This is a genomic window from Deltaproteobacteria bacterium HGW-Deltaproteobacteria-4 (assembly GCA_002841765.1).
GTDB lineage: Bacteria > Desulfobacterota > Desulfuromonadia > Desulfuromonadales > UBA2197 > UBA2197.
Genome location: PHAV01000001.1, coordinates 115343 through 173013, shown reverse-complemented (window position 1 = coordinate 173013; position 57671 = coordinate 115343). Strand labels below are relative to the sequence as shown.

The following is a 57671-nucleotide window of genomic DNA, read 5'->3' as shown; positions in this document are numbered from 1 at the left end:
GATATCATCATGATCGGCGAGATTCGTGACTTTGAAACTGCTGAAATCGGGGTTAAGGCGGCCCTGACCGGACACCTGGTCCTGTCGACACTTCATACCAACGATGCACCGGCAACAATCAACCGTCTTCTCAACATGGGGATTGAACCCTTTCTGGTTGCTTCAGCGGTCAACCTTATTACCGCCCAACGCCTGGGGCGGCGGGTCTGTGGTGAATGCAAGCAACCGGAAGTGATACCGAGACAGGCATTGCTGCAAGCAGAACTTCCCGAAGATGAGATCGACAAGATCATTTGCTATAAAGGGACCGGGTGCCCGACCTGTAACAACACCGGCTACAAGGGCCGGGTCGGTTTCTATCAGGTTATGCCGATGCTCGAATCGATTCGCGAAATGATCCTGTCCGGCGCCAATACCTCCGATATCAAACGCGAATCGATGCGCCTGGGGGTCAAATCCATGCGCCAGGCCGCTTTGACCAAGCTGACCGAAGGGGTGACGAGCTTTGAAGAGGTCTTACGCTGTACGGTCACTGACAATTAAAATCTTGTCAGTATAAATTTTCACATAAATTGTTTTGTAACTGTTGGCACTGCCAATAAAGGAATTCCTATCGTGTCCGAGTCTGTAGTACAAGGGTCAACGAGCCTGAATATGCATCAACTCCTCAAAACGATGGTGGAAAACGGCTCATCGGATTTACATCTGACCACCGGCACTTCTCCACAGATTCGCATCGACGGTCACATTACCCCTATGAAGATGCCGGCACTCCTGCCGAACGATACCAAGCAACTCTGTTACAGTATCCTGACCGATGCCCAGAAGCGTAAATTCGAGGAAGAGAACGAACTCGATCTTTCCTTTGGGGTCAAAGGTCTTGCCCGTTTTCGCGGCAACATTTTTCTGCAGCGCGGCGCCGTCGCCGGGGTCTTTCGTCTGATCCCCTACAAAATATTGACGATGGAAGAATTGAATCTGCCCCCGATCTGCAAGGAGATCTCCCGTAAACCGCGGGGACTGGTGCTCGTGACCGGCCCCACCGGCAGCGGCAAATCAACGACACTGGCAGCGATTATCGATGCGATCAATGCCGAGCGCCGCGAACATATTGTGACCATTGAAGATCCCATCGAGTTTATCCATCCCCATAAAAAGTGTATCGTCAATCAAAGAGAAGTCGGTTCGGACACGATCTCCTTTAAAAGAGCGATCAAATCGATTCTCCGCCAGGATCCCGACATAGTTCTGCTCGGTGAGTTACGAGACCTTGAGACGATCGAGTCGGCTCTGACCATTGCCGAGACCGGACATCTCTGTTTTGCCACGCTGCACACCAACTCCTGCGTGCAGACGATCAACCGCATCGTTGACGTCTTCCCCACCAATCAGCAGCAACAGGTTCGCACCCAACTCGGCTTCGTTTTGGAAGGGGTCCTTTCCCAGTCCCTTCTCCCCAAAGCCAGCGGCAAGGGACGGGCCCTTGCCCTTGAAATTATGATTCCCAACCCGGCGATCCGCTCTCTGATCCGTGATGACAAGATCCATCAAATCTATTCACAGATGCAGATGGGGCAGGATAAATTCGGCATGCAAACGCTCACGCAGTCTCTCTTCATGCTTTACCATACCAAGCAAGTCAGCATGGAGATGGCCTTGTTACGCGCTTCAGACCCTGACGAGCTCAAACAGATGATTGCCAACCCGGCATCGGCGCTCCGGCGCACCACCGGCACTGCGCTGCGTTAAGAAGGAGATAAAGATGCCAACTTATGCCTGGGAAGGGAAAAATCGCCAGGGAGCTACGCAGAAAGGGAACTCTCCGGCAGCGAATGAGGCGGCTCTCTCAGCAGAATTACGCCGCAAAGGCATCATGGTGACGAGTATTCGCCCAAAGAGTGCCATGAAGTTCAGCTTCGGCAGCGCAGGCTCGGTCTCGAGTAAAGACCTGGTGGTCTTTACTCGGCAGTTCTGTACGATGATCGACGCCGGACTCCCCCTGGTGCAATGTCTGGATATCCTCTCCAGACAGCAGGACAACCCCTACTTCAAAAAATGTCTCTTTGAAGTCAAGGAGAGTGTTGAATCAGGCTCAACCTTTGCTGAAGCGCTGGGAAAACATCCGCGAATCTTTGACGAACTCTACGTCAACCTGGTCGCTGCCGGTGAAGTCGGCGGTATTCTCGACACCATACTTAACCGTCTCGCCGCCTACATTGAAAAGAGCCTGAAACTAAAAAAACAGGTCAAGAGTGCCATGACCTACCCGGTGACGATTATCGGCATCGCTTCCGTCGTCGTCGGTGTCATCCTCATCTTCGTTATTCCTTCTTTCGAATCGATGTTTGAAAGTTTCAATCAGGCGTTGCCAATGCCGACGCAGATTGTCATCAATATGAGTCGCGGGCTGAAAAAATATATTATCGTGATTCTCGGCGCCATCTGGCTCTTTATCTTCCTTTGCAAGCGTTTCTATGCGTCACCAAAGGGCAGAGAACTAGTCGATCATTATGCTCTCAAAATGCCGGTCGTCGGGGTATTGATTCGCAAAGTTGCGGTGGCAAAATTTACCCGCACCCTCGGAACAATGATTTCCAGTGGCGTACCGATCCTTGACGGACTCGAAATTGTCGCTAAAACCGCCGGCAACAGAACTGTTGAAAAAGCTATATATCAGGTACGACAAAGTATCAGTGAAGGGAAGACAATTGCTGAACCCCTCACCAAATCCGGAGTCTTCCCGCCGATGGTTTGCCAGATGATCGCCGTTGGTGAGCAGGCCGGAGCGATTGATACCATGCTCAATAAAATTGCCGACTTTTATGACGATGAAGTCGATGATGCCGTCGGCAACCTGACGGCAATGATGGAGCCGCTCCTCATGCTCTTTCTCGGCACCGTCGTCGGGGGACTGGTCATTGCCATGTATCTGCCAATCTTCAAACTTGCCGGCGCTGTCGGCTGATCAACCTGCGTAACAATGCCATCTTTCCGCACTAAACCAGCCGATCTGCCGATCTCCCACCGACAGATCGGCTGGTACCTGGGGGGCAGGGTCCTCACTGCCGCCCTCATCCTGATTGCAACGGTCACCTACCAACAGCTCAATCAGTCTAATCTCGATTTTGATCCTCTCCACTGGCTCTATCTCGCTGCCCTTCTCTTTGGCATCGAGAGTCTTGCCGCCTTTGTCCTCAGCCGCTATTTACGTCGTTTTGAGCTCTTTCTGCAAAGCCAGATCACCTGGGACCTGCTCTTTAGTACCCTTATGGTCTTTTTGACCGGTGGCATTGAAAGCCCCTTTGTCTTTCTCTTTATCCTGGTTATCCTCAGCGCCTCGGTCTTCTTTCAGCAACGACAGACACTGATCGTTGCCGCCGCTTCAGCCATCCTTTATGGCAGCCTGATCAATCTGCAATATTTCGGTTACCTCCCGCTACTCTCCTCATCCCTTCCGGCCGCCCACACCGTTCTTTATGCCGTCTACGCCAACATCCTTGCTTTCTTCCTCACCGCCTTTTTAGGGGGCACCCTGTCTGCGCGCTTGCGTAAAAGCGAAGAGGCACTGAAAGAGAAGGAGATCGATTATGAAGAACTTAATCGCCTCAATCGGGCGATTGTAGCGAATATCGGCAGTGGCTTGATGACCATCAATCCTGCCGGGCAGATTCGCGTCTTTAATCAAGGGGCAGAGCGTATCACCGGACTGCAGCAATCGGACGTTTATGACTGTGATGTGCGCGAAGTTTTTCCGGAACTAACGATCTATGACGGCTCTTTCATGCTCACTCCCAGGAATGAAGGAATTTTCATTGATAGAAACGGGAAGAAGTTGACACTCGGCTTCACAACTACTCTGATCGCCGGCGTTAACAAAAAAGAAGACAACCTACTGGTCTCCTTTCAGGATCTGTCCCATCTTATCGAGATCGAAGAACAGTTGCGGCGCAATGATCGTTTAGTCGCGGTCGGGCAACTCTCTGCGGGACTGGCGCACGAAATTCGCAACCCCCTTGCCTCCATCAGCGGTTCGGTACAACTGCTCCTCGAAGGGGGGAACATGTCGGCTCATGACCAACGCCTGCTGGAGATAGTTTTACGGGAAGTCGGGCGACTGAATCTTCTTCTTAGTGATTTTCTCCGCTTTGCCCGCCCAACTCCCCCAGCGCTGGAACGCCATGATCTGGCACTGATCTTTGACGAGTTAATTGAAGTCGTCAGGAGCGACCCCCGCTTTTCCCGGATTCAATTCCTCAAGGAATATGGCAGCGCAGAGTTTCTCTGTGACGGAAATCAACTACGGCAGGCGTTACTGAATCTGATGATCAATGCGGCCGAAGCCCTTAATGGAATCGGCACGATCCGCCTGTACGCAGATAGCGCCACGGCTTTAATCCGCGTCGAGGACAGTGGCCCGGGGTTTTTGCCTGAGGCGAAAAAACAACTCTTCAACCCCTTCTTCACGACCAAGGAGAATGGCACCGGGCTCGGACTTGCGACCGTCCATGCCATTGTCTCCGCCCATGACGGCAAGATCAAGGTTGCCAGAAGCTCTTTAGGTGGGGTTGCCTTTATCCTTTCCCTTGCTTCCGCACGACGCTGACAGTCACTAATCACCTTTGCCGACAGCAACAAAAAGAGCGGACCATGAAGGTAAGCCGTATCACAAAGGTGTTGTTTTTAGTGCCTAAAAAATAGCAATTAGCTCTATAAGTTTAGATACTTATAGGGCTAATCTTATTTCAAAAGAAATTTTCGGAAGTAACATTAGAGGATTTTGTCTGACAAATCGACCGTTAAGCCCATCTGGCCTGCCACATATGTTCTGGCAGGCCAGATTCATATTTTAGGAAGTAAGATTAAAAAAATATAAACAAGAAATTATCAATGATCAGGTGAGATTTTTCAATTGGTAGGCCGATAATTGTCCCAGAGCCCTCTGGTGGGCCATGTTGCGGTGGTCATGCCGGCCAAGTCGACCTAATGCCCCCAACGTCTGGCTTGCCAACATCGCCACGCCCGTCGAGAATCTCAAGTCTCAGTCCATCCTGAGCAACAATCAATGAAAACATTCACACCCCCCTGAATTTCCAGAATAAACCCTGGAGTTTTAGACATGCATAAAAATCGTGGCTTCACTCTCATCGAAGTGATGGTTGGCCTCTCGATCATCGCCCTGGTTTCCGTGCTTGCAATGCTTGTGATGGGCGACTCCTTCCGGGAGAGCAAAGCGGTCTCCGATGCGATTCGGGTACAACGTGCCACGAGCGTTGTCATGGTCGCCGCTGAACTTTATTACAACAACCGGCTCACCGTGGCCGAGTCTGTCGATGTGCTGGTTAACGAAGGCTATCTACGCACGCTCCCCGAACTTCCCGCGAGCGCCAAGGCGCCCGATGCGCTTGAAGGAACTTTTACCATGAGCATGGTTTCCGAGTTCCCGGCAGGCGTGCCCATTACTGCTTTTGACGGCCCGGAGCAAGATACCGTGCTGATTATCGGGCAAGTTACCGAGGCGGGCTGTCTTAGCTTCAATGAACTCAACGATGTGCCCGGGGGAATTCCGTTAGCCTATGATGCGAGCTACGCGACACAATGTTTTGGTAGCGCCCCCGAGTACACCATTATGGCGAGGGTTCACTCTGACACGATAGCCGCCGGTGGGGCTGGCGGGGGTGAACCTGAACCTGAACCTGAACCTGAACCTGAACCGACAGGTACGGGGACCCTCCGATGGGTATGGGACCGTCCAACTTTTTGTTATTTTGGAATCAATAGTTCTGCGCAATGGTACGTCCAATTGCAATCAGGCGGGCAGTACCTGGCCAATAATACGGAAGTTTGCAACGCGTTTATTGGTATCATAGAGGTACCCCTCCCAGTGAGCGCTACGCCATATAACTTCTGGATCAAAGCTAAAACCAGCTACCAACCAGATTTCATACAGACCTACACAGTCTCTATTACGACCGCCGGCCAAGTTGTCACAATAAACCACTAGCAATGAAGCCTACCGTTAGCCCCTATTCTTTGCCCGCGAAGAGCGTCCGTTCGCAGTCGTTCTTCCCCAACTTCAAGACACAGATACCAGAAAGGCTCTCTTGTGAGGGCCTTTCTGGTATCACGATCGCCGACAAGCCTGTCCGAAAGGTCGGGGTTGTCGTTTTACCAGTGATTTTGACAAAAGGCATAAATCCACATATAGTTTGGTTAAAAAGATGTCGTCAATGGGACGTTACCAACACCTTTGTGATACGCAGAAAAGCCTAAATTTCTAGCTCCAACCAAATAAGAGAGCCACAGTTTATGTGGCTCTCTTATCTTTAACTTTTCTACCTTACCAACACCTTTGTGATACGGCTTACCATGAAGGCCCGCTCTTTTTGTTGCTGTCCATTTTTCAAAGAAGCAATTTAGAGGCCGGCCCGCTGGCGCAGTTCAGCGGCGCGATCGGTCTTCTCCCAGGTGAAATCCGCGAGCTCACGACCAAAATGGCCATAGGCGGCGGTCTTTTTATAGATCGGACGGAGCAGGTCGAGATGTTCGATGATAGCGCGGGGGCGCATATCAAAGACTTCACGAACCAATTCCGCGAGACGGATTTCATCGACCTTGGCGGTGCGAAAAGTATGCACCATAACCGAGACTGGTTCTGCAACGCCGATGGCGTAAGCGATCTGCACTTCACAGCGATCACAGAGGCCGGCGGCGACGAGGTTCTTGGCGACATAACGACCCATGTAAGCAGCGGAACGGTCCACCTTCGAAGGGTCCTTACCGGAGAAAGCACCACCACCATGCCTTCCCATGCCGCCGTAGGTATCAACGATAATCTTGCGACCGGTCAGACCGCAATCGCCCATGGGGCCGCCGATGACAAAACGACCGGTCGGATTGATAAAGTAACGAGTCTTTTCGTCCAGCAAATGCGCCGGGATAATTTTCTTGATAACTAAAGCTATCACCTGCTCTTCTATCTGCTGGTGGGTGACCTCAGGGGTGTGCTGCGTCGAGATGACGACCGTATCGATCCGCGCCGGTTTGCCATCGATATACTGCACTGTCACTTGCGACTTTGAGTCAGGACGCAGGAACGGGAGGGTGCCATCTTTGCGCAGATCAGCTAATTTACTGACGAGTTGATGCGCCAGCAGGATCGGCATCGGCATCAACTCCGGAGTTTCGTTGCAGGCATAGCCGAACATCAGGCCCTGATCCCCAGCCCCCTGCTCTTTATACATCCCCTCACCAGCGGTCACCCCCATGGAGATATCCGGCGATTGCTTGTCGATGGAGACGAGGACAGCACAGGAATCCGCGTCAAAACCCATATCGGAACTGGTATAACCGATCTCCCGAATCGTTTCACGGACAATTGCAGGAATATCAGCATAAGCAGTCGTGGTAATCTCACCGGCAATCACCGCCATGCCGGTCGTCACCATCGTTTCGCAGGCAACACGGGCAGCGGGATCCTGACTGAGAATGGCATCCAGAATTGCATCCGAGATCTGGTCGGCAACCTTGTCAGGGTGCCCTTCCGAGACCGATTCAGAGGTAAAAAGAAAATTATTGACGGACATGGATTACGTCTCCTTTTAGACTTGAAATGTTGAAAAATACTGTAAAAACCGCAAATAAGTCAAATATTTTCTCCCTTGACGATGCATAGACAGAGCGGTCAGGGCGCGGGATCAAATCTCCGGCGGGGGAAAGAGGTCAGGAAAGGAGGTCTGCATGACATCCTCGAGAAGATGCCTAACCTCGGCGCCGGTCGGCAAAGTCAGGAGTGTCGTCAGGAGGGCATCACTGCGATCCTTACGGCTTAAGCGCAGAGCCCGCTTCATCCGCAGAATATCGCCTGGGCTCATCGATAGTTCCGTAAAACCCAGAGCAACAAGAACATTAATATACAGAGGGTCAGAAGCCATCTCACCGCACATGCCGACCGGAATTCCCGCATCCTTACCGGCAGTGCAAATCAGCTGCAAAGCCCGTAAAATAGCCGGATGCAACGGGTCATAAAGATAGGCAAGATGCTCATTACCGCGATCGACAGCCAGGCAGTATTGAATGAGATCGTTCGTCCCGACCGAGAAAAAATCGACTTCTCGGGCGATTAACTCTGCCAGCAGTGCCGCTGACGGCGTTTCTACAACAATCCCGACTTCCATGGCGGCATCAAAGGGCTGATGACGCGCCGACAACTCCTCCATAACGCCGCGTAAATGCGCCCGACAGGCCCGCAGTTCTTCAATACCAGAGATCATCGGAAAGGCGAGCCGAACTTTGCCGAAAGCCGATGCCCGCAGAATCGCGCGTAATTGTGTACGGAAGAGGATCTCCTCTTTAAGGGAAAAGCGGATGGCTCGCAAACCCAGCGCCGGATTTGCCTCTCCAGCGAGGTTAATATGATCGACCAGCTTGTCGCCGCCGACATCCAGGGTCCGGATCATCACCGAGGACGGCGCCATTGCTTCGACCATCTCCTTATAAACCAGAAACTGTTCGTTCTCTGAGGGCGGAAGGGTCCGGTTCATGAACAAAAATTCGGTGCGCATCAAACCAACACCGTTTGCTCCGTTTTTACGCGCCACAGGAATATCGGCCGGGGAATCGAGGTTGGCACGGAGATGAAGCTCAAAGCCGTCTGCGGTTTGTGCTGGGAGATCGCGCAGAAGAACAAGCTCCTGCTCGGCGTATTCATAATGCTGCTTGCGCTGGAGATAATCGCGAAAACTCCCGGCTGAGGGGTGGATAACCACTACCCCTGTAGTCCCGTCGACGATCAAGGGCAGTCCCTGGCTCACCAACTGGGTCACTGACTCCAAGCCAACGATCGCCGGAATCCCCATAGAGCGGGCGAGAATGGCGGTATGCGAAGTCCGGCCCCCGGCATCGGTGACAAAGGCAAGGATCTTGTTGCGATCAAGTTGGAGGGTATCGGCAGGGGAAAGATCGTGGGCGACGAGGATGACCTGTTCGGAAATTTCCTGGAGGAGGTGCTCATGGTAGCCGATGAGATTACGCAATATCCGTTGGCCGACAAACTCCACGTCACTGCGGCGCTCCCGGAGATATTCATCCTCTATCGCCGCGAAGAGATGGCGGATACGTAACAGTGTCCGTCGCAATGCTGTTTCGGCATCGACCAGATCGTTTTCAATGGTTGAGATAGTCTCGGAAACGAGCATGACGTCATCGAGAATCAGGAGATGAGCATCAATGATTAAACCAGGCTCCGGCGTCGGATGATCATCCGCCTGACGGCGAACCGACTCAAGTTGTTGCCGGGAAAGGGTAATCGCGTCATGCAGACGCTGAATTTCGTCAGCGACTTCATCAGGAGTAATCTCACGCTCTGGCGATATATCCGTCGGTCGATGTAACAGGAGGGCGCGTCCGATAGCAATCCCCGGCGAGACACCGATGCCGATCAGAAGTTGATCCTGGACAACTTCAGTCTTCACCGAATTTATCCTCGATTAACTGACTGATGGCGGCAAAAGCAGCGTCAGCATCCTCACCACTGACCCGGACCTCAATCTTTGTCCCGACCGCTGCCGCCAGCATTAAAATCCCCATGATACTCTTGCCATTTACTTCCTCCCCCTCTTTGGAAATGAAGACCTCCGACCGGAAACGGTTGGCGGTTTGGACCAGCTTGGCGGAAGCCCGGGCGTGTAAGCCGAGGCGGTTTTTTATGATAAATTCCTGCACAATCATCAGATGGACCTCTCCGAAATATCAGTAAAAGCCCGGCAGGGCGAGGATCACCGCCACCAGCAAGAGCGTCAGAAGTAAGGGTGAGAGCCGCTGGCGGGCAAGCCCGCCAAGAACAAAGACAGAGGGTACAATGAACCAACCCAAATCCGGGGATAAGCCGGCAACGCTGAGCGTGCTGTACGTCAGCCCGGCACAAAGGATCCCAAGGAGGATCAATGTCCCTTGTTTAAGCCGAATCGCCAGATCCGGGAGGCGACAGCGGGCAAGGAAGTCGACCACTTCCTCCCCGAGTGCAAATCCTTTAGCAAAGCCGACAATCCGCACCAGCAGATGGGGGACATTGAAGACAACCAAAAGGACAATCGGGGCGAGGAGTGACCCATGCAAAGCAAAGAACATGGCTAGAACGGCGGCAAAGGGACGAACGCCTCCCCAAAAAAAAGCATCACCCATTGCCGCGCAGGGAGCCATGAGTAACTGACGATACTCGCCAACACCCTCTGCATCCGCACTATTGATCTCAAGTTGAGCCACCCCGGACAGAATCAGCGGAGCAATAAACGGATGAGTATTAAAATAGCTGAGATGGCGTGCGCAGGCCTGATGCAACTCCTCTCCCTGATAAAGGTTCCGGAGCAGGGGCGACAAAACAAAGAGGGCACCGAGACCTTGCATCTGCTCAAAATTCCAGCTTCCCTGTAAAAAAAAGGAGCGAAAGAGCAGTTTGCGCCGGAGGGGACCGGAGAGCGTGCCAGAAGTCATCATCGCAACACCTTCAACAGAAGAAAGGTAAGAAGAAATCCGCTGAAGAAGAGCACATAAGCACGCCGGACATTAAGTCCCTGCAACAAGGTAGCAACCCCGACGAGAATGAGGGCAAGCTTGATCCAGTCGGCTTGTCGGGTGAGAATATCCAAAAAGTAAGGGCTGCCGGTAACAATCAGCCAGCGACCGAGGAGTATGATGGCAAGATAAGTCGTCAATGCTCCGAGAGCAAAGTTGCCGAGACCCCGCAGATGTAATTTTTCTACGGCGGGGAGATCCCCTTGCTGCAGGGCATGGAGGGCGGCTTCCGGTAAGCGCTGATTACGCGAACGCACCGTCCGTTCGACAACTTGTCCGATCTTCCCAAGAGGAAGGGCGACCAGAAGAGCGCAAAGTGTCAGCCCCACCCCCGGTCCAGCCGTTCCGGACAGAGCGATGGCCAAGGTTGTGGCGCTGACGGATATCTGCGTGTCATCATGGGGAATACTAGCGCCGACCGGCATGCGACAAAGCCAAAGGAGCTCCAGGAGCATCCCGATAGTTAAACCGGTCATAACATTGCCAAGGACCAGTCCGACCAAAGGACCGGCAACCAAAGGGCGGGAGATCATAATCTGCAGAGCTGCTGTCCGGTCAAGTCCGAGGAAAACCGCCATGCCGGCTCCGAGCAGATAAGGGGTAAAGCTCTCCACTTAAACGGCTCCACAACCAGCGAGAACCTTCCAGTCCAGAGCCTCATCAGAAGGGAGACAACGCGCTACAACCCGGACTCCCAAAGTTTCCAGATCGTGGAAGATAGTAAGATCGTCATCACTCAAGCAGATAGTACAGGAAAGCCGACGCTTGCCGTCACCGCCAAGGATATTACCGAGATTCAGCTCTGTGAAAGGGATGCCCAACCGGTAACCCTGCAACGCCGCCCCCGGACTGGAAAACAGGAGGAGGATCCGCCGGGAAGATTCGTTACGGGAAAAAAATTCAGCGATTTCAGCGAGGCTGCCAATAATGACGGGGAGTTCACGCGGCACCGATGCCGCCATCAACTTCTTTTGCAGAGGCTTGGCGGCAACTTCATCACTGGCAACAACAATACAGTCAGCCTGAACAAAGGGGACCCAGGCCTCAAGAACCTGACCATGAATCAGACGGTTATCGATGCGGGCGAGAACGATTCTGTCCTGAGGAAAGTGCAGATTAGTCGGCAATGGATTCACTGACAAGGACGACCCCCTGTTGTCCATAAACCTTGAGCAGGCTGGCCAATTCGCTAAGAGGCGCTTTCGCGCGTTGACTGAAAAACTTAAGAACCATCGGCAGACTCACACCCGTCAGGACTTCGACCTGACCTGGTTGCAACAGAGATAAAGTGATATTTGTCGGGGTTCCGCCAAAAATATCAGTCATCACCAGAACTCCGTCGCCATTCTGACCGAGAGCCGCCACCTTTTTGCGAAGTTCCTTTTCCATATCAACAGGGTCATCGTCCCGCCGGGTGCAGAGAGCCACAGCCCCTTCTTGCGGGCCGATAATCATAAACGCCGCATCGAGGAATCCTTGGGCTAAATCTCCATGAGTGACAATAATTAAACCGGTCATTCTTTATCCTTTGTCGATATCCCGGTGAATCTGCCGGACATCAAAAGCGCGGGCACGAAGCAGGGCGGCAAGATGAGCTGTGACTGCAACACTGCGGTGCCGGCCCCCGGTACAACCGATGGAGATGGTCAGATAGCTTTTTCCCTCTTTTTGATATTGCGGCAGAAGAAAGTCAAGGAGGACCTCAAATCGCTGCAGAAATTCGCGGGCATCAGATTGATTCAGAACATAGCCGGAAACCCTCGGATCAAGACCGGAAAGGGGACGCAATGTTTCAACAAAATGGGGATTTGGTAAGAACCGGATATCCATAACCAGATCGGAACCGGCCGGCAGGCCATAACGAAATCCGAAAGATTGCAGAAGAATCTGCAAAGGAGGTGCTTCGTTATCGCTCCGGACAAAACGTAAAATCTGGGCGCGCAGCTGGTGCGGTGTCAGACCTGTCGAATCGATAAGACGGGTTGCAACCCCCCGCAATTCCAACAGCAACTTGCGCTCCGCAACGATGCCATCCGCGACACTGCCGCCACCCGCGAGGGGATGACTGCGCCGCGTTTCCGAATAGCGCCGCACCAGAGTTTCATCATCAGCCTCAAAGAAAAAGATTTCAACCTGGTGTCCTGCCGCCCTCAGATTCTGCAGATGGAGATCAAGACCGGCGAGAAAATCACGATTACGGGCATCGATGACCACGGCGAGATTACGTTCTTCCATCCCGGATTCTGTACTCAGAGCCAGAAAGGGGGGGAGAAGGGCGGGCGGAAGATTGTCGACAACAAAAAAACCGTCGTCTTCCAGAGCATGGGCGGCGGTACTCTTACCAGAACCGGAAAGACCGGTAATGATTACCAGATGCATCGGCATTACTCCAGGTTATCGCCAATAATGGCACGAGAATGGAGGAGTGCGGTTTCGGCCATTCGCTGTTCAAGGCGATCCTGAAATTCCCGGGCACTGTGATAGCCCATCTCCTTGAGGAGTTGATTGCGCGCCGCAACCTCGACGATCGACGTCATATTACGGCCGGGGCGAATAGGAATGCGCAGAAAGGGGACGGCAATACCAAGGACCGTATAACTCTCTTCGTCGATACCAAGACGATCATACTCGGCCCCTTCCTGCCATTCGACCAATTCGATAACCAGATCGATCTTTTTCCTTTCCCGGATCGAAGCGACGCCAAAGAGGTGTTTGATATTGATGATCCCGAGGCCGCGAATCTCCATGTGATAATTGAGCAGATCCGAGCCTTCGCCGAAGAGGACGGCGGGGAGTTTCATTCTGACCTTGATGACATCGTCCGCGACCAGTCGATGTCCCTTCAAAACCAGGTCCAGAGCACACTCACTCTTGCCAACGCCACTCTTGCCGACAAGCAGGACACCGACACCAAGGACATCGACCAACACTCCGTGCAATGTCGTTGAAGGCAACAAACGCTCTTCGAGATAGGTGGTCAACATCGAAATAAAGGTGGATGACTGGTGGTGCGTGCGCAGTAAAGGGATATGATTTGCTTCGCATCCTTCTGCCAGAAGAGGAGGGGGCGACAAGCCTTTGGTGATGATCAGACTACAGATATTGAGAGTGCAGAGTTCGTGAATATTCTGCTTTGCCTTGTCAGGATTCAAGGTCAAAAGATAAGAGAGTTCTGTCTCCCCCAGAACCTGAATGCGGTCTGGATGAAGATTCGCCGTATAGCCGGCCAAAGCCAACCCCGGTTTTTGAATGCGAGGCACATGAACCGAGCGATCGAGGCCTTTGGCGCCGGCCAAAAGTTCCAGATCAAGCTTCGACTCCTTTTCGGCAAGGAGTTCTTGGATTGTCATTCCGGCCATGTGAAATGTGGGCTCCTCGCAAAAAAGGATGATTAATCTTCCTGGCTCAAAATGCTCAGCAGGGTCGCAGGATCAGGAGCGTCGAAAAGTTGCTGCCGAACATCCTCTTTGCGTAATAATTTCGAAATCCGGGCCAGGGCCTTCAGGTGCAGCGTCGCTTCATTCTCAGGAGCAAGAAGGAGGAAAAAAAGGCGGGCCGGGCGATTATCCATGGAATCGAAATCGATCCCATCACTTTTCCGGCCAAAGGCCATGAGTAAACGATCAAGACCCTTGACTTTGCCATGCGGGATAGCAACCCCGTCGCCGATACCGGTACTGCCAAGCTCTTCGCGGCCGATCAACACTGCCAGCAACTCTGCAGCATCAAGATCCGGCTGTACCCGGCGCAGGAGGGCGATCATCTCGGCTAACACCTCAGTTTTTTTAGTGGCGCTCAACTCGGCTGAGATTGCTTTAATATCGAGAAGGTTGGCTATTTTCATCAAAAACTCTTAGCTCTTTTCCTGAAAAAACAGGGCCGGACAAACAGCTGTCCGGCCCTGTACGGATTAGTGGTTAACCTTTCTGCGGAACGATCAGACCATAATTGCCGTCTTTGCGACGATAGACAACATTAATCTCTTCACTCTTGGCATCGGTAAAGACGAGAAATTCTTTGTCAAGTAAATCCATCTGCATCACAGCTTCTTCAACAGACATCGGCTTGACCGAAAAACTGCGACTGCGAATAATCATCGGTTCGCCGGTGCTGTCTTCGATACTGTCGGCACTGAAGACCGTCTTGCTGACTTCCCGCCCTCTCTCATTCGAAGGTTTGTGCGCCTTGAGTTTTTCTTTATAGCGCTTAAGTTGACGCTCGATCTTGTCGACGACACTGTCAACCGCTGCATACATGTCGTCAGTCTCTTCCGTCCCCTTGATTGTGATCCCTTTGGCAATCAATACAACCTCGGCCTTATGGCGAATCTTCTTCTCCACCGACAAAGAGACCTGCGCCTCGACCGGCTCATCAATGTACTTTTTAACCCGGGACAGCTTCTCTTCAACATAAAGTCGAACCGGCTCGCTGGCTTCCATATGTCTGAACGTCAGGGCTATCTGCATAAAAGAACCTCCTTTTTATTCCCAATGTTGGGGTTGACTACACTGTGCTATTAATCATTATAAACCTGATTATCGCAATTTCTCTTTAAAAAAGACACTTACGTTCACTTGACGAACGAATCCCGATCATCTCCCGATATTTTGTCACTGTCCGCCGGGCGATGGAGATCCCTTTTTTCTCCAGAAGTTCAACAATCTTCTGATCGGAAAACGGCTTTTTCGGATTCTCTTCCGCAACAATCTCTTTAATGCGGCTCTTGACACTCTCCGAGGCTATAAAATCGCCCCCGGTCGTGTTAATGCTGCTGTTAAAAAAATACTTTAGCTCATAGAGACCTTGCGGGGTCTGGACATACTTGTTGGTGGTCACCCGACTGATCGTCGACTCATGCATTTCTATATCTTCAGCGACATCACGCAGGACCAGTGGCATGAGATAATCGATCCCACGATCGAAAAAATCCTTTTGAAACTTGACAATACTCTTGGTCACTTTGTAAATCGTCCGTTGTCGCTGGTGAATACTCTTGATCAGCCAGACCGCGCCACGCATCTTCTCCTGAATATATTCCCCGGTTTTACTGTCAACCGCTTTCCCTCCTGACAGCGCACTACGATAAAAGGAGTTGATCCGCAAATTGGGGAGCCCTTCGTCATTCAACGTGACCACGTATTCGTCGCCGATCCGTTGTACAAAGATATCGGGAAGAACATAGTGCACATCCTCCTGACCATACGCCCTCCCCGGATGAGGATCAAGGGTCGAGATGAAGCGAATCGCAGCGAGGACATCTTCAACCGCAATCTCAAGATCTTTAGCTATGACGTTGAAACGTCGTGCCTCTATACTGTCGATGTGGTCGCGCAACATGATCTCAACCAGCGAGTCCTGCATGTCGAGCTGTCGGATTTGAATCAGCAAGCACTCCTGCAAACTGCGGGCGCCGACGCCGGCAGGATCAAACTTCTGCACCAGTCCGAGAATGCGCTCGACATCATTGACGTTGGCAGAGACCGCCTCGGCAATCTCTTCCAGGGGAATCTTGAGATAGCCGTCTTCGTCAATGTTGCCGATCAGCTCCGTTGCAATGTGACAATCCCGGGGGTGGATGCGGGATAGACCCAACTGCCACAGGAGATGCTCCGCCAGACTTGTCCCCTTGGTCAGCAGGCTTTCGTAAGAAGGACGATCTTCATCCTCTTCGTAGTTATCCGCGGTCGTGCCGCCAATACTGTAGCCTTCGAGATACGACTGCCAGTCAATGTCTGCCAGGCCTTCACTCTCTCCGCTAACTTCCGGAATGGCATCCTGCACCGGCAGCTCTTCACCAACCGAATCGTCAAAGCGCTCGCTCTCGGATAGCCCATCCTCTTCATCCAGAGCCTGATCACCTGTCTCCTCAAGGATTGGATTTTCCTCAAGTTCTTGACGCACCAGGTCAACAAGCTCCAACCGCGACAGTTGCAAGAGTTTGATCGCCTGCTGCAACTGCGGGGTCATCACCAGTTGCTGCGACATCTTCAGTTGTTGTCTGATCTCTAAAGCCATAGATTTTCCATCAGAGTTTGAACTTTTCGCCAAGATAGATGGCGCGGGCACGGGGACTTTCGGCTATCTGTGCCGGTTCACCGTATTCGAGAATCTCACCGCGATTGAGTATGTAGGCCTTGTCGCAGACGCCGAGGGTCTCACGGACATTGTGATCAGAAATCAGTACGCCGATATTGCTCGCCTTCAATTGGGCAATGATATTCTGGATATCGATGACGGCAATCGGGTCGATGCCGGCAAAAGGCTCATCCAGAAGGATAAAGGTCGGCTCAATGACCAAGGCCCGGGCAATTTCGACCCGGCGCCGTTCCCCCCCCGAGAGGGCGTAGCCATAACTCTTTGCCACATGGGTCAGGTGAAATTCTTCGAGGAGATGATCTTTGCGCTCGATACGCTGCGGGACTGTCAGATCAAGGAGTTCCAGAATCGCCAGAAGATTATCTTCGACTGTCATCTTGCGGAAAACCGATGCTTCCTGCGGTAGATACGAGATCCCTGCGGCGGCACGGCGATACATCGGCAGATTCGTCAATTCCAGATCATCAAGAAAAACCTTGCCGGCATCCGGACGAATCAGACCGACTATCATATAAAAAGATGTGGTCTTCCCGGCACCGTTGGGGCCAAGGAGTCCGATAACCTCACCGGTCTGCACCGAGATATCCACGCCGCCGACGACTTCACGGCCCTTGTAACTTTTGCGCAATCCGCGCGCAGACAGGACCCGTTTCAAGGCTTCTCCCCCGACTCACTCGGATGAAAGATCGCCTGCACGCGTCCGCCTTTTTCAGCTTTGATAATGCTCTTCTCTTCATTAATGAGGACTGTAATCTCTTCCCCGGTGATCGAATCCTTTCCCTGAAGAAGTCGAGCCGATCCGGTCAAAACGATCTTTGCCTCTTTCTGATATAGGGTCGCACGCTCGGCTGTGGCAATCCGCTCATTCTGGATAATCCGAACTTCACCACTGGCAACAATTTCCTCAACATCACCCTTTCCTTGCAGATAGGTCACGAGAACCTCTTGGGCATACAGAGTAACATCGCCACGGCGGACGACGACATGACCGATAAACTTAACCTTTCTGGCCATGTCGTCGGCTTCAAGGCGATCAGACACAATTTTAATCGGCAGACTCTGCTTACCCAACGATGACAACGTTTCGCTGACCGGGGCAGCAAAAGCAGAGGTCAGCAGAAAAATCAGCAAAAAGAGTGATAAATATAAATGTTTCATCCCTGTCCATGTCCGGGTTTAAATTTAACCAATCCGGCACCAAATTCTCCACTGACATCATGGAGTAACTGTAAGCGTTCCTGCGCGGGTGCGACGATAAGCCCGCGTCCCCGCAACACTCCCTGCGCCGATTCCAGCAGGACCGTTGCATCGGTCTGCAAACGATCATCATCTTTATTATAGGTCAGGTAATCCGTCTTCAGAACGAACCCCTGAGCGCCCTTCAAAACGACATCCCCACGCAACTTGACAGCTTGATTATTTCCGGAAAGATCACCCTCATCAGCACGCAACCACATCGTCTCACGGCCGTCGGTATCAAAAAAAGTCACCTCGATGTTGTACATCAAAGAGATACCGTGCGCACTGTAGGTGGCAGAGTCTGCCGCCAGAAGATACTTGCGCACCCCTTGACGGGTTTCACTGAAACGAATCCCGGTCAGTTCAACATCCACCCCTGGCTGAAGAGCTTCGATAACCGCACGTCCCTCACCCCCCTGCCAGCGCAACAGCAGGCCGCGGCCAGTCACAACGACAACGGCGAGCACCAGCAAAAGCAGGATGACGGCAAAGAAACGACGCTTATTCATGGGTAGAACTATAACACTGGCAAAATTTCGAGTAAAGTCGTTTTGCGATTATTGGCACGCTATTTGTATCGCTTTTCTAATTATCTGAGATCCCCAGAACCTTTGAGAAAAAATATCCGCTCATCACCGCCTGCCAATCTCCGCGCGCCTTCAAAATCAGGTCGCAGACTTCACGAACAGCCCCGCGTCCGCCACAGCGATTTGTTACATAATGGACATAAGGAAGGATATCCTCAACTGCATCGGCGGTTGCCACGGCAAAACCAACCCGGCGCAGAATCGGCAGATCGACAACATCGTCGCCGATATAAGCGATCTCTTCATCCCGCAACCCGCGCTGCTTGATAATCTCTGCATAAGGGATGTCCTTATCCGCAATCCCCTGGTAAAGGATCTCAATTCCCAGCTCTTTCGCGCGGACATTGACGACCTTTGATGAGCGCCCGGAGATAATCCCGACCTCGATTCCGGCCTTCTGCAACATCTTGATGCCGTGACCGTCCTTGACATCGAAGGTTTTGATCTCGGTCCCGTGCGCATCATAAACAATCCGCCCGTCGGAAAGGACGCCGTCAACATCAAGGAGCAGGAGGCGAATCGGTGCAAGACGCGTCTGCATCTCAGACCACCCCGGCTTTCAGTAGATCGTGTAGGTGAATGATCCCGCAGGGGCGCATGGTCGTGGCGTCATCAAAGACAAAGAGTGAAGTAATGGTGTGAGTCTCCATGAGTTGTACTGCTTTAGCCGCCAACTCGCTACGTCCGATCCGTTTCGGCTGACGCCCCATCAAAGCAGCGACCGGTTGATTGAGCAGGTCAAGCCCCTGAGCAATGGTTCGCCGCAGATCGCCATCCGAGAAGACCCCCACCAGTTCTCCCTGAGAATTACAAACGCCGGTGATCCCCAGTTTCTTACTGGTAATTTCAAAGAGGGCGTCGCGCAGTAAAGTTTCTTCCTTGACCAGCGGCATCGCCGCACCGCCGTGCATTAAATCTTCAACCTTCAGCAACAGCTTTTTACCTAAAGCGCCGCCTGGATGATAAAGAGCAAAATCCTCTGCCTTGAATCCCCGTTTCACCAAAAGGGCGACCGCCAGGGCATCTCCCATAGCCAGGGTCGCGGTGGTACTGGCCGTCGGTGCCAATCCGAGTGGGCAGGCTTCTTTGGCCACGGAGATATCAAGAAAAACGTCACCAGCCTTGGCCAGAGTGCTTTGCGGTCGACCCGCCATGGCGATCAAAGGGAGTCCCATGCGTTTGACAACCGGCAGGATACGGGTCAACTCTTCAGTTTCACCGGAGTTGGAGACGGCGATGACTACATCGCCGCGGGTGATCATGCCGAGATCGCCATGAATCCCTTCGGCGGGATGAAGAAAGAAGGTTGGTGTCCCGGTCGAAGCCATTGTCGCTGCAATTTTTTGACAGATCAGCCCCGATTTCCCCATGCCGGTAATCACGACACGACCCTGGCAACCATAGATCAAATCAACCGCCGCATCGAAGCTGGCGTCAAGACGTTCCATCATCGCTTGCAACGCTTCAATCTCGACCTGAATAACCTCCCGCGCCTCGACAAGAAGACTCACTTTGCAGCCCCCTTCTTGACCAAACGATCGATGGCAACCAACTCTTCGAGCATTGGCCGCAGGCTCGTCAGATCGAGAGAGTTCGGTCCGTCGCAAAGAGCGGCATCAGGATTTTCATGAACTTCCCAGAAAAGGCCATCGACTCCGATCGCCACCGCCGCCCGTGACAGGGCGCCGACATATTGCCGCTGCCCGCCGGAAGAAGTGCCGGCGCCGCCGGGAAGTTGCACTGAATGGGTGGCGTCAAAGATGATCGGGCAGCCGCTGACTTCGCGCATGATCACCAGCGAACGCATATCGACAACCAGATTGTTATAGCCAAAGGTCGCTCCGCGCTCGGTGAGCAGGACATTCTGATTCCCGGTCTCCTGTACCTTGGCAGCCACATTTCGCATATCCCAGGGGGCGAGAAACTGCCCCTTCTTGACATTGATCACCTTGCCGGTGGCACCGGCAGCGGCCAGGAGATCGCTTTGCCGGGACAAAAAGGCGGGAATCTGGATGATATCAAGCACCTTTGCCGCCGCGGCAATCTGCGTCTGATCGTGAATATCCGAGACGACCGGCAGGCCGTACAGCGCTTTAACCTTGGCAAGGATATTTAACCCCTCCGCCATTCCCGGCCCACGAAAGGCACTCGCCGACGTGCGGTTCGCTTTATCAAAAGAGGCCTTAAAGACCAGAGGGATACCGAGTTCACCACACAGGTCCTTGAGAAAAGCAGCGATGCGCAGCGTCAACCCTTCTTCTTCAATGGCACAGGGCCCGGCAATCAGGACAAAAGGACGGTTGCCGCCGAAAGTGACATTGCCGACTTGAACTTCCCGCGAGATCAGCATCGTTACTTCTCCTTACGCTCTTTAATGCAAGCGCCGACAAAAGACTCGAAGAGAGGATGGGGCAGCATCGGACGAGAACGGAACTCGGGATGAAACTGACAGCCGAGGAACCAGGGGTGCTCGGTAATTTCGACGATTTCGACCAGGCCGCCGTCCGGATTCACGCCGGAGATGGTCAGGCCGCAATCTTCCAGCTTTTCCGTATAAGCGTTGTTAAACTCATAACGGTGACGATGCCTTTCCTGAATCTTTTCCTGGCCATAGATGCGACGCGCCAGGGTTCCGACCTTGAGATCACAGGGATAAGCGCCGAGACGCATGGTCCCGCCCTTCCCCTTCACGCCCTTTTGGCTCTCCATGATGTGAATCAGCGGGTGCACAGCATCTTCATGGAATTCGGCAGAGTGCGCTCCCTCCAGATTGCAGACATTGCGGGCGAATTCCACGACCGCCATCTGCATGCCGAGACAGATACCGAAAAAGGGGAGTTTCTGCTCACGGGCATAACGAATCGCTTCGATTTTCCCTTCACTGCCGCGCTCACCAAAACCGCCCGGCACCAGGATACCGTCGACCCCGGCAAAGGTTTCGTCATCGATTCCGTGCCGCTCCAACGATTCCGAATCGATATATTTCAGGTTCACCCTGGCATTATTACCGATGCCGCCATGGGTCAGCGCCTCGGCCAGAGACTTATAACTCTCGGTCAGGTCGACATATTTACCGACAATCGCAATGGTCGTCGTCTCTGCCGGTTCATTGACCCGTTTGACGATCCGCTCCCAGTCGGAAAGATCAGGAGATTTCGTCCAGATATTCAGATAATCGATAATCCGCTCGTCGAGCCCCTGTTCGTGCAGCGCGATCGGCAGTTCGTAGATCGAAGCAACATCGCGCACAGTAATGACCGCTTCTTCTTTGACGTTACAGAAGAGGGCGATCTTCGCCTTCATTTCAAAGGGGATATCGCGATCGCAACGGCAAAGGAGGATATCGGGCTGAATGCCGATCTCTCGCAACTCCTTGACCGAGTGCTGGGTCGGTTTGGTCTTGAGTTCACCGGCGGTGGCAATATAAGGGACGAGCGTGAGGTGGATGTACAAAACATTTTCGTGACCGCGCTCGTAGCGGAACTGCCGGATCGCTTCGAGAAAAGGGAGGGATTCAATATCGCCGACCGTACCGCCGACTTCAACAATCGCCAGATCGACCCCTTTGGCGTTCTCAAGGATCTTGCTCTTGATCTCATTGGTGATATGGGGAATGACCTGCACCGTACCGCCGAGATAATCGCCACGGCGCTCCTTGCGGATAACCGTATCGTAGACCTGACCAGTGGTAAAGTTCGATTTGCGCGTCAGCGGCGCCCGGGTAAAGCGCTCGTAATGGCCAAGATCGAGATCAGTCTCCGCCCCATCGTCAGTGACGAAGACTTCACCGTGTTGAAAAGGGCTCATCGTGCCGGGGTCGACATTGATATACGGATCCATCTTTTGCATGGCGACATGCAGGCCGCGGGCTTCCATCAATGCAGCAATCGACGCAGCCGAGAGTCCTTTGCCAAGGGAAGAGACGACCCCGCCGGTAATAAAGAGAAATTTTGTTTTCATCACAACTCCAGAGATATATTCGAAGACAACAATACGACAAGTAAGAGGCGAAAAACAAAGGTCGGATCATACACAACCTGCGACCGGAAAGAAACTTGTAATGATTAAAAATGCTTCTCGACCGCCGACTTCGCCAGGAGTTGCCGCACCCGCTCGAGATCTTCCGGCGTATCGACGCCGAAAGAGGTCAGCTTGGTCTCGGCGACCTTTATCCGGAAACCATTCTCCAGCGCCCGCAACTGTTCAAGCTTTTCCAATTCTTCGAGAGGAGTCGGCGCCAGCTTATGATAAGTGAGGAGAAAATCACGGCGATAGACATATAGACCGATATGTTTGTAGGCTTCGATCTCGGCGAACCGGGTATCGAGCTGGTCGATGACGTCACGTCCGAAAGGGATCGGAGCCCGGGAGAAGAAGAGGGCGTAGTCGTTGCGGTCGGCCACCACTTTGACGACGTTCGGGCTCAGATACTCCTCTGCCGTCAGAATCCGGCTCTTCAACGTCCCCATCGGCACGCCGGGGTTGCGCCGCATTGGCTCGATCGCTTGCTCTATCATGCGCGGATCGATAAGCGGTTCATCTCCCTGCACGTTGACAATCAAGGCCGAATCTATCTTTGCCGCCACCTCCGCAAGGCGATCGGTCCCGGTCGAATGGTCGGCACGGGTCATCATCACTTCGCCGCCAAAAGCGCGGACAGCGCTGACGATGCGCTCATCGTCAGTAGCGACAATGACGCGATTCACGGCGAGACAGCGCGTTGTGCGCTCGTAAACCCACTGAATCATCGGCTTGCCGCAAATATCGACTAAAGGTTTACCGGGGAAACGGGTCGAAGCGTAGCGAGCGGGAATAACGGCAGTCACACGCATAGCGAAGGTCAATCCTTTCAATCGTTGCGAGAGAACGAAGCTGTCACAGTAAAAAAAAGCGGGGGGGAAGTCAAGGACTCTGGCGGGAGATCAAAGTACGAACTCCGGCGCCGAGCGAAGTCGAAGCGGACGCGGCAGCGCTCTTTTCACTCCCTCAATATCGAGATTAACGAAGGTGATCGTCGTTGAAAAGACATGGTCCTCTTTGCTCGCACCGGGGGCATCGGCATAAATATCGACGCTGTAACGGACTGAAGTCGTACCGACATGCAGTGGCAGAACAGAAAAACGCAGGATCGAACCGTTCTCCACCCGTTTACGAAAAGCAATGGCATCCATGCCGACCGTGACCAGCGAAGAACCGGTAAAGTCACGGGCAGCGACCAGCCAGGCATATTCATCGACCCACTTCAACAGGACACCACCAAAGAGATAGCCATGATGGTTGAGGTGTTCGGGGCGGACCAGGGTAAAGTTATCCATACGCGTCCTTTTTTCTTGTTCAACCTGGAGAAGAATAGCATGAAGAGGGGAAGTCGGGGCAAGGGAGAATATTCATTCGAACAGGGAAAGTTGAGCGGAGGCAAAACGAACCCTTGACCCTTGCCGCATTTCACGACAAAATCGCCGGCAGCTCGAAAACGGCTGCAGCATGCCGCGCCTCTACGCCTTTACCCGTACCCGTGACAGGAAGTATCGCCACCATGATCCAACCGCCATCAAAAATAAAGCGCTGGTTTGAATGGTCACTGATCCTGCTTCTGCCGATCGCGATTGCTATTACCGTCCGTTTTGAGAATCAACTTTTTTATCTGACGCAACGGATCCCCTTCTCCCCGAGCATCCAGATGCTCATCCTCGTCAACATCAATCTGTTGTTGATCATTCTCCTCTTCTTTATCCTTGCCCGCAATATCATTCGCCTCCTTATCGAACGCCAGGAAGGGGTTTCCGGCGCTCGCCTGCGCACCAAGCTGGTCGTCGCCTTTGCCGGCATGTCGTTACTGCCGACGGCCCTCCTCTTTGTCGTGGCATCGGGTTTTATCTCGACCTCGATCGACAACTGGTTTAACAACCAGATTGAAAGCGCTCTGGAAGAATCTCTCGACGTTGCCCGGACCTATTATCAAAACTCGGCAACCAATGCCCTGTATTACGCCAACCAACTCGCGCGCATCGTTAAAGACGAAAAACTTCTCAACCAGGAGAATCTGCCGCGCCTGCGCGAAGTCATTGCCCAGAAGCAACAGGAATACAACCTCGGCATTGTCGAAGTCTTCTCCGCGACCCAGGAAGAACTGGTGCGGGCTTCGAATCCGCAAGTCCCGAAAGGAGATATTACCCCCCCTTCTTCCGAGCTTTTACATAAAGCGATGCAGGGGGAGAGCACCTCTCTGGTGGTTCCCGCCGGCAAAGCCGATTTGATTCGCGGTATTGTGCCGATCCATTCAAACTGGAATCCTGAAGATGTCGTCGGCGCCCTGGTCGTCAACTACTATGTTCCTTATTCCCTCACCAGCAAAATGAACGAAATTTCAACGAATTTCGATCAATATAAAAGTGCCAAACAGTTTAAGGGCCGCGTCCAGAAAGTCTATATTACCGTTCTCTTTCTAATCGTCCTGGTTGTCCTCTTTTTGTCGACCTGGGTTGGCTTCCGTCTAGCCAAAGGGATCACTGAGCCGATTCAAGACCTGGCCGAAGCCACGGAACGGGTCGCCGGCGGCGATCTGACCATGTCTCTCACCCCGCACAGCAACGATGAAATCGGTTATCTTGTGACCGCGTTTAACGGTATGACCGCTGATCTGCGTCAGGGGCAGGAACGTTTACAGGCCGCCAACCTTGAGCTTGAAACCTCGAATCAGGAGATTGAAGCCCGTCGCCTGTATATGGAGATCGTTCTCAAAAACGTCACTGCCGGCGTCCTCTCCATCGATCGCAATGGCCACATCCTCACCATCAACCAATCAGCGGAACGACTCCTCCACATCAACGGGAAAGAGGTTATTAATCGCAACTTCTTTGAAGTCCTCGGCAGCGCCCACTTCCCTCTGGTGCGCGACTTCATCAGCCAGATGACCCATTCCGGTAAAGATTCCCTCCGCCAGATTGTCCCTTTGACAGTCGAAGAGAACGAACTGGTTCTGCAGGTCACGGTCACCGCCCTGCGTGACGAATCCGGCGAAGTGATCGGTTCGGTCATTGTCTTTGACGATCTCACCCAACTGCAAAAGGCGCAGCGGATGGCCGCCTGGCGTGAAGTTGCCAAACGCATTGCCCATGAGATCAAAAATCCGCTCACGCCGATCCAGCTTTCAGCGCAGCGCCTGCGACGCCGCTATCTCGAACGCCTCGGCCCGGAGGAGACGGTCTTTGACGAATGCACTGCCATGATCGTCAAACAGGTTGATGAACTCAAGAATCTGGTCAATGAATTCTCCAGCTTCGCCCGCATGCCTGCCATCAATTCGACCCTGAACGACCTGAACTCGCTGATTGAACAGACCCTGGTTCTCTTTCGCCAGGGACATCCGGAGATCGAAATCATCTTTACCCCTGACCGGGAATTACCGCAGATCAGTCTTGATGCCGAACAGATCAAGCGTGTCCTGATCAACCTGATCGACAACAGCATCGCCGCCAGCGCCGGACAAGGTCGCATCGAATTGGAAACGAGCTTTGATCGCAACCTCAACATGATCGCCATGACGGTGAGTGATCAGGGGTGCGGCATCTCCAACGAAGACAAGCCCCGCCTCTTTGAACCGTACTTTTCAACCAAAAAATCAGGCACCGGCCTCGGCCTCGCCATCGTCGCCACGATCGTTGCCGATCATCACGGTTATATCCGGGTGCGCGACAATCAACCGCACGGCAGCCGCTTTATTGTCGAACTGCCGGTGACTGCACCCGACCTTACCTGACCTCAGCCTTTTGGAGTTTGCATGAAAACGATTTTGATTATTGATGATGAAGACAGCATTCGCGCCAGCCTGCAAGGGATCTTGCAGGATGAGGGCTACCGGGTCCTTCTCGCCGCCGACGGCGGCGCCGGCCTCGACCAGTTGCGGGAAGAGAATGCCGACATCATCCTTCTCGATATCTGGATGCCGGGGATTGACGGCCTCGAAACGCTGCAACGAATTCGCGAAATGAACCCCGAGCAGTTGGTGATCATGATGAGCGGACACGGCACCATCGAAACCGCTGTCAAGGCGACACGTCTCGGCGCCTATGACTTCATCGAAAAACCGTTATCGCTGGAGAAAGTCCTCCTGACCCTGCAAAATGCCCTGCGCGTCAGCGGTCTGATCGAGGAGAACCGCACCCTCAAGGAACAGCTCGGTAAAGAATCGGAGATGATCGGCGAAAGTCCGGCCATCCGTGATCTCAAGGCCCAGATCGCCATCGCCGCTCCGACCAGCGGCTGGGTGCTGATCACCGGCGAGAACGGCACCGGCAAAGAACTGGTCGCCCGCGCCATCCACAGCTTGTCAAAACGTCGCAACAAACCCTTTATCGAAGTCAACTGCGCCGCTATCCCTGAGGAGTTGATTGAATCGGAGCTCTTTGGCCATGAACGCGGCTCCTTTACCGGGGCCACCGCCCAGCGCCGCGGCAAATTCGATCTGGCCCACGAAGGGACCCTCTTTCTTGATGAAATTGCCGACATGAGCCTGAAAACGCAGGCAAAAGTGTTACGCATCCTGCAGGAACGCAAATTTGAGAGAGTCGGCGGCAGCCGCACTATCGAGGTTGACGTGCGCGTCGTCGCCGCCACCAACAAGAATCTCGAAGCCGAGATCAGTGCCGGACGCTTTCGCGAAGACCTTTACTACCGGCTCAACGTCATCCCCTTCCATGTGCCGCCACTGCGCGAACGCAGCCGCGATATCCCCCGCCTCGCCGAAAACTTCCTTGCCCTCTTCTGTCAACAGGAAGGACGCCCGCTCAAGCGCTTTTCCGACGGAGCGATCCGCGCACTCTGCTCTTATCCCTGGCCGGGGAATGTACGGGAGTTAAAGAATATCGTCGAACGCCTGGTGATCATGTCGCCGGATCAGCTCATCACCGAAGCGCAGCTGCCGGCGATCTTCACCGCCTGCGATCGGCTGCAGCCCCACCTGGAGAGTGACGACAGCGAAGCCGGCGAAATTGAAAGCGAGGGAGCAACCCTGCGCGCCGCCCGGGACGAATTTGAAAAGGAATTTATCCTGCAAAAGCTCAAGGAGTACGATTGGAACGTTTCCCGCACCGCTGATGCCATCGAAATCGAACGCTCCAACCTGCACCGCAAGATGAAAGCTTTCGGCATTGAGCCGAAAAAGAGCGCTGGGTGACAAACCTGTGCTCTTTTTCGACCGCGTCCTGTTTTCAACATGAGATGCAAGAAAGCCCCGGTCGCGACCGGGGCTTTCTTGCATCTGAATCCTGTAAAAATAACATCTTAATGATTTGTAATCTTTTGGAGATACGATATAATGCAAAACGAAAAATCCAGCGAATCACAGGGAATACGTTAGCAGCGAGGAGTAGATAATGACAAAAACAGAGCGAGCGGGATAGAGCGTTAAAGGAAGGCACACCCTTTATGTCAGACCAGCAAAGCGATGCCGCCCGACAACTTCGCCAGCGTGCCGAAGAAAAAGCCCGGCAACTCGGAGTGATCGATCTGCAGAGCTTGTCTCCTGAAGAAACGCAGCAGATGCTTCATGAGCTGCGGGTGCACCAGATTGAACTGGAGTTGCAGAATGAAGAACTGCGGCGTACCCAGCATGAACTGGAAATCTCCCGCAGCCGCTACTTCGACCTGTATGATCTGGCGCCGGTCGGTTACCTGACCCTCAACGAACAGGGACTCATCAAGGAAGTGAATCTCGCCACTGCGACCCTGCTCGGCACCGAACGAAAAAACCTACTGAAGCGTCCCATCTCTTCCTTCATCTTCCCTGATGACCAGGATCGCTACTACCTGCAACGTAAAAAATTTCTGGAGACCCACGAAGTACAGGACAGGCAAATACGCTTGTTACGGAGCGATGGTTCGCCGCTATGGGTAAGGTTGCTGGCTGCCCCCCTCCACAACGGCGAGTACGGGATAACCATCATCAATATTACCGAGCGCAAAAGAATTGAAGAAGCATTAATCAAGAGTGAAGAATCGATTCAACACCAAAACAATCTCTTCTCGACCCTGCTCAACAATCTCCCGATCGGCGTCTTTATGGCCGAGGTCCCCTCGGGTAAACCCCTGGTTGTCAATGATGCGGCGGTACAACTCCTGGGACGGGAAATTATTCCTGATGCCTCACGACAGAATCTGGCAGAAGTCTATAAAGCTTTCAAGCAGGGAAGCCACCAGCCCTATCCTGCCGAAGAGATGCCCATCCTCTTAGGGATGAAGGGCGTGCGGTCACATGTCGATGACATGGTGATTGAACGACCGGACGGCAGCGAAGTTCTTTTAGAAATTATCGGCTCTCCGGTAAAAGACGAACAAGGGAAAATCTGGGCCAGTCTCGTGAATTTTTCCGATATCACCGCCCGTAAAGCCGCAGAGAATGAACTGAAAGAAACAAAAAACCTCCTTTCCCTGTTTATCAAGAACTCACCGGTCTACGCTTATATCAAGGAGGTCAATTCCTCCACCTCACGCGTCGTGATGGCCAGTGAAAACTTTCAGGAAATGATCGGCATCCCGGGCTCAAAAATGACCGGAAAGACCATGCAGGAACTCTTTCCGCCGGAAATGGCGGCGAAGATCTTTGCTGACGACAAGGCCGTCGTGACCGGAAATAAAATCCTGCTGTTGGAGGAAGAGTTTAACGACCACTATTATCAGTCCATCAAATTCCCGATTATTCAGGGAAAAAAAACGCTGCTGGCCGGCTACACCATCGACATGACCGAACGCAAACGGGCGGAGAAGGTGTTGCGGGAGAGCTTTGAACGTTTAGCGAACGTACTCGATAACATAGACGCTCTTATATATATTGCAGACATGGAAACTTATGAACTCTTGTTTGTCAATGCATACGGGCGGAAGACCTGGGGGAGCTATCTTGGGCAGAAGTGCTGGAGTGTTTTTCAAAAAGATCAGAACGGACCCTGCGCCTTCTGCACAAATGAGAAACTGCTCAATAAAGACGGACAGCCAACAGGTGTTCATGCCTGGGAGTTTCAGAATACAGCCAACGGAAGATGGTTTGATTGTCGGGATGTGGCCATCCCCTGGACGGATGGACGAACTGTGAGAATGGAGATAGCAACAGACATCACCGAGCGAAAAAAAACCGAAGAAGAACTCATCACCTTAACAAAAGCCGCCGAATCCGCTAATACCGCCAAAAGCCAGTTCCTGGCCAATATGAGCCATGAAATCCGTACCCCGATGAACGCGGTCGTCGGCCTGATCGAACTCCTTTTGAACACAGAGCTGAACAGAGAACAGCGCGAATATGCCGAACTGGTTAAAATTTCAGGTAAAAATCTTGTCGAACTGATCAGTAATATTCTCGACCTATCCAAGATTGAGGCGCACAAGATCGAACTGGAGGAGGCCTGCTTTAATCTCAATCATGTGATGAACGGCACCATGGCCCTCTTTACTTTGCGCGCCAAAGAAAAAGGGCTCAACCTGAGAACAGAGATCGCTCCGGATGTTCCCTTACTGCTCAAAGGCGATGTCGGACGCTTGCGCCAGATCATCACCAATCTCGTCAGCAACGCTATCAAGTTTACTGAAAGAGGTTCTGTTGCCCTGCACATCAGCAAAGAGAAAGAAGACGATCAGCATGCGATGCTGCGCTTTCAGGTGGAAGACAGCGGTATTGGCATTACAGCAGTAAAAATCGAAGAGATCTTCCAGCCCTTTACCCAGGCAGACAACACCACCACACGCCGATACGGCGGGACAGGACTGGGCCTGACGATTGCGCGCCAACTCGCCGAACTGATGGGCGGGACAGTCGGGGTCGTCAGTCAAGAAAATGTCGGGACAACCTTCTGGTTTACGGCCGTCTTCACAACGCAGTCAGAACGAAGACGCGCGCCGCGGAATCTTATTCTGGCGAAGGAAGCGACCGAATCCCCCTTCTCCTCCATAATCGCCCCACCCGGCAACCGCATTCTCATTGCCGAGGATGACTTGACCAATCAGCTTATGATCAAAACCATTTTAGGAAAATTCGGTTACCAGGTCGACGTCGCCAACAATGGCGCGGAAGCTTTGAATCTGCTGGAAAAGGCTGACTATGCCCTGGTCTTGATGGACTGCATGATGCCCGTACTCAACGGCTTCGAAACGACCGCCGTCATCCGAGATCCGACCTCAGCCGTCCGGAACCATGCCATCCCTGTCGTTGCCCTGACCGCCAAGGCCTTTAAGGAAGATCGCGCCAGCTGCCTTGCTGCCGGGATGGATGATTATCTCGCCAAGCCGATTGACATAAAAAAAGTTCTGGCGGTGCTGGAAAAATGGGTGACTTCTTGCCCGATATCAGCCGGGGAGAACTAACAAATTGAAAAAAATATTATTTCGGCTCTCAGCCTCCTCCTCGTCCTCCTGAGCTGCATCCCGGTCTTCGCCGGTGAACCTCGTGTCGTCCGCATCGGCGCATTCGATTATTACCCGGCCATCTTCAAGGACGAAGATGGAGCGATCAAAGGCTTCTATGTTGACGCGTTAGCCAATATTGCCCAAAAGGAGAACATTCGCTTCGAGTATATCTACGGCACCTGGAATGAAGGGCTGGAAAGGATAACATCCGGGGAAGTAGACCTTCTCACCAGTGTTGCCTTCACCCCGGAACGGGCAAAATTTCTCGATTATGGCAGCCAGCCGCTGCAGACGGTGTGGGGGGAACTCTATACACCGCTTGATTCCAAAATTGACGGAATCCGCTCGGTGCAGGGCAAAAAAATAGGCGTAATGAAAGAGGATTTCAATGGCTGGTATTTTAGCGAATTACTGAAAAAATTCGATATAACTTGTGAATTTGTCGAGATGGCGGGTTTTGAAGATATTTTCAAGGCTGTCGCCGCAAATAAGGTTGATGCCGGGATCGTTAACAGCACTTTTGGCGCTGCCAAACAGCACGAATACGGCCTCCGTTCCACCGGTACGGTCTTTAACCCGTTTGAAATCTTCTTTGCCGTCGCCAAAGGGAAAAATCAGGAGGTGCTGGCACTGTTGGATGCCTACCTGAGCAAATGGCAGAGAGAGACAGATTCGCCATATGGTAAAGCCCAGCAGAAATGGTCACACAGCGGTATCGGCACGACGAAAGTCACCCCTCCCTGGCTGCTCAATTCTATCATTGCACTCGGCGGGGTGATTATTATTGCCCTGGCATTTATCATTCTGCTCAGAAGACAAATTCAACGGGCTACCGCCGATATCCTGCAAAGCAAGGCCGTTCTTCTCGAAAGCGAAGCAAAGTTTCGCAGCTATATCGATAATTCGCCAGACGGAATCTTTGTGACCAATGAGAACGGGCGGTGCCTAGAGGTTAATCCGGCCACCACGACTATCACCGGCTATTCCCAGGAAGAACTGCTGGAAATGTCTATTTTCGACCTGATTCCACCGGAATCACTGGAAAACGCTCACCATCATCTCCACGCCCTTAAAGAGCATCATTTTGCCAGCAGCGAATTCGAGTTTTTCAATAAAAACGGTAAAAGAAGCTGGTGGTCCATCGATGCGGTGAAGCTCTCGGCAACGCGTTATCTCGGCTTTACCAAGGACATTACCAACCGCCGGCAAACAGAAGAACAACTGTACCAGGCCATGACCGCCGCAGAAGCTGCCAATATCGCCAAAAGCCGGTTTTTGGCGAATATGAGCCACGAAATTCGCACGCCGATGAACAGCATGATCGGACTGATCGAACTTATGCTGCGCACGGAACTAACCAGAGAACAGCGCGAATATGCCGATCTGATTAAACTCTCCGGGCAAAATCTGGTGCTACTGATCAGCGACATTCTCGATCTCGCCAAAATTGAAGCCCACAAGATTGAGCTTGAAACCCGGGATTTTGATCTGCAGACAGAGATAACCGGCACGATCAAGCTCTTTTCTCTCTCTGCACAAGAAAAAGGCCTGACTTTGGGCGCACAGGTTGATCCCGATGTACCACTCCTGCTGCAAGGGGATGTGCGGCGCCTCTGCCAGATCCTCAATAACATCCTCGGCAACGCCATCAAGTTTACCGCCAACGGTTCGGTCTTGCTGCATATCCGCAAAGAGACGGAAGATGCGGAACAAACCATCCTGCGCTTTCTGGTGACCGACACCGGCATCGGCATTGCTGCTGACAAGCTGGAAACGATATTCGAGCCCTTCACCCAGGCGGACAATTCCACAACCCGTCAATACGGCGGAACCGGATTAGGTTTGACGATTGCGAACCAACTCGTCGGGTTAATGGGGGGGACGGTCGGCGTCGAGAGTGTCGAAGGAAAAGGAACGACCTTCTGGTTTACGGTCGTACTGGCGAAACAGAATCCCTTCCTCCTCCCTGCTCCTCGCCCTCTGGGTGAGAAGACAATGACAGCCTCCCCCAGACAGGAGGAGGATGGAGGGGGAAATACCAGAATACCTCGTATCCTTTTGGCCGAAGATGATCCGATCAATCAACAGATGACAAAAGTATTCCTGACAAAATCCGGATATCATGTCGATGTGGCAAATAATGGCCGCGACGTACTGAAATTGCTGGAAGAGAAGGACTACTCTCTGGTGTTGATGGACTGCATGATGCCGACGCTAAGCGGCCATGAGACGACTGCCATTATCCGCAATCCGGCTTCGGCCGTTAGAAATCATGCCATCCCGGTGATTGCCCTGACTGCCAACGCCATGCAGGAAGACCGGTACAACTGCCTGGCCGCCGGGATGGATGATTATCTCGTCAAGCCGATAGAGGTAGCAAAGGTTTTAGCCGTGCTGGAGAAATGGGCTCCTTTAAACATGTCCCAGGAAGCAGAAACCGGGCGTGACGGAAAATTTTCTCCCTATACGGCGGCCATTTTTGACAAAGAAGAATTCATTGGTCGTGCTATGGGGGATCTCGAACTATCCCGTTATGTAGCGAGCGTATTTGTGGAAAATTCACCGGAATATGTCGAAGCAATCCGCGCAGCACTCGTGGCAGAAGATGCCAGCGCCCTGCGCCAGTCTGCACATAAACTAAAGGGCGCGGCGGCGACGATGGCCTTGCAGCAATTGTCTGAAATCGCCGCATTGCTCGAAGAGTTTGCCGGAACGGGGGGAATGGAGAAAGCGACAGACCTTCTTCCTGAATTGCTCAAGCGATACGAGCAGTCGGTTGAGGCACTACGGGAACTCCACATGACCTCACCAGAGCCGGCTTCTTTATGAACATTCTGATTGCTGAAGATGACACCCCGACCCGTCAGTTGCTGCAATCACTGCTGGTCAAGTGGGGTTACAATGTCACTGTCGCTCGGGACGGGGACGAGGCCTGGCGGATTCTCTGCGAGCCAAAACATCCGCGTCTTCTCATTCTTGACTGGATGATGCCCGGACTCGACGGACCGGAAATCGTCCGGCGACTACGGGAGAAAGAGGACGGCGACCCGCATTACACCATTATTGTGACCTCTGTTCACAATGAGAATGCCGTTATCGAGGCCCTGGCCGCCGGTGCCGACGACTTTATCGCCAAGCCGTTTAACCCGAGTGAACTGCAGGCCAGGGTCGCCGTTGGGCGGCGAATCAAAGACCTGCAGCAGACATTGCTCGATAAACTTGTCAAACTGGAAGACGCCACCGCGACGATCACGCAACTTGCCAGAACCGATGAACTGACCGGACTACACAACCGCCGTTCTTTTCAGCAAATTTTCACTTTGGCCAGAAACGCTGCTCTCCGTCATAATCACCCCCTCTCCTTGATCAGCATCGACCTTGATCATTTCAAAGTTGTCAACGACACACTGGGGCACAGTGCCGGTGATCTGGTTTTAAAGGAATTTTCCAAACTGATGCAGGAGCAGGTGAGAGCCGAAGATATCGTCGTCCGCCAGGGGGGCGAAGAGTTCCTTATCCTGTTGCCGCATGCCGACAGTATGGCCGCCACCGCTTTGGCTGAACGGATCAGGACAGCCTTTGAGCAAAACCCTGGCAGCGCGGCCCCACTGCCCGTGACCGCCAGCTTTGGTGTCGCGCAATTGCAGGAAGGAGAAGAAGAAGAGGTCCTGATTCAGCGGGCAGACACGGCACTTTATCGCGCCAAACATGAAGGGCGGAATCGCGTCGTCACGGCAGAAATATGAGGGAAAATTCTATGGGCAACTCTGTCATCAGCGACAAAGCCAAATATCGCATCCCTATTTTTCTGGCCTTGATCGCCGCCGGTCTCGCCGGAAACCATTTTAACATCCCGATCTTCCTAAATATTGACTTTATTTTCGGCAGCATCTTCGCCCTCCTCGCCCTGCAGTTCTTCGGGCTGAGCCGGGGTATTTTCGCCGGCGCCATCATTGCCGGTTACACCTATTTTCTCTGGAATCAACCCTACTCCATGGTCATCATGACCGCCGAAGTGGCGATGGTCGGCTGGCTGATGGGGCGCCGCAAGATGGGTATGGTGTTGGCTGACGCGCTTTTCTGGCTTTTCATCGGTATGCCACTGGCTTATTTCTTTTTCCACCTCGTTATACAGACGCCCTTCAGTAACACCTCGATTATCATGATCAAAGAAGCGGTCAACGGCATCTTCAATGCCCTGTCAGCCCGGCTGATTTTCACTGTCTTCGCCCTGCGTTTGCGACCACCGCAGATAGCATACAGCGAAATCATCTGCAACCTCCTGACCTTCTTCGTATTGTGCCCGGCACTGATCATGCTGGCGGTTGACAGCAGAGCCGATCTTTCCGAAACCGACCACCATTTTCGCGCTTCACTGACTGAGGACAGCAAGGTTATTACAAAGTACGTGAAAACCTGGGTGGCAAACAGAAAAACTGCCATTATCAATCTGGCAGAGATGGCTGCTTCGCGCTCTCCACAGCAGATGCAACCGTTTCTGGAGTTGGCCAAGAAATCGGATGACAATTTTCTTCGGGTCGCATTGCTGAACAAAGAAGCAACCATCACCGCCATCTTCCCCATGATCGATGAACTTGGTCAGAATAATATCGGTATGAATTTTGCCGATCGCCTTTACAATCAGACACTTCAACAAACTCTTCAGCCGATGCTCTCGGAAGTTCTTCTGGGCCGGGTCGGAGTCCCTAAACCGCATGTGTTGGTCCTCGTGCCGATAGTGGTTCAAGGAGAATACGCCGGTCGCGTTAGCGCTACCCTGTGCCTGAAGAAGATTCAGGAATACCTCGACACGAGCGTCAATATCCATATCTCGCACTACACACTTTTGGATGAAAACGGCAACGTCATTATGACCAACCGTAGCGATCAACAGATTATGTCTCCGTTTATCCCCGCAGAAGGGACGCTCCTTCGGCATAATGCCGGGACCAACCTGTGGACGCCGAATAGTCCTCGCAACACCCCTTATTTTGAACGCTGGAGGAATTCCTTTTATATTACTGAAACGGCCATCGGCGACCTGGCAGAATGGAAACTGATCCTGGAGCAGTCGGTGGCCCCCCACCAGAAAATGCTTTACGATAAATATACCGATAAATTCACCCTGCTTTTTTTGATCTTGCTCGGCGCCCTGGCATTGGCAGAAATATTGGGCCGCAGGACTATTGTTACACTTAAGCAGCTGCGCACGATGACCCACGAACTGCCAGCCAGATTGTCATCAGGCGATAAAGATCTCATTTGGCCGCAGAGCGGCATCAAAGAGAATCAACACTTGATAAATAATTTCAGCAAGATGGCAAAGATACTGGCTGACAAGTTCAGCGAAATCAGGAAAATCAATGAATCGCTGGAACAACGGGTGAAAGAACGGACGAAAAAGTTAGCAGCAGCAAATAAAATGCTGACACTTGAAATTTCCGAACGGAAACGGGTGGAACAAGAACTGGTCGAGTCCACAGCCGCCGCCGAAGCAGCCAACATCGCCAAGAGCCAGTTTCTGGCCAACATGAGCCATGAAATCCGTACCCCGATGAACGGCGTCATCGGCTTGATCGAGCTGTTGCTGAGTACGGAACTGACCAGGGAGCAGCGCGAATATGCCGAACTGGTCAAACTCTCCGGTCGAAATCTGGTGCAACTGATCAGCGACATCCTCGACCTTTCAAAAATTGAAGCCCACAAAATTGATCTGGAAATACGCAATTTTGATCTGCAGACCGAGATCAACGGCACCATCAACCTTCTCAAGCTCAACGCCCAGTCAAAGGGACTAAAACTGAGTGCGCAGATCGATGCGGATGTCCCCCTTCTTCTGCAAGGCGATGCCGGGCGCCTGCGTCAGATCCTCACCAACCTGATCGGCAACGCCATCAAATTTACCGAGCAGGGATTTATCTTGCTCCATATCCGCAAGGATACCGAAAACGAGCAAATGACGACCCTGCGCTTTCTGGTGAGTGACAGCGGCATCGGCATTGCTAAAGACAACCTGGAGAAAATATTCGAGCCCTTCACCCAGGCGGACAGTTCCGCGACCAGACAATACGGTGGCACCGGACTGGGATTGGCTATCGTGCGCCAACTGGCAGAGTTGATGGGGGGAAAAGTCGGGGTTGAGAGTGTGGACGGAGAAGGCGCAACCTTCTGGTTTACAGTCGTATTGACAAAACAGAATGATGCTCCCCTCCTCCTTGCCCCGCCTCCGCTGGGCGATGGGGCAAAGCCAAGGGACGCTGGAGAGGTGAAGACCAGCGACGCCCGCATTCTTCTGGTCGAGGATGACACGATCAATCGACTTATGACTAAATCATTACTGACCCGAGCCGGTTATCACGTTGAGGTCGCCAGTAATGGCAGCGAGGCCATCGATGCACTGGAGAAGAACGATTATTCAGTTGTGTTGATGGACTGCATGATGCCCGTACTCAACGGTTATGAAGCGACCATTGTCATTCGTAATCCCGCATCAGCCGTCAGAAATCATGCTATTCCGGTGATTGCCCTGACCGCCAACGCCATGCAGGAAGACCGTGATTGTTGCCTTGCGGCCGGAATGGATGATTATCTGGCTAAACCGATTGAGATGATAAAAATGCTCGCAATGCTCAAAAAATGGCTCCCCTTTACCACGGTTCAGGGTTTGGAAACAGACAGAAGCTGAATATTATGGAAAATGAAGTATTTCTCCGCATCGCCAGCTTCGTTGGCATCTTATCCTTCATCGCCCTTTGGGAAATTGTCGCGCCACGCCGCCCCTTAACCACCCGCAAAGGGCCGCGCTGGTTTGCCAACCTGAGCATGATCGCCATCGCCACCTTGTTGATCCGTTTCACCTTTCCGCTGTTGCCGGTGGGACTGGCGATCATCGCCCGGGAACAGGGCTGGGGCGTTCTCAACCTGATCTCACTGCCATCATGGCTGGCCGTGACGATCGCACTCCTCGCCCTTGATCTGGTTATCTATCTGCAGCACGTCATGTTTCATTTCCTGCCGACTCTGTGGCGACTGCACCGCATGCATCATAGCGATCTCGATCTCGACGCCAGCTCCGGAAACCGCTTTCACCCCGTGGAGATCATGATCTCCATCGGCATCAAACTCGGAGCCGTCCTGATTATCGGCCCCTCTCCATTCGCTGTCCTCCTTTTTGAAATCCTCCTCAATGCCGCGGCAATCTTCAACCACGGCAACATCCGTATCCCCCTGGGCATCGACCGCTGGCTGCGTAGCGTCGTCGTCACCCCGGACATGCACCGGGTGCATCACTCGATTCTTCCCCGCGAAACCAACAGCAACTTCGGCTTCAGTCTTTCCTGGTGGGATTTTCTTTTCGGCACCTACCGCGCCCAACCGGGCGCCGGCCACCTGGAGATGACCATCGGCCTTAAAGAATATCGCAATCCCGCCCGGCTCACCCTCCCCCGCCTGCTGGTGCAACCCTTTATCACCCCACCACCCCCACCACCTCCCCGCCCCTCCTTGACTAAGGAGGGGAGCTTTTGACCGTCTCCCCCTCCTTAGTCAAGGAGGGGGTCGGGGGGTGGTGAGCTTCCCCGAACAAAGATTAAAATCCCCGACAAAAAGGTTGACTCGAAGCCCGGAACAATGCGAAATAGACCATTGTTTTATTTTTCGCATCACTCCCCCTGAACTGTTTCGATGAGGCCGCCATGAAGTTGCGTAATAAATTTATCCTGCTCCTTGTCGTCTGTTTGTCAGCAGCCCTGCTGGCGACAATCTTTGTTTTAAAACAGGTCAGGGACGAAGCAGCGCGCCAGGCGATGATTGCTCAGGAAAGTCGGCTCAAGACTTTCTGGTCCCTGCTGCGCGACAAAGGTGAAGATTTTTCCTTGATCGACGGTGAATTGCGGGCGGGTGAGTATGTTACCAATAACAATTTCGAGCTTCCTGACAAGATTCGGGAGATCTTCGGCGGGACGGCAACGATCTTTATGGGCGACACCCGGGTCAGCACCAATATCCTCAAGGATGACGGCAGCCGGGCGCTTGGCACCAAACTACAAGGTGCTGCCTATAACGCTGTCTTCAAAGAAGGACGCTCTTATCGCGGCGAAACGGAGATTCTCGGAATTCCTTATTACACTGCCTACGACCCGATCCGCAACCGTCGAGGAGAGACGATCGGCGCCCTCTATGTCGGGGTCAAAAAGAGTGATTTTTTTGCCGCTTATGAAGCCCTGCGCAATAAACTGGTGACTGTCGCCGCGGTCAATGTGACGATCTTTGCCCTGCTATCCCTCTTTCTGGTCAGTCGCGCACTGCGCACCCTCAATCGCCTGACCGTAGCAGCGCAGAGCGTTGCTGACGGCGATCTTGACGTCCAGGTGCCAGTAGAAAGCCAGGATGAAATAGGGATCCTCGCCAATACTTTTAACACCATGACTTCCGTCGTCTTCAAGGGGATGCAGCTTGAGCTCGGCAAAACCAACCGCATGGTCACCAATATCAAAGACGCCATCCAGCAACTCTCCAGCAGTGGCAGCGAGATCATGGCGATCTCAGCCCAGCAGTCCGCCGGTGCGACCCAGCAGGCAACCGCTGTGCAGCAGGCAATGACGACCGCCGAAGAGATTGCCGTCACGGCCCGGCAGGTAGCGGAGAATGCGATTCAGGTCGAGACCCAGGCCCAGAACGCCAATAGCGCCGGGAACAAGAGCAGTATCGCTGTCGAAAACGCTTTACAAGGGATGGGGACGCTCAAGGAGCAAATCATGACCGTCGCCGAAGCGATGGTCGGACTCGGTGCAAACTCCCAACAGATCGGCGGCATCGTCAATATCATCGATGAAATCTCCGCGCAGACAAACTTGCTCTCCCTGAATGCCGCCATCGAGGCGGCTGGCGCCGGCGAGGCGGGGAAACGCTTTAGCATCGTTGCTAACGAAGTCAAACGCCTGGCTGAACGTACCGCCGAAGCGACCAAGCAGATCAAGGGATTGATCGAGCAGATTCAACGCGCCACCAATACCACTATCATCCTCACCGAAGAAGGGACCAAGGGAGTCGATGCCGCCCATCTTCTGGTCACGCGAGTAGCCGATGAATTGCACGCGATCCTCGGCCTGGTCAAAGAGACGACATCAGCGGCACGGGAGATCAAATATTCGACGCAACAGCAGACCAGTGCCAGCGAAGAGTTGGCCTCGACCATTGTCGAAGTGCGCGATGTCGCTGCCCAGGTTGCCTCCAGCGCCGAGGAGACCTCCCAGGCGATCATGGAGTTGACCTCTCTGGCTGAACGGCTGAAGAATATGATGGAGGAGGAGTTACAGGAAAAAGGGAAGGCCAAGACACAGGCCGGGGCACGGATGATGGAACGGATTCTGCTCCAGGCGATAGCCAGCGGCAAACTGACACCGGGAGACCTCTTTGACGAAAATTATCAGCCGATTCCCGGCACCAATCCACAGAAATTCCACAACCGCTTCGACAGCTTCTGCGATGCGACGTTGACCAATAAACAGGATGAATTCCTCAGCGACAGCCAGGTCGCTTTTGCTATTCTCATTGACCGCAACGGCTACGTGCCGACCCATAACAGCCGTTATACTCAGCCTTTAACCGGCGATTACGACAAAGACCTGAAAGGAAATCGCACCAAACGCCTCTTCAACGACAAGGTCGGGATCGCGGCCGCCAGCAACGAAAAGGAGATTCTGGTCCAGGTCTATAATCGCGATACCGGCGAAAGAATCTGGGATATTTCCTCGCCAATTTACATTCAAGGACGCCACTGGGGTGCATTTCGGATCGGCTATACGATGTAACGCCTCTTCGACATTTTCCCGTTGCAGGGAGATTCTTCCTGCGGTAATCTCTTCCGTTGTCAGCTAACGAGATAATGGAAGAAGGAAAGAGATGGCCATCGTAGAAAAGAATAATGTTGAGAGCCTCAGCGGCGAAACCCCTGACATGCTCTCTTTGTGCGGATTCAGCCTTGCCAAAGATTCGCGGCAGTTTAAAAAAGGGGTGGCGCTGTGTGAGAAAGCGATCGCTCTTGATCCGCAGAATATTGACCACTATCTCCATCTCGGACGCGTTCACCTTCTTGCCGGTCACAAGACTCGCGCTATTGCCACCTTTCGTCGCGGACTGAAAATCCGTAAAGACCTCCGCTTGATTAAGGAATTGCAAAAGATCGGCATTCGTAAATCACCCCCCTTTGTCTCGTTATCGCGCACAAATGTTCTCAACATCGTGACCGGAAAACTCCTGCAAATTTTGAAGTTACGCTAAGTCCTTCCGGCTCAATGAGTTGCTTCACATCTTTCAACTTGCCGCCACCTGTCAAGATATTGTACTTTCTTCATCAGTTGCTTCGCTCGGCAATCTAATCAATCTCGTGGAGCCCTTGTGAAAGTTTCACTCCTGCGTCGATTCTGGGTGACATTCGTTGCCACCACCATCGGCCTCTACGCTTCCGGCTGCAATCGCTTTCGCACCAAAGGGAGCGAACATATCCCGCGTCAGGGCGGCGTTCTCTTTGCCGCCAATCATATCTCCGGCTACGAAACCGTCCTTATCCCCTGGGCGATTCTCAAAATACAGCCGTGGCAGATGATCTGGGCTCCAGCCAAAGAAGAACTCTTCAACCACCCCTTCCTCCGTTGGTTTTTCGTTTCTCTCGGCGCTTTCCCGGTCAAACGAGGTCGCGATGTGCGGGCGACCGCCGTTCTCAGCAAACTGTTGAAGACCGAGAAGGTCATGCTCTTCCCGGAAGGGACGCGCCGACCCGATGGCTCGCTCGGCAAAGGGAATCGCGGCGTTGGCAAGCTGATTTACGATGCCCGACCGGTCGTCATCCCGGTCGCTCTCACCGGATTGAATCACTGGCGCTTCCCCGGCATCGGCCAACGCGGCAAAGCACACTTCGGCCCGCCTCTCGATCTGAGCGATCTTTATCTCCTCGACGACCATAAAGAGACGCATCAAATGATCGTCGAGCGGGTGATGGCGGCGATTGCAGATGGACTAGTTAAATCGACCACCCCCAGCCCCTCCTTAAAAAAGGAGGGGCGCTTTTGACCACCTCCCCCTCCTTTTTTAAGGAGGGGGTCGGGGGGTGGTAAACCCTTCACAAGAGGCCAATCATGAGCGAATTGCTGACCATCGCCAAAGGGACTGAAGAGATTGCCATCCTGCCGAAGATGGCCAACCGCCACGGTCTCATCGCCGGCGCCACCGGTACCGGCAAGACCGTGACTCTGCGTGTTCTCGCCGAACAGTTCAGCCGCTGCGGCGTCCCGGTCTTCATGGCCGACGTCAAGGGAGATTTGAGCGGCATCGCCCAGGCCGGCGGCGAGCATCCCAAAGTCCAGGAAAGGGTTGCCCTTCTCCAACTTGATGATTACACCACCGAAGGATTTCCCACCGTCTTCTGGGATCTTTACGGTGAGCAGGGGCACCCGGTGCGGACAACGGTCTCTGAGATGGGTCCCCTCCTCTTTGCCCGCCTCTTCAATCTCAACGAGACCCAGTCCGGCGTTTTAAGCCTGGTCTTCAAGATCGCTGATGATCAGGGCCTTCTCCTTCTGGACCTCAAAGACTTTCAAGAGATGGTCCGCTATGTCGGGGATAACGCCACAGAGTTTCGCACCAGCTACGGCAACATCTCGGCGGCGAGTATCGGCGCTATCCAACGCAGCCTGATGACTTTAGAAGAAGCGGGGGGCGACCGTTTCTTCGGCGAACCGGCTCTCGATCTTGAAGACCTGATTCAGTGTGATGGCGATGGCCGTGGCGTTATTAATATCCTCAATGCCAACCGCCTGATGCAGAACCCGAAACTTTATGCCACCTTCCTCCTCTGGCTGCTGGCGGAACTCTTTGAACGCCTCCCCGAAGCCGGTGATCCGGAGAAGCCGAAACTCGTCTTCTTCTTCGACGAAGCCCACCTCCTTTTCGACAATCCGCCCCGGGCCCTCCTCGACAAGATCGAGCAGGTGGTGCGGCTGATCCGCTCCAAGGGGGTCGGGGTCTACTTTGTCACTCAGAACCCCCTCGACATCCCCGAAGCCATCCTCGGCCAGCTCGGCAACCGCGTCCAGCACGCCCTGCGCGCCTTTACCCCTAAGGACCAACGCGCCGTACGCGCCGCTGCCGAGACCTTCCGCGCCCGCCCCGGTCTTGATGTGGCCACCGCCATCATGGAACTGGAGACCGGCGAAGCGCTGGTCTCGATCCTTGATCGCAAAGGGGCGCCGACCCCGGTCGAGCGCGCCCTCATCTTCCCGCCGCGCAGCCGATTGACACCCCTCACCCCGGCCGAAATGGCCAATGTCATCCGCACCTCACCCCTGGCCGGCCATTATGAAAAGGCGATCGATCGCGAATCCGCCTACGAAAAACTCAAAGCCCGCGCCGAAGCCGAAGTTGTCGCCGTCACCCCGGAACCGCGCGGCCGCAAGGCAGCTCCGGCAGCTCCCGGCGGCGACCTCCTCGCCGCTGCTGCCAAAAGCGCCGCACACGCCATCGGCAGCTCCCTCGGCCGGCAGATTATCCGCGGCGTGCTCGGTTCCTTATTCGGTGGTGGAAAAAAACGTTAAGCCCGGGGGACGCCGAGACAAATGGCGGCGTAAATCCGCGCCGCCGCTTCGACTTCGGCGAGAGAGGTCTGCTCTTCATTGGTGTGGGCAGTCTCCAGCGAGCCCGGCCCGAGGATCAACGGCTGCACACCGGCAGCAAAGAAGAGATTGCCGTCAGAATGAGAACGGAACGGGGTGAGTTGCAGGGGGAGATTGAGCTTGGGATAGATCTTTTCCAGCACCTGCTCCAGCCATTGATGCGCCGCTAACTGGTAGCCACTGGCAGAGAAATCAAAAGTGACCTCAAGATGGAGATCGGGGATGGCATCGCCGGCCCCGGCCAACTGCTCGCTGATCGCTGCTTTCACCTGATCCGGAGAGATCTCCGGGGCGAGATGGAGATCGATGAGGGCTTCGCAGCGATCCGGGACGACAAAGCCGGCGCGGGACGAGCTCAGTTCGCGGATCGAATAAAAGACCTGGAGATTATCGCGGGCAAAGAGGGGGGCCTGCCCGAGTTGCAGCAGGATCTGCAACATCGACTCGACGGCGTTATGCCCGAGTTCCGGCAGCGAAGAATGGCTTCGTCGCCCCCTGGTGACGAGCTGCGCCTCGACATAACCGTAATGACCGAAACAGGGTGAGAGTGAGGTCGGTTCGCCGATCACCACCCAGGTCGGGGTACAACTCTCTAAAAAGCGCTCACTGCCGTCACCGTTCTCTTCTTCACCGACCACCAGCAACAGGCCGACCGCCGGCTGCGCATCTAACGGCAAAGTCGCCAGAGACAGAAAGGCTTCGAGCATGGCGGCACACCCCCCCTTCATATCGGCACTCCCCAGCCCCCGCACAATCCCCCATTCCTCCTTGGCTTCGTAATCGTCAAGATCCCAGGCCGGTACGGTATCGACATGCCCGACCAGATAGAACTGCGGCGGGGTGCTCCCCAAGGTGGCGATGAGATTATAACGATCATCCTCGACGAGTTGTCGCTGCACGCTGAGACCGGCTGCCTGCAAGACCCCTTCGAGATAAAGCTGGATATCCTCCTCCTTGCCGGAAGGGGAATAGATATCGATCATCTCCAGCAGGTGCTGTCGCAGTCGCTGCGGGTTGATGGCACTCCAGACCAGATCGAGACGCGGATCGCCGCTCATTCCGACTTCTCCTTCTTCGGCTTACTTTTTTTCGAGAGATTGAGACTCATGTAGACATGCTCCTGGATATTGCCGAAGCCCTGTTTTTTAAAGAAGTTAATACCGGCCTCGTTATCGGCATCAGTATCGATGAGCATCATCCGCACCCCCTGCTCGATCATCCGCCGCTTGATCTCGCGAAAGAGCTTGGCGCCGGCGCCGCTCTTCTGGATCCCCTTCTTCACCCCGAGCCAGACGAAGTAGCCGTACTTCCAGGCTGAATGAGACTTCTTCACCGTCGTGCCGAGGGCGAAGCCGATGATTTCATCCTCCTGTTCGGCGACCATGCAGAGTTCATTGTCGGAGTTGAAGAGGGTGGTGATTTCATACTCGTCCCAGGTGCGATACATACTCGGCGAATACTCGGAGGTAAAGAGCTTTTCACCGAGATGAAAGACCTCGGAAAGATCGTCAATCGTCATCTCGCGAATGCGGACGCGTTCTTTTATTTCAACTGGTTCACTGTTCATGGTTGCAACCTCACAGAAGGGATAGAATCTGCATTAAGTATAGCCCTCGCCGCTCAAGTTGCATAGTTTTTGTCTTGAAAGCAGGAGTGGGTTACGGCCGTCTGGCCACAACTTCTGCCAGACTGCGCGGGGACTGACCGGTGACCTGCTGCACATCATCGGTGACGATGTCAAACCAGCCGTTGCGCACCCCGCTATAGAGGAGCGCCAGATACTGCGCGGCCGCGGCGGGCAGGCCGTTCTTGATCGCAGCCTGTACCATGTCCTCTTCGCTGATCGACTGGTACTCGACCTTTGTCCCCAGTCCCTGACTAAGGATCGTTGCGACCTCATTATAATCGAGGGCAGCGAGTTTTTGTCCGCCCGCCAAACGTCTGTCGTGCGCAGGGAACCCGCGGAGCGGGCCAGGCGATTGGGGTGCCTTTTCTTGCCTACTTCTTTCCGGCAAGGAAAAGAAGTAGGGCGTCGTCGGGGGCGCAACCCCCGGAACCTGACTGGTTTAGAACGGAAGGACAGAGTGGGCGAGTGGAAAAAGGGACGAATTTATTTTTATGGTTGCTTCGTAGAGAAATTACCGTCCGTTGCCACCAGTACACCACCCAGCGCCACCACGGCGCCGGCCAGCAGGAGCGGCAACATGAAGCTTCCCTGTTGATCGGCCAGCAGCCCGGCCAGGGGCGGACCGACCACCTGACCCGCCCCGAAACAGACGGTCAGAATGGCGGCGGCGCGGCGTCCTTGTATGCCAGCGCGTCTGCCCCCTTCAGCCATGGTCAACGCCACAATCCCGAGGAAGGTACCACCGAAGATAACGGCCGCCAATGCAGTGCTGAAGGCATGCGTTGCGACGCTGCTCAAGACGATGCCGCAGGCTTGCAGCAAAAATGCCAGCGTTAAAGCCGGACGTACCCCTATCCTGCACGCTATCTGCTGCCAGATGATGGTCGAAGGCGCCGCGGCGAGCCCCACCACCACCCAGCTCCAGGGAGCAAAGCGCTCCAGCCCTGGCGTATGCGCAATCATCGTGACCAAAAAGGTGGCGCTGACAATGTAGCCCATCCCTTCCAGGAAATAGGCGCTGGCCAGCCGAGTGATGCCGACAAGATTCCCTCCGGTAGGCGTCGCTCCATCCGGCACCTCAATCGCCCCCCGGCTCTTGCCAGCCAGTGTAATACCGCCCATGGCCAGGAGTACAGAGAGCATGCCCATGCCCAGCCAAGCAGCACGCCAACCGCCCAGCCAATCGAGCAGCGGCACGATTGCACCGCTCATGGCGATGCCCAGCCCGATCCCGCCGTAAAGGGCGCTCGCCCAGCGGCTGTGCCGGCTGCGGACAAGGATTTCCGATACTTCGACAGCTATGACCACAAACAGGATGGCACTGGCAAACCCCGTGACCAGCCGTAAGGCGCACCACCCGAAGGCCGAGTTGGTCAATCCCATCCCCAGAGTTGCGACAATACAGACCCCCAGGGCAGAGACGTTGACGAGCGTGCTCCGGAGCACGCGGGGCCACAGAGCGCAGAGCAGCGCCCCGGCCAGATACCCTGCATAGCTGAGAGAGGCAAGGCTTCCGGCCAGACTGTAGCTGATCCCCAGATCGCGCTGCATCAACGGAAGAATCGGCGTAAAGGCAAAGCGACCGATCCCCATCGCCACCATCATGCCGAGGATCCCGCCAACAAGAACCCGCAGGGCGGAGCGTTGCGACGGTTCCGGCGATTCGGTTATTTTCGCTGCTGTCGTTCTGTTCATGGGGGCATGCTAAACCACGGTCAATCTCAATGCAAAAGTAAATCCTGTCCATAACCATTTCCTCATTTTCCGTTGACATCTCAGAGCACACTTGCCATCCTCACCCTGCCGTGTATACACGTACGGGCCGGTATCTTCACAAACCCGGGAGGACTACCTCTGGAGCGGCCATCGCTCCAATCTTGGCCACTTTTTGCCCCGGCAAGAACGGATTAACCGATGCTAAAAATCCAACATCCAACGATTTACTCTGTGAGTAGAGCTCTGCCCTGGCTCCTAGCCCTGCTTATTCTTCTTTTTCTGAGTGCTGACAGTGCCGCTGCAGCGGCATGTCTTCAGGGGGAGGAGGTCCGGATCTGGAGCGCCCCGCTCCTGCCCCAACCGGGGGAGAAGGTGGAGATCATGGTGGTGGCGACCGACGGCGCGCTGAGCGATCTCACGGTCACCGATCCGGCGGGGCGGCGGACAAAGCTGTCGGCAATGAACGGCGGCGGCCCCCCCTGGAGTCTGCGGGCGCTCCTTCCTGCCGCCGGCCAAGGCCGCTACCGCATCGAAGCGAACCGAGGGAGAAAGGTTGTCGCCTGTAGTGAGATTCAGGTCGGTGCTGGAACCGGCAACCGCGGCAACGGCGAATGGGATCTGGCGACGCAGGCGTTCTACGCCGCCTGGGTCGAACATCTCTTCGACGCCCCCCCGGAGGAATCGTTGAGCTTCCCCTCTCTGGAACCGGTGCTGCGCGATCCGCAGCGCAATTTCCTTTACGATTACCTGAAGAAGGGGGAGGACCTGCAGTTCCCGGCCGAACCCGATTGTGCCGACCTCCCTTACTTTCTGCGCGCCTACTTTGCCTGGAAGCTCGGCCTGCCGGTCAGCTATCGCGCCTGCAACCGCGGCAGTGCCAGTCGCGCGCCGACCTGTGATCCGGCGGAGATCAACCGCACCTTCGTCGGCACCACCGCCTCTGCCGCCGCCTTCCACCAGGTGAGCCGCCGGCTCATGGACCGCGTCACCTCCGGCGGCGGCCGCACCGGCCTCAGCGATGATGCCACCGATTTTTATCCGGTACCGCTCACGCGCGAAGCGTTGTGGCCCGGCACCGTCTTCGCCGACCCCTACGGCCACACCCTGATGATCGTCAAGTGGATTTCGCAGACCAAGGAACGGAGCGGGCTGCTCTTCGCCGTCGATGCCCAGCCTGACAACTCCGTCGCCCGTAAACGCTTTTGGGAAGGGAACTTCCTCTTTGCGCAAACCCCGGCGGCCGGACCCGGATTCAAGGCCTATCGCGTCCCGGTTGCCAACGATGGTAAAGGAGGATGGGCTCCCCTCCCCAACCGCGCTCTGACAGCAGGCTCCGGCCTGACCCCCTATTCGACCGAACAGACCAACATCAGTCCCGAAGACTTTTACGCCCGCATGGAGAAGCTCATTAACCCGCGCGGCCAGAGTCCGGAGGCCGCCTACAACGCCACCCTCGACGCCTTGCTGGAACAGATCGAAACCCGGGTGCGCTCGGTCGACAATGGCGAAGCGTACATGCGCGCCCACCCCGGTACAGTCATCCCGATGCCGCGCGGCCCGGCGATCTTCGAAACCACCGGCCCTTGGGAAGATTACGCCACCCCTTCCCGCGACATGCGTATTCTCATCGCCCTGAAGGTGCTCGCCAATCTCCCCGACCGCATCCGCCGCCATCCTGAACTTTATGTGCTGCGGCATGAAACCGCCGGTGTTGCGGCGACGCGGATCGAACAACTGCATGCCCGGCGGATCAAGGAACGCTTCATCATCTACACCCGCAGCGACGGCTCCCCCTGGAAACTGAGCCTGGCCGAGATCTACGCGCGCCGGCCCGGCATCGAAATCGGTTATAATCCTAACGATTGCGTTGAACGCCGCTGGGGTGCGACTCCGGACTCCCCGGACTTCGCCAGCTGCCGCCGCCAGGCCCCGGCCGCGCAACGTGAACGCATGGAAGAGTACCGCCCCTGGTTCCACGAAGCGCGCCGCCCGCCGCGTTAGCCGGGAGCGAGATGCTAATATCTTTCAGAGATTTACAGCGCGGCGGACTCGTGCTATGAATCTCCTCAAAACTTCTGGCCATCAATGGACTATAAAACATGGCACTCTTCCCTTCGACCGCTGAAATCAACCTGCGCCAGCGGGACCTCGTCTATCTCCTCCCCGGCGGGCTGCTGGTTCTGGGCGGCGTCCTCCTCTTTCATCTCCTCACCCTCCCCGACCAGGTCCGCGGCTTCTTTGCCTACTACCCCGCCCTGGTGCTGTCGCTCGGACTCTTTCTCAGCTGGCGCTTCAATCACACCCGACTCTTCTTTGCACTGGTTCTTTTGACCCTGACCGACCTGTGCCTGCGCCGCTTTCCGGACGGTGAAACCAGCGTGCTCGTCATTGCTGCTGCCGAATTCCTCATCCCTCTGAATCTGGCGATGATCAGCTTCTTTGTCGAACGCGGCTTACTTTCCCGGCCCGGGCTGCTGCGCGCCGGGATGATCGCAGCGCAACCTTTTTGCCTTTATCTCGCATATCTTGCCAGCCCCGCGGCTCTCAGCAACTTCCTGATCGGCAAACCTCTCCCCTGGACGGTTCTCGATCGTCTGCCCCTGGCACAGATCCCTTTGGCTGGGCTCCTCCTCGGGGGCGGAATTTTATTCTTCCGTTTCCCGCGCCACCCCTCGGCGATCGACGGCGGCTTCCTCTGGGCACTGGTTGCCGCTATCGTCCCCCTCGCCGCCGGGGTCTCCGGAGAGACGTTGACCCTCTGGTTCGCCACCTCCGGACTGATCCTCACCGTCTCGCTGGTCGAATCATCGCACCGCATGGCCTATCGTGACGAATTGACCGGTCTGCCGGCGCGGCGGGCGCTGAGCGAGGAATTACTCAAGGTCGGACGCACCTACACCATCGCCATGGTCGATATCGATCATTTCAAGAAGGTCAATGACACGCATGGTCATGACGTCGGTGATCAGATCCTGAAGATGGTCGCGACGCAGATAGAGGAGGTCCGCGGCGGCGGCCGCCCCTATCGCTTCGGCGGCGAAGAGTTTACCGTCTTCTTTCCGAACAAAAGTGCGCGGGAAGCGCTGCCCCACCTCGAAGAGTTACGGCATAGCATCGAGATGAGTGGCTTTACCCTGCGCGACGTCGGCCGGCCCAAAGAGAAACCGGAGGAACCGATTAAAAGCGGCGGAGGAAAGAAATTGAAGGTGACAGCGAGTATCGGCGTAGCCGAACGCAACAACTTCAATCTCACCCCGGAGGCGGTCCTCAAGGCCGCAGACAAAGCCCTGTATCGGGCCAAGGAGCAGGGGCGCAACTGCGTGGTTCGATCCGGCGCGAAGAACAGCTGAGCGAGAACCCTGAGATTACCGGACGGTTTTCCCCAGCGGCAACTAATTCAGGTCTTTTTGCTGCGAGGGACAAGGAGTTAACAAGTGGAATCTAAAAACTTTCGTCTGGAGATGGCGGTGCGCGATTACGAATGCGACCTGCAAGGGGTGGTGAACAACGCCGTTTACCAGAACTATCTGGAACATGCCCGCCACGAATACCTCAAAACGCTCGGCATCGACTTTTCTTCTCTGACAGCGCAGGGCATTAATCTGGTGGTGACACGGGTCGAGATCGATTACAGAACCTCCCTGACCAGCGGCGACACCTTTGTCGTCGAAGTGGTGATGGTGCGGGCTTCGCCGGTGCGAATCACTTTTCTGCAAACGATCTATCGCCAACCCGACCATAAATTGATCGTCAAGGCGCAGGTCACCGGCACCGCCGTCGGCGCCAACGGCCGCCCGAAACTACCGCCGGAACTGACCGCACACCTGGCTTCGCAATGACTCGACAATCGGATATACTAACCTTCAAACGCAAGAATCTTTCCGGCTACCACTATGAAAATACGCAGCTTTAAAAAGATCGAAAAACGTCCCACACCATCCTGCTGTGCGCCGTCGTCGAGTTGCTGCCCGCCAACAGCAGCCCCTGCCCTGGCGGAGAAGCCCCCCTGCTGCGGACCGCCGGCCACCACCCGTGGCGGTGCTATCACCGAACAGGTCCCCGGTTTTCTGCGCTGGCTGTCGACAGCACATGGTCGGGTGCCGCAGATCACCAGTGAACTGACCCTGAGTGATCATCTCGGCGCCTGCAAAGCACGCTGGGGAATCGGCCGGATGCACTATCTTGTCCCCCCCGGACTTTATGCCATCGGCACCCCGGATGCAGAGGCGCCGGTTCTGGTCACTGCCAACTATAAGATGAGTTACGACATCCTGCGCCAGACCCTGCGCGGCCGCAATGTCTGGCTGCTGGTGCTGGAGACCTTCGGCGTCAATGTCTGGTGTGCAGCTGGCAAAGGAACCTTCGGCACCAGTGAACTGCTGACACAAATCAGCGCCACCAACCTCGCGGCTATCGTCAGCCATCGGCAGTTGATCCTGCCGATCCTCGGCGCACCAGGGGTGGCAGCCCACGAGGTGAAGAAACAGAGCGGCTTCACGGTCCGCTACGGGACCATCCGTGCCGCCGATCTCCCTGCCTACCTCGACAACGGTTTGGTGACGACCATGGCGATGCGGGAGCTGACCTTCAGCCTCTACGAACGGCTCGTCCTCCTCCCGGTCGAGATCGTCCATGCCGCGAAATCGGCGACGATCATCACCCTGATCCTCTTCCTCCTCGGCTTCTTCAGCAGCGGCAGCGTCGCTGCCAGCCGGATGATCTTCGCCTATCTCGGCGCCCTTTACACCGGTATCGTTATCGGACCTCTGCTCCTCCCCTGGCTGCCGGGGCGGAGCTTTGCCGTCAAAGGCGCCAGCGTCGGCTTGCTTTGGGCGCTCCTTTACTATCAATTACTCGGCGACGACTGGAGTATCCCCCAGACGCTGGCAGCCTTTCTTGCCCTGCCGGCCGTGAGTGCTTTTTACACTCTCAACTTCACCGGCTGCACGACCTACACTTCTCCGAACGGGGTCAAAAAGGATATGCGGCTGGCGATGCCGCTCATGGGTCTAGCAATTCTGGTCGGCGGTATACTGCTGGCTGTCGGTCACTGGCTGCCCGGGAAAGGATAAAGGGATGAAAAACTTTCACTATTTAAAGAATGTGACGACCCTGCAGCTGCAGGAAGAACTCTGCATCGGCTGCGGTCGCTGTCTGGAAGTCTGCCCGCATCAGGTCTTTATTCTGCAAAAAAAGAAGGCGGCCATCTCCCTTCGCGACGACTGCATGGAGTGCGGCGCCTGCCAGCTAAACTGTCCGGTGGCGGCAATCTCCGTTGACGCCGGGGTCGGCTGTGCCACCGGTCTGATCAATGACTGGCTGCGTGAACATAATCTGCGCGCTCCCGGTGGCGACTGTTGTTCCTGAAGAACTACTTCGCACCATTCCTTTTTCCCGATAATCCGGAGTCTTTGATGTCACAATTTCTGACCGTAGCTGCTCTCTTCCTCCTGCTCCTCTCTTCTTCTCCGGCCGCCGCATCAGAGCAGACGCCCCTGGCGCCGGCGTCAGTCGATGCTTTGACAACAGCGATCAATCGCCTGGCAACGGCCCTGGAAGCCGAACAAAAGAGCACCAACAACAAAGAATCGCTGGAGAGACTCAATCTGGCGATTGCTTATCTGAGTTTTCGCTCGCGGCGCATCGAAGTCGTCGAGCGGGACATTAACGCCTTGAAAAATACCCGTAACAACATTGAAGATGCGCAAAAGACCTGGAGCGAGCGGATTCTCGCCCTGGAGGAACGGCAAAAACAGAGTATGGGAGGAGTAAACGGGGATTTAAGTAAGATGATCGAAGATTCCAAAACACAGATGGCGGCCTTCAAGGAAAGGCAGGCGCGTCTCGGGGAAGAGATTATTCAACTGGAAAACCGCAATTACGAATTGCAAAGAGAGATCAACAGCATCGAAAAGTTTGTCGAACGCCACCTGGATTTTTAGGTGTAGCGTGCAGCAAGAAGATCCCCCCGTCCTGATCACCGCGAACTGCACCGGCTGTGGCCGTTGTGTCGCCGCCTGCCCCCTCCACGCACTCACCCTCGTGACAGAACGCGCCGACGGATTTGGGCGTAAAACCGCTATCGTTAATACGCAGCGCTGTTCCGGCTGCGGCCTCTGCCTCCCCGCCTGCCCGCATCACGCCTTGTGTCTTATTTGACCTATAAAAAAACCCGACCGCCTCATGGCGTCGGGTTCTAGCTATATCGTCCGTTTTTTCCTCAACACCCGCAACCGCAGTTGTGACACACCCGTTTATTCTCCCCGTCCGGTTCAACCATCTCCGGCGCAAAGGCGACGCGACTGACACCGCGGCGGATATCTTCTTCCAGATTGCAGTTGGCACTCTTGCCGAGGACATGACCGAGACAAAGGTTTCCGATACCGTCTTTTGGAGAACTCAGCCGCACACAGTTGAGGAGATCAGCGTAGCCGTTAATTTCAAGGACAACTTCTTCCTGCCAGCGACCATGAACGCTAATCTGGAAAGGGGTGTATTCGCCCTGCAACCTGCTCACCCAGGCATCGATGCTGGCACGGTCGAAATCGATACGCCAATCTTCCCGCAAAAAACGCCGCCCGTAAAAAGTGAGAGTGATCTCTTTACCGCTCATGGTTTAGACACCTCAGGAACAGGAGTCGCGGCCGGTACGAGCAGCTTGACCTCGAGATCCTGCGGCGGTTCATTCTTGAGGGCCGCCCGCACCAGCTGTGCACTCTTCTTACCGGCCACGCCGGGGCGCTGCCAGGTCAGTTTGACCTTGGTGCCAACCTTGCCCCAAAGCCGATTTTTGGTCACATCGGCAAACTTGCTGCCGCGTAATGCCACGCCGTCGACGGCGCTAATCAGATCACCGGGGCGCAGCTTGGCTTTATCAGCCGGAGATTTCGCCAAGACCGCGATGACTACAATCTCACCAGTGGAGATCGGCACCACCTGCAGACCGACGCCCCCCATGTCCGCCGGTTTGGCCGGCGCGGCGGGGGGTGCGGCAACAGAATGCCAACTCAGACAGAAAAGAACGGTCATCGTGGCAAGGAGAAGGCGCGCGCTGCGATACAGCATCAAGTTATCCTTCCGTGATCCAGGAAGTTTCGCCGCAGCCCTGCCGCAACACCTCAATGCGGTCGCCGACCAGGCTGATCACTGTCGAAGGATCGCCCATGAGGATGCCGCCATCGACAACCATATCGAGTTGCTGGCCGAATTCATCCTCAATATCATAAGGATCACACAAGGGATTGCTGCCGGAAAGGTTGACGCTGGTGGTGACAAGGGGCTCGCCGAGTTCGGTCACAATCGCCAGAGCAATGCGATTATCAGGAATACGAATACCGACGGTCTTCTGCTTGGTGGTGAGGATCTCCGGAGTCTGCCGCGTCGTTTCGAGGATAAAGGTAAAAGGACCGGGAAGCCGTTGTTTAAGGATACGAAAAGCGAAGTTGCTGACCTGGGCAAAACGGGTGATCGCGGCCAGATCAGGGCAGATAAAGGCGAAGGGCTTCTTCGGATCGCGTTCCTTGATCCGGTAGATCTGCTGAATCGCTTTGCGATTGGTAATGTCGCAACCGATGCCGTAGATGGTATCAGTCGGATAAGCGATGACCCCGCCTTTGCGCAATGTCTCGACAATGCGGGTGATCTGGCGCGGCTGCGGGTTATCGGCATGAACAGGTATGATCATCGGCTGCCCCGTAAAATTGGATTAGAGGAGGTATTTCAGCTCGGCAAGCTGCTGCAAATCTTTATAGATCGCTTTAAGCTGTTCGACATTCTGCAAACGGACAACAACGGTCACACACTGATACTCCCCTTTGCTGCTCGGGCGCACCTTGATGGCGTCAAGAGGGGCAAAGACGGTGGCGCCGATCGTCGCACGGACGCTGTCCACAAAGGTCTCGTTATTGGGACCAAAGGCTTTAAAGATGTAATCGCAGGGGAATTCAACCAGCTCGTCGAGCGGCTTGTGTGTGCCACAGTCACAGCTATGCGCCATGATTATCCTCCGGTATGGCCGAAGCCGCCGGCATTGCGCCGGGTGGTATCGAGTTCATCGACAGCGACAAATTCCACCCGGACAACCGGGGCAATGATCAGCTGAGCAATACGTTCGCCAGGGGCGATCGTCACTGCGTCCTGTCCGTAATTGATGATGATAATTCCAACTTCGCCTCGATAATCCGCATCGATAGTGCCGGGCGAATTGACCAGTCCTATCCCCTTTTTCAAGGCCAAACCGGAACGGGGCCGTACCTGACCTTCAAACCCGTCAGGGATCGCCAGAGCCAAACCCGTGGGAATGAGAGTTCGCTCCCCTGGTTCGAGGATTATTTCGGATGCTAAATCAGCATGAAGGTCAACACCGGCGGCGAGATCGGTCATGTAGCGGGGCAGAATCGCCGTCGGGGAGAGGCGGCGCACCTGGACGGTCAAAGTCGAGGGAGGCATGCTAGCGTCCCTCGACCGTGAGTTGCGACAGGTCGAAACCGTGCGGCTGGATGCGGCCAAGAATCTGAAGATTCAGGTATTCATCCTTGATAACAAATTCAGCGAGACGATGAATATCTTCCACCGTCACCTTCTCAATGCCCCGCTGCAATTCGCGGACCGGGAAGATGCGACCGAGATAAATTTCGTTGCGCGCCAGCAAAGACATGCAAGTGTCGGAACTTTCCAGCGACAGGAGGATATTCCCCTGCAGCTGATCCTTGGCAACAGCCAATTCATCCGCAAGGATCGGTTGGGCCCTAAATTTTGCCAATTCTTTGAGAATCTCCTCCACCGTCTGCCGGGTATCCGCCGGCGCAACCGCCGCATAAACAACCAAAGCACCGGCATCGGAATGAGCATCGACAGAACTGTAGATCGAGTAAGCCAACCCGAGATTTTCCCGGATCGATTGAAAGAGCCGTGAACTCATGCCGCCGCCGAGGATCATGTTGAGGAGATAGGCAGCGAAACGGTTGGGATGATCCTGGGGGAGGAGACGGGTCCCGAGACAGATATGAACCTGTTCGAGCTCTTTTTCGTGCAGGTGCAGATGTCGACCGTAGTCCGGCAGGAGCGTGGCGACCTCCGGAAGGGTCGGGCTCATGCCGGAAAAAGCCGCCGTGATCAGATCGACGACTTGACGATGATCGACATTCCCGGCAGCAACGATGACAATTCCTTCGCCACAATAGCGCTCATGCACAAAGTCACAGAGATCGTCGCGGGTCAGGGATTCTATGGAGGCGGCCGTGCCGGTGATGGAGTTGCCGAGGGGATGATTTTGCCAGAAGGTCTGGTTAAAGAGGTCGTAACTGAGCTCATCGGGGGAGTCTTCGACCATCCCGATCTCCTGCAGGATGACCCGCCGCTCCTTTTCGAGCTCATCCGGGTCAAAGATCGAATTCTGCACCATGTCGGCGAGCAGATCGATGGCCAGCGGCAGCTTTTCGCCAAGAACCTTAGCGTAATAACAGGTATATTCCCGACTGGTGAAACCGTTGAGAACGCCGCCGACCGAATCGATGGTTTTAGCAATCGTCCGGGCATCACGCGTCTGCGTCCCCTTGAAAAGCATGTGCTCGACAAGGTGAGATATGCCGCTGACCTGCGGCATTTCATGGCGAGCACCGGTCTCGATCCAGATCCCGACGGCCGCAGAGCGAACCGCCGGGATCTTTTCACTAACTATCCGGATACCGTTATCGAGAACCGATTTCTGGATCATAGCCGCGACGATTTACTCGCCAGCGGTTTCAGGCTTACCAAGGGCTTCCTTGCGGGAGAGCTTAATCTTCCCTTGCTTGTCGATGCCGATACACTTGACCAGAATCGAATCGCCTTCGGCCACAACATCGGAGACGTTCTTGACCCGCTCATGCGCGAGTTCAGAAACGTGTACCAAGCCATCGGTGCCGGGATAGATTTCAACAAAAGCGCCGAATTCCATGATTTTGCGCACGGTCCCCTGATAAATCTTGCCGACTTCGGCTTCCTGGGTGAGATCGCGAATCATCTTGATCGCTTTTTTGCAGGCATCGCCATCAGCCGAGGCAATATTGATCCGGCCGTCATCTTCGATGTCGATCGAGCAACCGGTCGCTTCGATAATGCCGCGGATATTTTTGCCGCCCGAACCGATAACGGTGCGGACCTGGTCGGATTTCACGTAGATGGTGGTGATCCGCGGCGCGTACTGTGACAGATCGCCACGGGGGGTCGCGATCGCTTCGGCCATCTTGCCGAGGATATGGATGCGGCCGGCTTTCGCCTGCTCCAGCGCCTGCTTCATGATTGCCCGGTCGACACCGGTAATCTTGATATCCATCTGCAGGGCGGCAATGCCAGTGGCAGTACCGGTGACTTTGAAGTCCATATCGCCGAGGTGATCTTCATCGCCGAGGATGTCGGAAAGGACGGCAACATCATCCCCTTCCTTGATGAGACCCATGGCAATCCCCGCCACCGGAGCTGTCAAGGGGACACCGGCATCCATCAGTGCCATGGAAGCGCCGCAGACACTCGCCATCGACGAAGAACCATTCGACTCGAGAACATCGGAGACGATGCGGATGGTATAAGGGAAGGCATCATGCTGGGGGAGCACTTTGGCAATCGAGCGCTCGGCAAGATAGCCGTGGCCGATTTCGCGACGGCCCGGGAAGAGACGCATGCTGGTCTCGCCGACCGAGAAAGGAGGAAAGTTGTAATGGAGCATGAACTTCTTGAACTCCATCCCCTGAATGTTATCCATGCGCTGTTCATCGCTGGAGGTGCCGAGGGTCGCGG

55 protein-coding genes (2 of these 55 running past the window's edge) are annotated in these 57671 nt (G+C 54.5%); 23 read left to right on the top strand and 32 right to left on the bottom strand.

The annotated features are described in order from the left end of the window. The 5 genes from pilB to CVU69_00735 all read left to right on the top strand — a co-directional run. Positions 1–543: the 3' end of a type IV-A pilus assembly ATPase PilB gene (pilB, locus tag CVU69_00755; GenBank protein PKN13735.1), read on the top strand. 1152 nt of this gene lie to the left of the window's left edge; the window shows 543 of its 1695 coding nt (coding positions 1153–1695); its start codon lies off the left edge, out of view; it ends in the stop codon at positions 541–543. A 111-nt stretch (positions 544–654) separates the two neighbouring features. Beyond that, positions 655–1749 carry a type IV pili twitching motility protein PilT gene (locus CVU69_00750; GenBank protein ID PKN13734.1) on the top strand — a complete coding sequence of 365 codons (1095 nt, stop codon included), beginning with the start codon at positions 655–657 and terminating at the stop codon, positions 1747–1749. A gap of 13 nt (positions 1750–1762) precedes the next feature. Further along, positions 1763–2965 (top strand): pilus assembly protein PilC, encoded by a 1203-nt coding sequence (locus CVU69_00745; GenBank protein ID PKN13733.1) that lies wholly within the window; start codon positions 1763–1765, stop codon positions 2963–2965. A gap of 15 nt (positions 2966–2980) precedes the next feature. Further along, the gene (locus CVU69_00740) at positions 2981–4603 is read left to right on the top strand and encodes a PAS domain-containing sensor histidine kinase (protein PKN13732.1); all 1623 of its coding nucleotides are present in this window, start codon (positions 2981–2983) and stop codon (positions 4601–4603) included. A gap of 513 nt (positions 4604–5116) precedes the next feature. Continuing rightward, positions 5117–6001 (top strand): hypothetical protein, encoded by an 885-nt coding sequence (locus CVU69_00735; GenBank protein PKN13731.1) that lies wholly within the window; start codon positions 5117–5119, stop codon positions 5999–6001. 412 nt (positions 6002–6413) lie between these two features. Here the strand turns inward: CVU69_00735 and CVU69_00730 are convergent, their stop codons facing one another. The 21 genes from CVU69_00730 to CVU69_00630 form a co-directional block, all read right to left on the bottom strand. Then, complete coding sequence (locus CVU69_00730; GenBank protein PKN13730.1) at positions 6414–7583, bottom strand: methionine adenosyltransferase; 1170 nt, start codon at positions 7581–7583, stop codon at positions 6414–6416. Positions 7584–7694: 111 nt separating this feature from the next. Next, on the bottom strand, positions 7695–9470 hold the full coding sequence (gene ptsP / locus CVU69_00725) for a phosphoenolpyruvate--protein phosphotransferase (GenBank protein PKN13729.1): 1776 nt from the start codon (positions 9468–9470) through the stop codon (positions 7695–7697). Then, entirely contained in the window at positions 9460–9726 is a 267-nt protein-coding gene (locus CVU69_00720) for an HPr family phosphocarrier protein (GenBank protein ID PKN13728.1), read from the bottom strand. Before CVU69_00720 ends, ptsP begins: the two co-directional genes overlap by 11 nt. Positions 9727–9747: 21 nt before the next feature. After that, entirely contained in the window at positions 9748–10491 is a 744-nt protein-coding gene (locus tag CVU69_00715) for a hypothetical protein (protein ID PKN13727.1), read from the bottom strand. After that, positions 10488–11183 carry a hypothetical protein gene (locus CVU69_00710; protein PKN13726.1) on the bottom strand — a complete coding sequence of 232 codons (696 nt, stop codon included), beginning with the start codon at positions 11181–11183 and terminating at the stop codon, positions 10488–10490. The genes CVU69_00715 and CVU69_00710 overlap by 4 nt, the downstream gene beginning before the upstream one ends. Beyond that, a complete protein-coding gene (locus CVU69_00705) occupies positions 11184–11732 on the bottom strand; it encodes a hypothetical protein (protein ID PKN13725.1) in 549 nt (182 codons plus the stop codon). Beyond that, positions 11686–12087 carry a PTS system fructose subfamily IIA component gene (locus CVU69_00700; protein PKN13724.1) on the bottom strand — a complete coding sequence of 134 codons (402 nt, stop codon included), beginning with the start codon at positions 12085–12087 and terminating at the stop codon, positions 11686–11688. The genes CVU69_00705 and CVU69_00700 overlap by 47 nt, the downstream gene beginning before the upstream one ends. Before the next feature lie 3 nt (positions 12088–12090). After that, entirely contained in the window at positions 12091–12948 is an 858-nt protein-coding gene (locus tag CVU69_00695; protein ID PKN13856.1) for an RNase adapter RapZ, read from the bottom strand. A 5-nt stretch (positions 12949–12953) separates the two neighbouring features. Continuing rightward, a complete protein-coding gene (gene hprK, locus CVU69_00690) occupies positions 12954–13928 on the bottom strand; it encodes an HPr(Ser) kinase/phosphatase (GenBank protein ID PKN13723.1) in 975 nt (324 codons plus the stop codon). 32 nt (positions 13929–13960) lie between these two features. Continuing rightward, entirely contained in the window at positions 13961–14413 is a 453-nt protein-coding gene (locus CVU69_00685) for a PTS fructose transporter subunit IIA (GenBank protein ID PKN13722.1), read from the bottom strand. A gap of 73 nt (positions 14414–14486) precedes the next feature. Next, positions 14487–15035, bottom strand: coding sequence for a ribosomal subunit interface protein (raiA, locus tag CVU69_00680; protein ID PKN13721.1), 549 nt, complete (start codon positions 15033–15035; stop codon positions 14487–14489). Between the two features lie 85 nt (positions 15036–15120). After that, on the bottom strand, positions 15121–16584 hold the full coding sequence (gene rpoN, locus CVU69_00675; GenBank protein PKN13720.1) for an RNA polymerase sigma-54 factor: 1464 nt from the start codon (positions 16582–16584) through the stop codon (positions 15121–15123). Between the two features lie 10 nt (positions 16585–16594). Further along, complete coding sequence (gene lptB / locus CVU69_00670) at positions 16595–17320, bottom strand: LPS export ABC transporter ATP-binding protein (GenBank protein ID PKN13719.1); 726 nt, start codon at positions 17318–17320, stop codon at positions 16595–16597. Further along, positions 17317–17823, bottom strand: a complete 507-nt coding sequence (gene lptA / locus CVU69_00665) for a lipopolysaccharide transport periplasmic protein LptA (GenBank protein PKN13718.1) — start codon at positions 17821–17823, stop codon at positions 17317–17319. Before lptA ends, lptB begins: the two co-directional genes overlap by 4 nt. Further along, positions 17820–18413, bottom strand: coding sequence for an LPS export ABC transporter periplasmic protein LptC (lptC, locus tag CVU69_00660; GenBank protein PKN13717.1), 594 nt, complete (start codon positions 18411–18413; stop codon positions 17820–17822). The genes lptA and lptC overlap by 4 nt, the downstream gene beginning before the upstream one ends. Before the next feature lie 76 nt (positions 18414–18489). Further along, the gene (locus tag CVU69_00655; protein ID PKN13716.1) at positions 18490–19032 is read right to left on the bottom strand and encodes a phenylphosphate carboxylase subunit delta; all 543 of its coding nucleotides are present in this window, start codon (positions 19030–19032) and stop codon (positions 18490–18492) included. 1 nt (position 19033) lies between these two features. Then, on the bottom strand, positions 19034–19942 hold the full coding sequence (locus tag CVU69_00650; GenBank protein ID PKN13855.1) for a D-arabinose 5-phosphate isomerase: 909 nt from the start codon (positions 19940–19942) through the stop codon (positions 19034–19036). A gap of 56 nt (positions 19943–19998) precedes the next feature. Further along, a complete protein-coding gene (locus CVU69_00645; protein PKN13854.1) occupies positions 19999–20835 on the bottom strand; it encodes a 3-deoxy-8-phosphooctulonate synthase in 837 nt (278 codons plus the stop codon). A gap of 8 nt (positions 20836–20843) precedes the next feature. Beyond that, positions 20844–22451: a CTP synthetase gene (pyrG, locus tag CVU69_00640; GenBank protein ID PKN13715.1), complete on the bottom strand. Its 1608-nt coding sequence runs from the start codon at positions 22449–22451 to the stop codon at positions 20844–20846. A gap of 104 nt (positions 22452–22555) precedes the next feature. Beyond that, positions 22556–23323, bottom strand: a complete 768-nt coding sequence (locus tag CVU69_00635) for a 3-deoxy-manno-octulosonate cytidylyltransferase (protein ID PKN13714.1) — start codon at positions 23321–23323, stop codon at positions 22556–22558. Between the two features lie 90 nt (positions 23324–23413). After that, positions 23414–23806: an acyl-CoA thioesterase gene (locus CVU69_00630; protein PKN13713.1), complete on the bottom strand. Its 393-nt coding sequence runs from the start codon at positions 23804–23806 to the stop codon at positions 23414–23416. Positions 23807–24027: 221 nt separating this feature from the next. Between CVU69_00630 and CVU69_00625 the strand changes: the two genes are divergently transcribed. The 11 genes from CVU69_00625 to CVU69_00575 all read left to right on the top strand — a co-directional run bounded on the left by CVU69_00625 (position 24028) and on the right by CVU69_00575 (position 43474). Continuing rightward, positions 24028–26250 carry a PAS domain-containing sensor histidine kinase gene (locus CVU69_00625; GenBank protein PKN13712.1) on the top strand — a complete coding sequence of 741 codons (2223 nt, stop codon included), beginning with the start codon at positions 24028–24030 and terminating at the stop codon, positions 26248–26250. 21 nt (positions 26251–26271) lie between these two features. Further along, positions 26272–27666 carry a Fis family transcriptional regulator gene (locus CVU69_00620; GenBank protein PKN13711.1) on the top strand — a complete coding sequence of 465 codons (1395 nt, stop codon included), beginning with the start codon at positions 26272–26274 and terminating at the stop codon, positions 27664–27666. Between the two features lie 251 nt (positions 27667–27917). Further along, on the top strand, positions 27918–30842 hold the full coding sequence (locus tag CVU69_00615) for a hypothetical protein (GenBank protein PKN13710.1): 2925 nt from the start codon (positions 27918–27920) through the stop codon (positions 30840–30842). A 336-nt stretch (positions 30843–31178) separates the two neighbouring features. Continuing rightward, positions 31179–33713 (top strand): hypothetical protein, encoded by a 2535-nt coding sequence (locus tag CVU69_00610; GenBank protein ID PKN13709.1) that lies wholly within the window; start codon positions 31179–31181, stop codon positions 33711–33713. Further along, the gene (locus tag CVU69_00605; GenBank protein PKN13708.1) at positions 33710–34630 is read left to right on the top strand and encodes a diguanylate cyclase response regulator; all 921 of its coding nucleotides are present in this window, start codon (positions 33710–33712) and stop codon (positions 34628–34630) included. Before CVU69_00610 ends, CVU69_00605 begins: the two co-directional genes overlap by 4 nt. Then, positions 34627–37569, top strand: coding sequence for a hypothetical protein (locus CVU69_00600; GenBank protein PKN13707.1), 2943 nt, complete (start codon positions 34627–34629; stop codon positions 37567–37569). Before CVU69_00605 ends, CVU69_00600 begins: the two co-directional genes overlap by 4 nt. Positions 37570–37574: 5 nt before the next feature. Further along, on the top strand, positions 37575–38411 hold the full coding sequence (locus CVU69_00595) for a fatty acid hydroxylase (protein ID PKN13706.1): 837 nt from the start codon (positions 37575–37577) through the stop codon (positions 38409–38411). A 167-nt stretch (positions 38412–38578) separates the two neighbouring features. Continuing rightward, entirely contained in the window at positions 38579–40696 is a 2118-nt protein-coding gene (locus CVU69_00590; GenBank protein ID PKN13705.1) for a methyl-accepting chemotaxis protein, read from the top strand. Positions 40697–40787: 91 nt separating this feature from the next. Beyond that, positions 40788–41165: a hypothetical protein gene (locus CVU69_00585; GenBank protein ID PKN13704.1), complete on the top strand. Its 378-nt coding sequence runs from the start codon at positions 40788–40790 to the stop codon at positions 41163–41165. A gap of 117 nt (positions 41166–41282) precedes the next feature. Next, the gene (locus CVU69_00580; GenBank protein PKN13703.1) at positions 41283–41954 is read left to right on the top strand and encodes a 1-acyl-sn-glycerol-3-phosphate acyltransferase; all 672 of its coding nucleotides are present in this window, start codon (positions 41283–41285) and stop codon (positions 41952–41954) included. A 65-nt stretch (positions 41955–42019) separates the two neighbouring features. Then, positions 42020–43474: an ATP-binding protein gene (locus tag CVU69_00575; protein PKN13702.1), complete on the top strand. Its 1455-nt coding sequence runs from the start codon at positions 42020–42022 to the stop codon at positions 43472–43474. Here the strand turns inward: CVU69_00575 and CVU69_00570 are convergent. From CVU69_00570 to CVU69_00555, 4 genes are all read right to left on the bottom strand, one after another. Next, positions 43471–44610: an acetylornithine deacetylase gene (locus CVU69_00570; protein PKN13701.1), complete on the bottom strand. Its 1140-nt coding sequence runs from the start codon at positions 44608–44610 to the stop codon at positions 43471–43473. The genes CVU69_00575 and CVU69_00570 overlap by 4 nt on opposite strands. Further along, positions 44607–45119, bottom strand: a complete 513-nt coding sequence (locus CVU69_00565; GenBank protein ID PKN13700.1) for a GNAT family N-acetyltransferase — start codon at positions 45117–45119, stop codon at positions 44607–44609. The genes CVU69_00570 and CVU69_00565 overlap by 4 nt, the downstream gene beginning before the upstream one ends. A gap of 91 nt (positions 45120–45210) precedes the next feature. Beyond that, on the bottom strand, positions 45211–45489 hold the full coding sequence (locus CVU69_00560; GenBank protein PKN13699.1) for a hypothetical protein: 279 nt from the start codon (positions 45487–45489) through the stop codon (positions 45211–45213). Positions 45490–45668: 179 nt separating this feature from the next. After that, a complete protein-coding gene (locus CVU69_00555; protein PKN13698.1) occupies positions 45669–46874 on the bottom strand; it encodes an MFS transporter in 1206 nt (401 codons plus the stop codon). Positions 46875–47093: 219 nt separating this feature from the next. Between CVU69_00555 and CVU69_00550 the strand changes: the two genes are divergently transcribed. From CVU69_00550 to CVU69_00520, 7 genes are all read left to right on the top strand, one after another. Continuing rightward, the gene (locus CVU69_00550) at positions 47094–48896 is read left to right on the top strand and encodes a hypothetical protein (protein ID PKN13697.1); all 1803 of its coding nucleotides are present in this window, start codon (positions 47094–47096) and stop codon (positions 48894–48896) included. 98 nt (positions 48897–48994) lie between these two features. Beyond that, positions 48995–50245, top strand: a complete 1251-nt coding sequence (locus CVU69_00545) for a GGDEF domain-containing protein (GenBank protein ID PKN13696.1) — start codon at positions 48995–48997, stop codon at positions 50243–50245. Positions 50246–50356: 111 nt separating this feature from the next. After that, positions 50357–50734: a 4-hydroxybenzoyl-CoA thioesterase gene (locus CVU69_00540; GenBank protein ID PKN13853.1), complete on the top strand. Its 378-nt coding sequence runs from the start codon at positions 50357–50359 to the stop codon at positions 50732–50734. A gap of 258 nt (positions 50735–50992) precedes the next feature. Then, positions 50993–51967, top strand: a complete 975-nt coding sequence (locus CVU69_00535) for an acetyl-CoA synthase subunit gamma (GenBank protein PKN13852.1) — start codon at positions 50993–50995, stop codon at positions 51965–51967. Between the two features lie 4 nt (positions 51968–51971). Beyond that, positions 51972–52262 carry a ferredoxin gene (locus CVU69_00530; GenBank protein PKN13695.1) on the top strand — a complete coding sequence of 97 codons (291 nt, stop codon included), beginning with the start codon at positions 51972–51974 and terminating at the stop codon, positions 52260–52262. A gap of 47 nt (positions 52263–52309) precedes the next feature. Then, a complete protein-coding gene (locus CVU69_00525; protein PKN13694.1) occupies positions 52310–52837 on the top strand; it encodes a hypothetical protein in 528 nt (175 codons plus the stop codon). Between the two features lie 7 nt (positions 52838–52844). Then, positions 52845–53054, top strand: coding sequence for a 4Fe-4S ferredoxin (locus tag CVU69_00520; GenBank protein PKN13693.1), 210 nt, complete (start codon positions 52845–52847; stop codon positions 53052–53054). Positions 53055–53115: 61 nt separating this feature from the next. Here the strand turns inward: CVU69_00520 and CVU69_00515 are convergent, their stop codons facing one another. The 7 genes in view from CVU69_00515 to pnp are tightly spaced (at most 21 nt apart) and all read right to left on the bottom strand, a layout consistent with a single transcriptional unit that may run on beyond the window. Next, on the bottom strand, positions 53116–53508 hold the full coding sequence (locus tag CVU69_00515; protein ID PKN13692.1) for a hypothetical protein: 393 nt from the start codon (positions 53506–53508) through the stop codon (positions 53116–53118). Then, positions 53505–53960: a hypothetical protein gene (locus tag CVU69_00510; GenBank protein PKN13691.1), complete on the bottom strand. Its 456-nt coding sequence runs from the start codon at positions 53958–53960 to the stop codon at positions 53505–53507. The genes CVU69_00515 and CVU69_00510 overlap by 4 nt, the downstream gene beginning before the upstream one ends. 4 nt (positions 53961–53964) lie before the next feature. Then, complete coding sequence (locus CVU69_00505) at positions 53965–54579, bottom strand: threonylcarbamoyl-AMP synthase (protein ID PKN13690.1); 615 nt, start codon at positions 54577–54579, stop codon at positions 53965–53967. Positions 54580–54600: 21 nt separating this feature from the next. After that, complete coding sequence (locus tag CVU69_00500) at positions 54601–54891, bottom strand: hypothetical protein (GenBank protein PKN13689.1); 291 nt, start codon at positions 54889–54891, stop codon at positions 54601–54603. A 2-nt stretch (positions 54892–54893) separates the two neighbouring features. Next, positions 54894–55343: a dUTP diphosphatase gene (locus tag CVU69_00495; protein ID PKN13688.1), complete on the bottom strand. Its 450-nt coding sequence runs from the start codon at positions 55341–55343 to the stop codon at positions 54894–54896. A 1-nt stretch (position 55344) separates the two neighbouring features. Then, positions 55345–56610, bottom strand: a complete 1266-nt coding sequence (locus CVU69_00490) for a peptidase M16 (GenBank protein PKN13687.1) — start codon at positions 56608–56610, stop codon at positions 55345–55347. Positions 56611–56622: 12 nt separating this feature from the next. Continuing rightward, a protein-coding gene (pnp, locus tag CVU69_00485; GenBank protein ID PKN13686.1) for a polyribonucleotide nucleotidyltransferase crosses the window boundary here: on the bottom strand, positions 56623–57671 show its end. It continues 1060 nt past the right edge of the window; only the last 1049 of its 2109 coding nucleotides appear in the window; the start codon falls outside the window, past its right edge; the stop codon is at positions 56623–56625.

Coding starts and splice junctions, on each gene's coding strand:
- CVU69_00650 (PKN13855.1), bottom strand. CDS start 19,942: ATGATGGAACGTCTTGACGCCAGCTTCGATGCGGCGGTTGATTTGATC.
- CVU69_00600 (PKN13707.1), top strand. CDS start 34,627: ATGAGGGAAAATTCTATGGGCAACTCTGTCATCAGCGACAAAGCCAAA.
- CVU69_00500 (PKN13689.1), bottom strand. CDS start 54,891: ATGGCGCATAGCTGTGACTGTGGCACACACAAGCCGCTCGACGAGCTG.
- CVU69_00525 (PKN13694.1), top strand. CDS start 52,310: ATGTCACAATTTCTGACCGTAGCTGCTCTCTTCCTCCTGCTCCTCTCT.
- CVU69_00620 (PKN13711.1), top strand. CDS start 26,272: ATGAAAACGATTTTGATTATTGATGATGAAGACAGCATTCGCGCCAGC.
- rpoN (PKN13720.1), bottom strand. CDS start 16,584: ATGGCTTTAGAGATCAGACAACAACTGAAGATGTCGCAGCAACTGGTG.
- CVU69_00585 (PKN13704.1), top strand. CDS start 40,788: ATGGCCATCGTAGAAAAGAATAATGTTGAGAGCCTCAGCGGCGAAACC.
- lptC (PKN13717.1), bottom strand. CDS start 18,413: ATGAATAAGCGTCGTTTCTTTGCCGTCATCCTGCTTTTGCTGGTGCTC.
- hprK (PKN13723.1), bottom strand. CDS start 13,928: ATGGCCGGAATGACAATCCAAGAACTCCTTGCCGAAAAGGAGTCGAAG.
- CVU69_00505 (PKN13690.1), bottom strand. CDS start 54,579: ATGATCATACCTGTTCATGCCGATAACCCGCAGCCGCGCCAGATCACC.
- CVU69_00510 (PKN13691.1), bottom strand. CDS start 53,960: ATGCTGTATCGCAGCGCGCGCCTTCTCCTTGCCACGATGACCGTTCTT.
- CVU69_00575 (PKN13702.1), top strand. CDS start 42,020: ATGAGCGAATTGCTGACCATCGCCAAAGGGACTGAAGAGATTGCCATC.
- CVU69_00635 (PKN13714.1), bottom strand. CDS start 23,323: ATGCGTGTGACTGCCGTTATTCCCGCTCGCTACGCTTCGACCCGTTTC.
- CVU69_00745 (PKN13733.1), top strand. CDS start 1,763: ATGCCAACTTATGCCTGGGAAGGGAAAAATCGCCAGGGAGCTACGCAG.
- CVU69_00735 (PKN13731.1), top strand. CDS start 5,117: ATGCATAAAAATCGTGGCTTCACTCTCATCGAAGTGATGGTTGGCCTC.
- CVU69_00595 (PKN13706.1), top strand. CDS start 37,575: ATGGAAAATGAAGTATTTCTCCGCATCGCCAGCTTCGTTGGCATCTTA.
- raiA (PKN13721.1), bottom strand. CDS start 15,035: ATGCAGATAGCCCTGACGTTCAGACATATGGAAGCCAGCGAGCCGGTT.
- CVU69_00490 (PKN13687.1), bottom strand. CDS start 56,610: ATGATCCAGAAATCGGTTCTCGATAACGGTATCCGGATAGTTAGTGAA.
- CVU69_00550 (PKN13697.1), top strand. CDS start 47,094: ATGCTAAAAATCCAACATCCAACGATTTACTCTGTGAGTAGAGCTCTG.
- CVU69_00625 (PKN13712.1), top strand. CDS start 24,028: ATGATCCAACCGCCATCAAAAATAAAGCGCTGGTTTGAATGGTCACTG.
- CVU69_00740 (PKN13732.1), top strand. CDS start 2,981: ATGCCATCTTTCCGCACTAAACCAGCCGATCTGCCGATCTCCCACCGA.
- CVU69_00605 (PKN13708.1), top strand. CDS start 33,710: ATGAACATTCTGATTGCTGAAGATGACACCCCGACCCGTCAGTTGCTG.
- CVU69_00685 (PKN13722.1), bottom strand. CDS start 14,413: ATGAAAATAGCCAACCTTCTCGATATTAAAGCAATCTCAGCCGAGTTG.
- CVU69_00515 (PKN13692.1), bottom strand. CDS start 53,508: ATGAGCGGTAAAGAGATCACTCTCACTTTTTACGGGCGGCGTTTTTTG.
- CVU69_00730 (PKN13730.1), bottom strand. CDS start 7,583: ATGTCCGTCAATAATTTTCTTTTTACCTCTGAATCGGTCTCGGAAGGG.
- pyrG (PKN13715.1), bottom strand. CDS start 22,451: ATGAAAACAAAATTTCTCTTTATTACCGGCGGGGTCGTCTCTTCCCTT.
- CVU69_00530 (PKN13695.1), top strand. CDS start 51,972: ATGAAAAACTTTCACTATTTAAAGAATGTGACGACCCTGCAGCTGCAG.
- CVU69_00565 (PKN13700.1), bottom strand. CDS start 45,119: ATGAACAGTGAACCAGTTGAAATAAAAGAACGCGTCCGCATTCGCGAG.
- CVU69_00545 (PKN13696.1), top strand. CDS start 48,995: ATGGCACTCTTCCCTTCGACCGCTGAAATCAACCTGCGCCAGCGGGAC.
- lptA (PKN13718.1), bottom strand. CDS start 17,823: ATGAAACATTTATATTTATCACTCTTTTTGCTGATTTTTCTGCTGACC.
- CVU69_00750 (PKN13734.1), top strand. CDS start 655: ATGCATCAACTCCTCAAAACGATGGTGGAAAACGGCTCATCGGATTTA.
- CVU69_00720 (PKN13728.1), bottom strand. CDS start 9,726: ATGATTGTGCAGGAATTTATCATAAAAAACCGCCTCGGCTTACACGCC.
- CVU69_00630 (PKN13713.1), bottom strand. CDS start 23,806: ATGGATAACTTTACCCTGGTCCGCCCCGAACACCTCAACCATCATGGC.
- CVU69_00700 (PKN13724.1), bottom strand. CDS start 12,087: ATGACCGGTTTAATTATTGTCACTCATGGAGATTTAGCCCAAGGATTC.
- CVU69_00615 (PKN13710.1), top strand. CDS start 27,918: ATGTCAGACCAGCAAAGCGATGCCGCCCGACAACTTCGCCAGCGTGCC.
- CVU69_00705 (PKN13725.1), bottom strand. CDS start 11,732: ATGGACAACAGGGGGTCGTCCTTGTCAGTGAATCCATTGCCGACTAAT.
- CVU69_00555 (PKN13698.1), bottom strand. CDS start 46,874: ATGAACAGAACGACAGCAGCGAAAATAACCGAATCGCCGGAACCGTCG.
- CVU69_00655 (PKN13716.1), bottom strand. CDS start 19,032: ATGCAGACGCGTCTTGCACCGATTCGCCTCCTGCTCCTTGATGTTGAC.
- CVU69_00715 (PKN13727.1), bottom strand. CDS start 10,491: ATGATGACTTCTGGCACGCTCTCCGGTCCCCTCCGGCGCAAACTGCTC.
- CVU69_00540 (PKN13853.1), top strand. CDS start 50,357: ATGGCGGTGCGCGATTACGAATGCGACCTGCAAGGGGTGGTGAACAAC.
- CVU69_00570 (PKN13701.1), bottom strand. CDS start 44,610: ATGAGCGGCGATCCGCGTCTCGATCTGGTCTGGAGTGCCATCAACCCG.
- CVU69_00695 (PKN13856.1), bottom strand. CDS start 12,948: ATGCATCTGGTAATCATTACCGGTCTTTCCGGTTCTGGTAAGAGTACC.
- CVU69_00590 (PKN13705.1), top strand. CDS start 38,579: ATGAAGTTGCGTAATAAATTTATCCTGCTCCTTGTCGTCTGTTTGTCA.
- CVU69_00495 (PKN13688.1), bottom strand. CDS start 55,343: ATGCCTCCCTCGACTTTGACCGTCCAGGTGCGCCGCCTCTCCCCGACG.